At 60.0% G+C, this 56,496-nt stretch carries 54 protein-coding genes and 1 pseudogene (1 of these 55 only partly in view); 32 read left to right on the top strand and 23 right to left on the bottom strand.

Annotated elements, in window-relative coordinates:
* Nucleotides 1–256 precede the first annotated feature (256 nt).
* Entirely contained in the window at nt 257–1,477 is a 1,221-nt protein-coding gene (locus tag ACTJLA_RS00005; RefSeq protein WP_054920883.1) for a CaiB/BaiF CoA transferase family protein, read from the bottom strand.
* Nucleotides 1,478–1,490: 13 nt separating this feature from the next.
* Nucleotides 1,491–2,672, bottom strand: coding sequence for an acyl-CoA dehydrogenase (locus ACTJLA_RS00010; protein ID WP_314547232.1), 1,182 nt, complete (start codon nt 2,670–2,672; stop codon nt 1,491–1,493).
* A gap of 156 nt (nt 2,673–2,828) precedes the next feature.
* Between ACTJLA_RS00010 and ACTJLA_RS00015 the strand changes: the two genes are divergently transcribed.
* From ACTJLA_RS00015 to ACTJLA_RS00105, 19 genes are all read left to right on the top strand, one after another.
* On the top strand, nt 2,829–3,728 hold the full coding sequence (locus ACTJLA_RS00015; RefSeq protein ID WP_236453083.1) for a LysR family transcriptional regulator: 900 nt from the start codon (nt 2,829–2,831) through the stop codon (nt 3,726–3,728).
* A 452-nt stretch (nt 3,729–4,180) separates the two neighbouring features.
* The gene (locus ACTJLA_RS00020) at nt 4,181–5,302 is read left to right on the top strand and encodes a Re/Si-specific NAD(P)(+) transhydrogenase subunit alpha (RefSeq protein WP_034129252.1); all 1,122 of its coding nucleotides are present in this window, start codon (nt 4,181–4,183) and stop codon (nt 5,300–5,302) included.
* A gap of 15 nt (nt 5,303–5,317) precedes the next feature.
* Nucleotides 5,318–5,638 (top strand): NAD(P) transhydrogenase subunit alpha, encoded by a 321-nt coding sequence (locus ACTJLA_RS00025; protein ID WP_003187417.1) that lies wholly within the window; start codon nt 5,318–5,320, stop codon nt 5,636–5,638.
* Nucleotides 5,638–7,074 (top strand): NAD(P)(+) transhydrogenase (Re/Si-specific) subunit beta, encoded by a 1,437-nt coding sequence (locus ACTJLA_RS00030; protein WP_034129251.1) that lies wholly within the window; start codon nt 5,638–5,640, stop codon nt 7,072–7,074. Before ACTJLA_RS00025 ends, ACTJLA_RS00030 begins: the two co-directional genes overlap by 1 nt.
* A 229-nt stretch (nt 7,075–7,303) precedes the next feature.
* Complete coding sequence (locus ACTJLA_RS00035) at nt 7,304–8,797, top strand: acetyl-CoA hydrolase/transferase family protein (RefSeq protein WP_003187414.1); 1,494 nt, start codon at nt 7,304–7,306, stop codon at nt 8,795–8,797.
* 318 nt (nt 8,798–9,115) lie between these two features.
* Nucleotides 9,116–9,331, top strand: coding sequence for a DUF1127 domain-containing protein (locus tag ACTJLA_RS00040; RefSeq protein WP_003187413.1), 216 nt, complete (start codon nt 9,116–9,118; stop codon nt 9,329–9,331).
* A 330-nt stretch (nt 9,332–9,661) separates the two neighbouring features.
* A complete protein-coding gene (locus ACTJLA_RS00045; RefSeq protein ID WP_034129250.1) occupies nt 9,662–9,982 on the top strand; it encodes a DUF2388 domain-containing protein in 321 nt (106 codons plus the stop codon).
* Nucleotides 9,983–10,088: 106 nt separating this feature from the next.
* Nucleotides 10,089–10,397 (top strand): DUF2388 domain-containing protein, encoded by a 309-nt coding sequence (locus tag ACTJLA_RS00050; protein WP_127880280.1) that lies wholly within the window; start codon nt 10,089–10,091, stop codon nt 10,395–10,397.
* Between the two features lie 39 nt (nt 10,398–10,436).
* Nucleotides 10,437–10,757 carry a DUF2388 domain-containing protein gene (locus ACTJLA_RS00055; RefSeq protein ID WP_003187408.1) on the top strand — a complete coding sequence of 107 codons (321 nt, stop codon included), beginning with the start codon at nt 10,437–10,439 and terminating at the stop codon, nt 10,755–10,757.
* The gene (locus ACTJLA_RS00060; RefSeq protein ID WP_057975168.1) at nt 10,754–12,715 is read left to right on the top strand and encodes a DUF7844 domain-containing protein; all 1,962 of its coding nucleotides are present in this window, start codon (nt 10,754–10,756) and stop codon (nt 12,713–12,715) included. Before ACTJLA_RS00055 ends, ACTJLA_RS00060 begins: the two co-directional genes overlap by 4 nt.
* A gap of 366 nt (nt 12,716–13,081) precedes the next feature.
* Nucleotides 13,082–14,389, top strand: a complete 1,308-nt coding sequence (locus tag ACTJLA_RS00065; protein ID WP_003187405.1) for a CitMHS family transporter — start codon at nt 13,082–13,084, stop codon at nt 14,387–14,389.
* Between the two features lie 67 nt (nt 14,390–14,456).
* Nucleotides 14,457–15,224: a TerC family protein gene (locus ACTJLA_RS00070; RefSeq protein ID WP_003187403.1), complete on the top strand. Its 768-nt coding sequence runs from the start codon at nt 14,457–14,459 to the stop codon at nt 15,222–15,224.
* A gap of 272 nt (nt 15,225–15,496) precedes the next feature.
* Nucleotides 15,497–17,155: a Na/Pi cotransporter family protein gene (locus tag ACTJLA_RS00075; RefSeq protein ID WP_003187402.1), complete on the top strand. Its 1,659-nt coding sequence runs from the start codon at nt 15,497–15,499 to the stop codon at nt 17,153–17,155.
* Between the two features lie 58 nt (nt 17,156–17,213).
* The gene (locus ACTJLA_RS00080; RefSeq protein ID WP_127880282.1) at nt 17,214–18,596 is read left to right on the top strand and encodes a M16 family metallopeptidase; all 1,383 of its coding nucleotides are present in this window, start codon (nt 17,214–17,216) and stop codon (nt 18,594–18,596) included.
* A 68-nt stretch (nt 18,597–18,664) separates the two neighbouring features.
* Entirely contained in the window at nt 18,665–19,696 is a 1,032-nt protein-coding gene (locus tag ACTJLA_RS00085; RefSeq protein WP_003187399.1) for a DUF5924 family protein, read from the top strand.
* A 54-nt stretch (nt 19,697–19,750) separates the two neighbouring features.
* Nucleotides 19,751–20,899, top strand: a complete 1,149-nt coding sequence (locus ACTJLA_RS00090) for an ABC transporter permease (protein WP_034129245.1) — start codon at nt 19,751–19,753, stop codon at nt 20,897–20,899.
* Nucleotides 20,896–21,699, top strand: coding sequence for an ABC transporter ATP-binding protein (locus ACTJLA_RS00095; RefSeq protein ID WP_014716351.1), 804 nt, complete (start codon nt 20,896–20,898; stop codon nt 21,697–21,699). Before ACTJLA_RS00090 ends, ACTJLA_RS00095 begins: the two co-directional genes overlap by 4 nt.
* A gap of 1 nt (nt 21,700) precedes the next feature.
* Nucleotides 21,701–22,639 carry an MlaD family protein gene (locus tag ACTJLA_RS00100; RefSeq protein ID WP_003187394.1) on the top strand — a complete coding sequence of 313 codons (939 nt, stop codon included), beginning with the start codon at nt 21,701–21,703 and terminating at the stop codon, nt 22,637–22,639.
* The gene (locus ACTJLA_RS00105) at nt 22,636–23,247 is read left to right on the top strand and encodes an ABC-type transport auxiliary lipoprotein family protein (protein WP_198862119.1); all 612 of its coding nucleotides are present in this window, start codon (nt 22,636–22,638) and stop codon (nt 23,245–23,247) included. The genes ACTJLA_RS00100 and ACTJLA_RS00105 overlap by 4 nt, the downstream gene beginning before the upstream one ends.
* Nucleotides 23,248–23,373: 126 nt before the next feature.
* On the opposite strand, the gene ACTJLA_RS00110 is transcribed toward ACTJLA_RS00105, so the two are convergent.
* From ACTJLA_RS00110 to ACTJLA_RS00130, 5 genes are all read right to left on the bottom strand, one after another.
* On the bottom strand, nt 23,374–24,603 hold the full coding sequence (locus ACTJLA_RS00110) for a nucleoside recognition domain-containing protein (RefSeq protein ID WP_314547251.1): 1,230 nt from the start codon (nt 24,601–24,603) through the stop codon (nt 23,374–23,376).
* Between the two features lie 97 nt (nt 24,604–24,700).
* On the bottom strand, nt 24,701–26,032 hold the full coding sequence (gene gltP / locus ACTJLA_RS00115; protein ID WP_003187390.1) for a glutamate/aspartate:proton symporter GltP: 1,332 nt from the start codon (nt 26,030–26,032) through the stop codon (nt 24,701–24,703).
* A gap of 712 nt (nt 26,033–26,744) precedes the next feature.
* Complete coding sequence (locus tag ACTJLA_RS00120) at nt 26,745–27,212, bottom strand: inhibitor of vertebrate lysozyme family protein (protein WP_089041590.1); 468 nt, start codon at nt 27,210–27,212, stop codon at nt 26,745–26,747.
* Nucleotides 27,213–27,214: 2 nt separating this feature from the next.
* Nucleotides 27,215–27,379: a DUF1328 domain-containing protein gene (locus ACTJLA_RS00125; RefSeq protein ID WP_003187386.1), complete on the bottom strand. Its 165-nt coding sequence runs from the start codon at nt 27,377–27,379 to the stop codon at nt 27,215–27,217.
* 77 nt (nt 27,380–27,456) lie between these two features.
* Nucleotides 27,457–27,741, bottom strand: a complete 285-nt coding sequence (locus ACTJLA_RS00130; RefSeq protein WP_089041589.1) for a hypothetical protein — start codon at nt 27,739–27,741, stop codon at nt 27,457–27,459.
* A gap of 389 nt (nt 27,742–28,130) precedes the next feature.
* Here ACTJLA_RS00130 and algB point away from each other — a divergent pair, with 389 nt between their 5' ends.
* On the top strand, nt 28,131–29,477 hold the full coding sequence (gene algB, locus ACTJLA_RS00135) for a sigma-54-dependent response regulator transcription factor AlgB (protein WP_089041588.1): 1,347 nt from the start codon (nt 28,131–28,133) through the stop codon (nt 29,475–29,477).
* Nucleotides 29,478–29,487: 10 nt separating this feature from the next.
* A complete protein-coding gene (locus tag ACTJLA_RS00140; protein WP_054920898.1) occupies nt 29,488–31,275 on the top strand; it encodes an ATP-binding protein in 1,788 nt (595 codons plus the stop codon).
* A gap of 32 nt (nt 31,276–31,307) precedes the next feature.
* On the opposite strand, the gene ACTJLA_RS00145 is transcribed toward ACTJLA_RS00140, so the two are convergent.
* The 6 genes and pseudogenes from ACTJLA_RS00145 to ACTJLA_RS00170 all read right to left on the bottom strand — a co-directional run bounded on the left by ACTJLA_RS00145 (nt 31,308) and on the right by ACTJLA_RS00170 (nt 36,787).
* Nucleotides 31,308–32,084, bottom strand: a complete 777-nt coding sequence (locus ACTJLA_RS00145; RefSeq protein WP_054897230.1) for an N-acetylmuramoyl-L-alanine amidase — start codon at nt 32,082–32,084, stop codon at nt 31,308–31,310.
* A gap of 89 nt (nt 32,085–32,173) precedes the next feature.
* Nucleotides 32,174–34,231 (bottom strand): GGDEF domain-containing protein, encoded by a 2,058-nt coding sequence (locus ACTJLA_RS00150; protein ID WP_054897231.1) that lies wholly within the window; start codon nt 34,229–34,231, stop codon nt 32,174–32,176.
* Complete coding sequence (locus ACTJLA_RS00155; protein ID WP_197900076.1) at nt 34,228–35,106, bottom strand: endonuclease/exonuclease/phosphatase family protein; 879 nt, start codon at nt 35,104–35,106, stop codon at nt 34,228–34,230. Before ACTJLA_RS00155 ends, ACTJLA_RS00150 begins: the two co-directional genes overlap by 4 nt.
* A 10-nt stretch (nt 35,107–35,116) precedes the next feature.
* Complete coding sequence (dsbA, locus tag ACTJLA_RS00160; protein WP_003187375.1) at nt 35,117–35,752, bottom strand: thiol:disulfide interchange protein DsbA; 636 nt, start codon at nt 35,750–35,752, stop codon at nt 35,117–35,119.
* A gap of 167 nt (nt 35,753–35,919) precedes the next feature.
* Nucleotides 35,920–36,546: a c-type cytochrome gene (locus tag ACTJLA_RS00165; protein WP_014716340.1), complete on the bottom strand. Its 627-nt coding sequence runs from the start codon at nt 36,544–36,546 to the stop codon at nt 35,920–35,922.
* Between the two features lie 33 nt (nt 36,547–36,579).
* Nucleotides 36,580–36,787 (bottom strand): annotated as a pseudogene (locus ACTJLA_RS00170) (cytochrome).
* 192 nt (nt 36,788–36,979) lie between these two features.
* Here ACTJLA_RS00170 and yihA point away from each other — a divergent pair.
* On the top strand, nt 36,980–37,621 hold the full coding sequence (yihA, locus tag ACTJLA_RS00175) for a ribosome biogenesis GTP-binding protein YihA/YsxC (protein WP_003187369.1): 642 nt from the start codon (nt 36,980–36,982) through the stop codon (nt 37,619–37,621).
* Between the two features lie 271 nt (nt 37,622–37,892).
* On the opposite strand, the gene polA is transcribed toward yihA, so the two are convergent.
* Nucleotides 37,893–40,688, bottom strand: coding sequence for a DNA polymerase I (polA, locus tag ACTJLA_RS00180; RefSeq protein ID WP_294191114.1), 2,796 nt, complete (start codon nt 40,686–40,688; stop codon nt 37,893–37,895).
* A 74-nt stretch (nt 40,689–40,762) separates the two neighbouring features.
* Between polA and ACTJLA_RS00185 the strand changes: the two genes are divergently transcribed.
* Nucleotides 40,763–41,053 (top strand): DUF2782 domain-containing protein, encoded by a 291-nt coding sequence (locus ACTJLA_RS00185; RefSeq protein WP_016978788.1) that lies wholly within the window; start codon nt 40,763–40,765, stop codon nt 41,051–41,053.
* Between the two features lie 56 nt (nt 41,054–41,109).
* Nucleotides 41,110–42,063 (top strand): homoserine kinase, encoded by a 954-nt coding sequence (locus tag ACTJLA_RS00190; protein ID WP_054920916.1) that lies wholly within the window; start codon nt 41,110–41,112, stop codon nt 42,061–42,063.
* Nucleotides 42,064–42,170: 107 nt separating this feature from the next.
* On the opposite strand, the gene ACTJLA_RS00195 is transcribed toward ACTJLA_RS00190, so the two are convergent.
* A complete protein-coding gene (locus tag ACTJLA_RS00195) occupies nt 42,171–43,100 on the bottom strand; it encodes a zinc ABC transporter substrate-binding protein (RefSeq protein WP_314547591.1) in 930 nt (309 codons plus the stop codon).
* Between the two features lie 58 nt (nt 43,101–43,158).
* Here ACTJLA_RS00195 and zur point away from each other — a divergent pair, with 58 nt between their 5' ends.
* From zur to ACTJLA_RS00215, 4 genes are read left to right on the top strand one after another with little or no spacing between them, the layout of a single operon-like run.
* Entirely contained in the window at nt 43,159–43,641 is a 483-nt protein-coding gene (gene zur / locus ACTJLA_RS00200; RefSeq protein WP_014716336.1) for a zinc uptake transcriptional repressor Zur, read from the top strand.
* The gene (gene znuC / locus ACTJLA_RS00205) at nt 43,641–44,411 is read left to right on the top strand and encodes a zinc ABC transporter ATP-binding protein ZnuC (protein WP_003187361.1); all 771 of its coding nucleotides are present in this window, start codon (nt 43,641–43,643) and stop codon (nt 44,409–44,411) included. The genes zur and znuC overlap by 1 nt, the downstream gene beginning before the upstream one ends.
* Entirely contained in the window at nt 44,404–45,192 is a 789-nt protein-coding gene (gene znuB / locus ACTJLA_RS00210) for a zinc ABC transporter permease subunit ZnuB (protein ID WP_034129232.1), read from the top strand. The genes znuC and znuB overlap by 8 nt, the downstream gene beginning before the upstream one ends.
* 37 nt (nt 45,193–45,229) lie before the next feature.
* On the top strand, nt 45,230–45,949 hold the full coding sequence (locus tag ACTJLA_RS00215; RefSeq protein WP_440840602.1) for a PA5502 family lipoprotein: 720 nt from the start codon (nt 45,230–45,232) through the stop codon (nt 45,947–45,949).
* Between the two features lie 86 nt (nt 45,950–46,035).
* Here the strand turns inward: ACTJLA_RS00215 and katE are convergent, their stop codons facing one another.
* Nucleotides 46,036–48,177, bottom strand: coding sequence for a catalase HPII (gene katE / locus ACTJLA_RS00220; protein WP_089041584.1), 2,142 nt, complete (start codon nt 48,175–48,177; stop codon nt 46,036–46,038).
* Nucleotides 48,178–48,442: 265 nt separating this feature from the next.
* Between katE and ACTJLA_RS00225 the strand changes: the two genes are divergently transcribed.
* The 3 genes from ACTJLA_RS00225 to ACTJLA_RS00235 are packed head-to-tail and all read left to right on the top strand — an operon-like array spanning nt 48,443 to nt 50,946.
* Entirely contained in the window at nt 48,443–49,450 is a 1,008-nt protein-coding gene (locus ACTJLA_RS00225; RefSeq protein ID WP_034129230.1) for a methionine ABC transporter ATP-binding protein, read from the top strand.
* Nucleotides 49,450–50,124: a methionine ABC transporter permease gene (locus ACTJLA_RS00230; RefSeq protein ID WP_003187354.1), complete on the top strand. Its 675-nt coding sequence runs from the start codon at nt 49,450–49,452 to the stop codon at nt 50,122–50,124. Before ACTJLA_RS00225 ends, ACTJLA_RS00230 begins: the two co-directional genes overlap by 1 nt.
* A gap of 51 nt (nt 50,125–50,175) precedes the next feature.
* Nucleotides 50,176–50,946: a MetQ/NlpA family ABC transporter substrate-binding protein gene (locus ACTJLA_RS00235; protein ID WP_314547283.1), complete on the top strand. Its 771-nt coding sequence runs from the start codon at nt 50,176–50,178 to the stop codon at nt 50,944–50,946.
* Between the two features lie 129 nt (nt 50,947–51,075).
* Here ACTJLA_RS00235 and ACTJLA_RS00240 read toward each other — a convergent pair whose 3' ends face one another.
* Genes ACTJLA_RS00240 through ACTJLA_RS00260 form a run of 5 tightly spaced genes read right to left on the bottom strand, consistent with a single transcriptional unit; the run spans nt 51,076 to nt 54,999 of the window.
* On the bottom strand, nt 51,076–51,711 hold the full coding sequence (locus ACTJLA_RS00240; protein WP_054897237.1) for an SCO family protein: 636 nt from the start codon (nt 51,709–51,711) through the stop codon (nt 51,076–51,078).
* Complete coding sequence (cyoE, locus tag ACTJLA_RS00245; protein WP_054920928.1) at nt 51,708–52,607, bottom strand: heme o synthase; 900 nt, start codon at nt 52,605–52,607, stop codon at nt 51,708–51,710. The genes ACTJLA_RS00240 and cyoE overlap by 4 nt, the downstream gene beginning before the upstream one ends.
* The gene (locus ACTJLA_RS00250) at nt 52,595–53,674 is read right to left on the bottom strand and encodes a COX15/CtaA family protein (protein WP_054897239.1); all 1,080 of its coding nucleotides are present in this window, start codon (nt 53,672–53,674) and stop codon (nt 52,595–52,597) included. Before ACTJLA_RS00250 ends, cyoE begins: the two co-directional genes overlap by 13 nt.
* A 10-nt stretch (nt 53,675–53,684) precedes the next feature.
* Entirely contained in the window at nt 53,685–54,269 is a 585-nt protein-coding gene (locus ACTJLA_RS00255) for a hypothetical protein (protein ID WP_089041583.1), read from the bottom strand.
* Entirely contained in the window at nt 54,235–54,999 is a 765-nt protein-coding gene (locus ACTJLA_RS00260; protein WP_089041582.1) for an SURF1 family protein, read from the bottom strand. The genes ACTJLA_RS00255 and ACTJLA_RS00260 overlap by 35 nt, the downstream gene beginning before the upstream one ends.
* 31 nt (nt 55,000–55,030) lie before the next feature.
* Here ACTJLA_RS00260 and ACTJLA_RS00265 point away from each other — a divergent pair, with 31 nt between their 5' ends.
* Nucleotides 55,031–55,234 carry a twin transmembrane helix small protein gene (locus tag ACTJLA_RS00265; RefSeq protein ID WP_003187345.1) on the top strand — a complete coding sequence of 68 codons (204 nt, stop codon included), beginning with the start codon at nt 55,031–55,033 and terminating at the stop codon, nt 55,232–55,234.
* 6 nt (nt 55,235–55,240) lie between these two features.
* Here ACTJLA_RS00265 and ACTJLA_RS00270 read toward each other — a convergent pair whose 3' ends face one another.
* Entirely contained in the window at nt 55,241–56,128 is an 888-nt protein-coding gene (locus ACTJLA_RS00270; RefSeq protein WP_003187344.1) for a cytochrome c oxidase subunit 3, read from the bottom strand.
* Between the two features lie 35 nt (nt 56,129–56,163).
* Nucleotides 56,164–56,496 carry the 3' portion of a cytochrome c oxidase assembly protein gene (locus tag ACTJLA_RS00275; protein WP_054897242.1) on the bottom strand. The gene runs 219 nt beyond the window's last position, so 333 of the gene's 552 nt are visible here — the last part of the coding sequence; its start codon lies beyond the right edge, outside the window; the stop codon is at nt 56,164–56,166.

A 56,496-nucleotide genomic window follows, 5' to 3' on the forward strand; every position in this document is an offset into this window, starting at 1 on the left:
GCGTTACACGCTGCTGTCAACACCTCTTTTTCAACTTCCTTTTGGCTTCGATGAACTGAAGCAACTTGCTGCCGAAAACTGCGTAACTCATTGTTTAACAAGGAGTTTTCCGTTTCGACTGCGCCGGAAGTGGGGCGAATTATAGACAGATATAATTCGCCGTCAACTCTTAATTCCGCTTTTCTATCAATAAGTTAGCTTCGGCTAAAAAACAACCAGCTCTCCACTGGACTTCTATCTATATAGAAGGAAAAGCTTAAATAACACCTGCTTCCTTCAATGCAGCCACATGAGCAGCTCCCAGCCCCAGAACTCCTTGCAGCACCTGAAGCGTGTGCTCGCCCAGTAGAGGAGGCGCACTCCGGTACTCTACAGGCGTCTTGGATAAGCGTATCGGGCTCGCAACCTGAGGCACCATCCCCGCCAATGCATGAGGCAACTCCACCGCCAAGCCACGCGCCTTGACCTGAGGATCGGAAAACACCTGCGCCAGATCATTAATCGGCCCACACGGCACGCCCACTCGCTCCAGCTGCGACACCCACTCAGCGGTAGTCTTGAAGACCGTCGCCTGGCGAATCAAGGGAATCAGCTCCGCGCGATTAGCCACCCGTGCGCGATTGGTGGCGAAACGCACGTCATCCGCCCATTGTGGTTGCCCAGCGACTTCAGCGAATTTACGGAACTGCCCGTCATTGCCTACTGTGAGAATGAAATCTCCATCGGCAGTGGGGAAATCCTGATAGGGCACAATATTAGGGTGAGCGTTGCCCAGGCGCTTGGGCGGCGTCCCGGTGGTCAGGTAATTCATCGCCTGATTCGCCAGGCAAGCCACCTGCACATCCAGCAACGCCATGTCGATATGCTGCCCACCACCATCGTGATCGCGATGAGCTAGCGCAGCCAGGATAGCCACGGTCGAATAAAGCCCGGTCAAGATATCGGTCAAGGCTACGCCAACCTTTACCGGCCCGGCGCCTTCATCCCCTTCAGGCCGCCCCGTCAGGCTCATGAGCCCACCCAAACCCTGGATCATGAAGTCGTAACCGGCGCGCATCGCATAGGGGCCCGTCTGGCCAAACCCCGTGATGGAGCAGTAAATCAGCTCCGGGTTAACCTCTTTGAGGGATTCGTAGTCCAGCCCATACGCCGCAAGGCCACCCACCTTGAAGTTTTCGATCAGGATGTCCGACTTGGCAGCCAGGTCGCGTACCAACTTCTGCCCTTCCGGTCGCGTAAAGTCGATGGTCACCGACTCTTTATTACGGTTGGCCGATAGGTAGTACGCCGCCTCACTGGTGTTCTCGCCATCCGCATCCTTAAGGAAGGGAGGGCCCCAAGCGCGCGTGTCATCGCCGCTGCCCGGCCTTTCGACTTTGATCACCTCGGCCCCAAGGTCTGCAAGAATCTGCCCGGACCAAGGGCCCGCGAGTACTCTCGACAAATCCAGCACTCGCAGATGCGAAAGCGCGCCCATGCCCATGCTCCTATTAATAGAACGCTTGAAGACCGGTTTGCGCGCGCCCCAGGATCAAGGCATGCACGTCATGGGTCCCTTCATAGGTGTTGACCACTTCCAGGTTGACCAGGTGGCGTGCCACCCCGAACTCGTCAGAGATGCCGTTACCGCCCAGCATGTCCCGGGCCATGCGTGCGATGTCCAATGACTTGCCACACGAGTTACGCTTCATGATCGAAGTGATCTCCACCGCCGCCGTACCCTCATCCTTCATCCGCCCCAGGCGCAGGCAACCTTGCAGGGCCAAGGTAATCTCGGTCTGCATGTCTGCCAGCTTCTTCTGGATCAGCTGAGTGGCAGCCAATGGGCGACCAAACTGCTGGCGATCGAGTGTGTACTGGCGCGCGGTATGCCAGCAGAACTCAGCAGCCCCCAGCGCACCCCAGGAGATCCCGTACCGTGCCGAGTTAAGGCAGGTAAACGGCCCTTTCAAACCACGTACATCCGGGAAGATATTTTCTTCCGGCACAAATACGTTATCCATGACGATTTCACCGGTAATGGAGGCCCGCAACCCCACCTTGCCGTGGATAGCCGGAGCGCTCAGACCTTTCCAGCCTTTTTCCAAGACAAAGCCACGGATATCTCCCGCATCGTCTTTGCCCCACACCACAAACACATCCGCAATCGGACTGTTGGTGATCCACATCTTCGCGCCGGTCAGGCTGTAGCCGCCATCCACTTTGCGTGCACGGGTAATCATCGCCCCCGGATCGGAACCATGGTTGGGCTCGGTCAGCCCAAAGCAACCGATCCATTCACCAGAGGCCAGTTTGGGCAAATACTTCTGTTTTTGCGCCTCGGTACCAAACTCATTGATCGGCACCATGACCAGGGAAGACTGCACACTCATCATCGAGCGATAGCCGGAGTCGACACGCTCGACCTCACGAGCAATCAAACCGTAGCTGACGTAGTTCAACCCGCTGCCGCCGTATTGCTCGGGGATCATTGCCCCCAGCAAACCGGTTTCGCCCATCTCACGGAAAATAGCGGGGTCTGTCTTTTCATGGCGGAAGGCTTCGAGCACACGAGGAGCCAGCTTGTTCTGAGCAAATTGCTCGGCGCTGTCACGCACCATGCGCTCTTCTTCGGTGAGCTGTTGATCCAGCAGCAGTGGATCGATCCAGTTGAAGCTTGCCTTGCCAGCCATGAATAAGTCCTCGCGAAAAAATCAGAAGTCGTGGATCCAGACTAGGCGCGGTCGGCGCAGAGGGCAAACGAGGATTTTGCATAGGCTTGTGCTAATTTCTCACTTCGTAACACTCAAAAAGCCCATAAATGCGCTTTATCTGTGAGGGCAATGTACATGCGCCGGAAAATCCCCAGTACCACCGCACTCATCAGCTTTGAGGCAGCAGCCCGCCACGAGAGCTTCACCAAGGCAGCAATGGAGCTTTCCATCACCCAAGGCGCGATTTGCCGACAGATCGCCAGCCTGGAGGAGTTTTTGAGTGTCGAACTGTTTCGCCGCTCACGCCGCGGCGTGAAGCTGACGGAGGCTGGACTGTCTTATAGCCGTAGGGTTGCAACACAGCTGGACGCCGTGGAGCGCGACACCTTGTCGGTAATGGGCCAGCAAGGCGCCAATGTGATCGAACTGGCGGTGGTGCCCACCTTCGGCACGCAGTGGCTGATCCCACGCCTGAAGGACTTTCAACATCAGCACCCGGAAGTCACGGTGAACCTGACGAACCGCACACGCCCCTTCCTGTTCGCCGATACCGAGTTCGATGCGGCGATCTACTTCGGAGATGCCGATTGGTCGGGTACGCAATCCCACAGGTTAATGGGCGAAAACCCAGTACCGGTCTGCAGCCCGCGCTTACTCGGCGACCGCACGCACTTCACCCCTCAACAGATCGCCGAGCTGCCACTGCTGCAGCAGACCACACGCCCCTACGCCTGGCGCCAATGGTTCAACGCCCAACAACTGAGCATCCCTCGCGACATGACAGGCCCTCGATACGAGCTATTCTCGATGCTGTCTCAAGCGGCCATGCATGACATGGGCATCGCACTGATCCCTCCTTTCCTCATCCAGCAGGAGCTGAAGGAGCAACAATTGGTAATCGCCAGCACTGAAGCACTGACCAGCGAAAAGGCTTATTACCTGATGATTCCTGACAGAAAGGTCGAATCTGCCTCTCTGCATGCATTCAGGGACTGGCTGGTCGACCAGTCAAGACGCTACAACCCAAGTAAATGAAGGACAAAGCGCAATTACTGACTTTGTAGTCAAATAAATTAAGAGCCTACAGATGTACGTATATGTCGCATTTAAACAGGCTGTACTTGTCAGCCAAAAATAAGGCTAAAAGCCATGTATTTCATGGCTCGTAGCGACTCTTACCGGTCAATGCACGACTATTCACACTGGCAATGGAAAAACGGACCGAAAACGCCTGAACGCCTTTAAAGACCTGTATTTAAAGAGGTTATTTCAGCCTGTTGCGACAATCAGTCACAGGGTGACTTGTAGTTAATTTTTCGTCACCCGTCATAATCCCTTGATGGCCGTAAAGTTCGCCTGCAAAATGCCGCGCCCCGCTGTCATTTCAGCGGGATCGTGCTGATCGGCCGCCCCAGTTGCGCCACTCGCGGTGCACTGGCCTTTTTACAAAAAGATCAAAAGCAAAAAGATCATGCAGGAGATTTGACGTGCACATTGGTGTTCCTCTCGAAACCCAGACCGGTGAAACGCGGGTGGCTGCCACCCCGGAAACCATCAAGAAGCTGATCGGCCAGGGCCATAAGGTCACTGTACAAAGCGGCGCAGGCATCAATGCCAGCATCGTCGACAGTGCCTATGAAACGGCAGGCGCTACCATTGGCAGCGCCAACGACGCATTTGGCGCCGAGCTGATTCTCAAAGTGGTTGCCCCCAGCGACAGCGAACTTGCGCTGATCAAAAGTGGCACCGTATTGGTGGGCATGCTCAATCCGTTCAGCAACGAAACCATCGCCAAGCTCGCCGAGCGCGGCATCACCGCCTTCGCCCTGGAAGCCGCGCCGCGCACGTCACGCGCTCAAAGCCTTGATGTGCTGTCTTCGCAAGCCAACATCGCCGGTTACAAGGCCGTGTTGCTGGCCGCTCATCACTACCCGCGCTTCATGCCGATGCTGATGACTGCTGCCGGCACTGTAAAAGCCGCACGCGTACTGATCCTTGGCGCCGGTGTGGCGGGCCTGCAAGCCATCGCCACGGCCAAGCGCCTGGGCGCGGTGATCGAAGCGTCCGACGTACGCCCGGCGGTTAAGGAGCAGATCGAATCCCTGGGCGCCAAGTTTGTCGACGTTCCCTACGAAACCGATGAAGAGCGTGAATGCGCCGTCGGTGTCGGGGGCTACGCACGCCCGATGCCCACCAGTTGGATGCAACGCCAGGCCCTGGCCGTGCACGAACGCGCCAAACAGGCCGATATCGTCATCACCACCGCCCTCATCCCGGGCCGCAAGGCGCCGACCCTGCTCAGCGCCGATACCGTGGCGCAGATGAAACCCGGCTCGGTGGTCATCGACCTCGCCGCTGCCCAGGGTGGCAACTGCCCGCTGACCGTGGCCGACCAGGTCGTGGTGGAAAACGGCGTGATCATCTGCGGCCCGACCAACCTGGCGGGCGCTGTCGCCGCCGATGCGTCGGCCTTGTATGCGCGCAACCTGCTGGACTTCCTGAAGCTGGTTTTCACCAAGGAAGGGCAGTTTGAAATCAACCTCGAAGACGACATCGTCGCCGCGTGCCTGATGTGCCGCGACGGCCAAGTCATCCGCAAAAACGCCTAAGCAGGGATTCAGACGATGGAAGAGCTTATCTCCCCCGGTATCTACAACCTGATCATCTTTGTGCTGGCGATTTATGTCGGTTATCACGTGGTCTGGAACGTAACACCCGCATTGCACACGCCGCTGATGGCCGTGACCAACGCCATTTCCGCGATTGTCATCGTCGGCGCCATGCTGGCTGCCGCGCTGACCGTCACCCCGTTGGGCAAGACCATGGGCACACTGGCCGTGGCCCTGGCGGCGGTAAATGTCTTCGGTGGCTTCCTGGTCACCCGCAGAATGCTTGAAATGTTCAAGAAGAAAGCCCCGAAAGTAAAAGAAGAGGCGCCCAAGTAATGAGCATGAATCTCGTGACGACGCTCTACCTGATCGCGTCGATCTGTTTCATCCAGGCCCTCAAAGGCCTCTCGCACCCGACCACTTCGCGGCGCGGCAACCTGTTCGGCATGCTCGGCATGGCGCTGGCGGTACTCACTACCGTCGGCCTCATCTATAAGCTGGGGGCTGAACTGGCGACTGCCGGTATCGGCTACGTCATCGTTGGCCTATTGGTTGGCGGTACCGCCGGCTCGATCATGGCCAAGCGTGTTGAAATGACCAAGATGCCCGAGCTGGTCGCCTTCATGCACAGCATGATCGGCCTGGCAGCGGTGTTCATCGCCATTGCCGCCGTGGTCGAGCCGCAGTCCCTGGGCATCGTCAAGCACTTGGGCGATTCGATACCGGCCGGTAACCGCCTGGAACTGTTCCTCGGTGCTGCTATCGGTGCAATCACCTTCTCCGGCTCGGTGATCGCATTCGGCAAGCTGTCGGGCAAGTACAAGTTCCGCCTGTTCCAGGGCGCACCGGTACAGTTCGGCGGCCAACACAAACTGAACCTGGTACTCGGCCTGGCAACCCTGGGCCTGGGCCTGGCGTTCATGTTCACCGGCAATCTCAGCGCATTTGCACTGATGCTGGCCTTGGCCTTCGTGCTGGGTGTGCTGATCATCATCCCGATTGGCGGCGCCGACATGCCCGTGGTGGTGTCGATGCTCAACAGCTATTCCGGCTGGGCAGCGGCGGGCATCGGTTTCTCGCTGAACAACTCGATGCTGATCATCGCCGGTTCCCTGGTGGGCTCCAGCGGCGCGATCCTGTCGTACATCATGTGCAAGGCGATGAACCGCTCCTTCTTTAATGTGCTGTTGGGCGGTTTCGGCAATGCGCCGGATGCTGGCGCTGCGACGGGCTCCAAAGAAGCACGCCCGGTGAAGTCCGGCTCCGCTGATGACGCCACCTTCCTGCTGACCAACGCGGACACCGTGATTATCGTCCCAGGCTACGGCCTTGCGGTCGCGCGGGCACAACACGCGCTCAAGGAGCTGACTGAGAAGCTGACCCACCACGGCGTCACCGTAAAGTACGCGATCCACCCGGTGGCGGGCCGTATGCCGGGGCACATGAACGTATTGCTGGCCGAGGCCGAAGTGCCTTACGACCAGGTGTTCGAGATGGAAGACATCAACTCCGAGTTCGGCCAGGCCGACGTGGTGCTGGTATTGGGCGCCAACGACGTGGTCAACCCGGCCGCCAAGAACGACCCGAACTCACCCATCGCCGGCATGCCGATCCTCGAGGCGTTCAAGGCCAAGACCATCATCGTCAACAAGCGCTCGATGGCCAGCGGCTATGCGGGCCTGGATAACGAGTTGTTCTACCTGGACAAGACCATGATGGTGTTCGGTGATGCCAAGAAGGTCATCGAAGACATGGTCAAAGCCGTCGAATAACACTGCGCCAGCGCAATACCCGAAACCCTGGCCTCACGTAGGCTGGGGTTTTTTTATGGTTCCCCCGTTCTGCGTGGGAACGGGGTGTTCCGCGTCCCGCTTTGCACACACATGAAACCCGACCAAAGGCTCTAAATCGTGACCTGGCATTCGACCATGGTAGCGGGCCGAAACTTTTTGAAATCACTACACTGCCCACCTTGCTTTCCGTAGCCAGAGATAACAATTCATGTACCGTGATCGTATCCGCTTGCCTTCGTTGTTGAACAAGGTCATGAGCGCGGCAGACGCCGCTGCACTGATCGAGGACGGCATGACCGTCGGCATGAGCGGCTTCACCCGTGCCGGTGAAGCCAAGGCCGTCCCCCACGCCCTGGCCGAACGAGCCAAGACTTCGCCGCTCAAAATTACGCTGATGACCGGCGCCAGCCTGGGCAATGACCTGGACAAGCAGTTGACCGAAGCCGGCGTACTGTCACGACGCATGCCCTTTCAAGTCGACAGCACCCTGCGCAAGGCGATCAATGCCGGCGAGGTGATGTTTATCGACCAGCACCTGTCGGAAACCGTCGAGCAACTGCGCAACAATCAGCTCAAATTGCCCGACATCGCCGTGATCGAAGCCGTCGCGATCACTGAGCAGGGGCATATCGTGCCCACCACTTCCGTAGGCAACTCGGCCAGCTTCGCGATTTTTGCCAAACAGGTGATCGTCGAGATCAACCTGGCGCACAACCCGAACCTGGAAGGGCTGCACGACATCTACATCCCGACTTACCGGCCGACGCGCACGCCAATCCCGCTGGTGAAAGTCGACGACCGTATTGGCAGCACCGCGATTCCGATCCCGCCCGAGAAGATCGTCGCCATCGTCATCACCAACCAGGCGGACTCCGCCTCTACGGTAACGCCGCCTGACAGCGACACCCAAGGCATCGCCAATCACCTGATCAACTTCCTCAAGCAAGAAGTCGATGCCGGGCGCATGACCAACAAACTCGGCCCGCTGCAAGCCGGCATCGGCAATATTGCCAACGCAGTGATGTGCGGATTGATCGAGTCGCCGTTCGAAGACCTGACCATGTACTCGGAAGTGTTGCAGGATTCGACCTTTGACCTGATCGATGCCGGCAAGCTGAGCTTTGCCTCCGGCAGTTCGATTACCTTGTCGGAGCGGCGTAATGCCGATGTGTTCGGCAACCTGGAGCACTACAAAGACAAATTGGTGCTGCGCCCGCAGGAAATTTCCAACCACCCTGAAGTGGTACGCCGCCTGGGCATCATCGGCATCAATACCGCGCTGGAGTTCGATATCTACGGCAACGTCAACTCCACCCATGTCTGCGGCACGCGGATGATGAACGGCATCGGTGGCTCCGGGGATTTCGCCCGCAATGCGCACCTGGCGATCTTCGTTACCAAGTCCATTGCCAAAGGCGGCGCGATTTCCAGCGTGGTACCGATGGTCAGCCATGTGGACCACACCGAACATGACGTGGACATTCTCGTCACCGAAGTAGGCCTTGCCGATCTGCGGGGCCTGGCGCCACGGGAGCGCGCCCGGGTCATCATCGATAACTGCGTGCATCCTGCCTATCGCGATGCGCTCAACACTTACTTCGATGCGGCCTGCGCCATCGGCGGGCATACGCCGCACATCCTGCGCGAAGCACTGAGTTGGCACATCAATCTGGAAGAAACCGGGCACATGCTCAAGGCTTGATGAGTACAGATCCGGGCTGATGCAAAGACAGTTTCATCAGCTCGGTGAACCCACACACACTTATGAAAAAAACTGTACTGCTGTACTGGTCATTTCCTACCGAAATATCCCACACACCAACTCAAAAATGCCTATTTCGCACCTTTTAAGTGCGCACAGGTACAGTTGCCCCAATTTCGTACCGTACAGCCTCGCTAAACAGTTAACTGGCCTCTCACAATACAGGTGAACTGTATCTAGAGAGTCTTGCCTCGGAGGAGGATCATTGGCATCAGTTAAACCACTACCTAATCCCGCCACAAGCGGAAGGATGTCATCATGGAACGTACACTCAGTTCCGAACTGTTCTTCGAAGAAAAAGCTGTAAACACCCAGGCTTCCCTGCCTTTGCGCGTTCTCGCCAACCTGATGTTGTGGCAGCGCCGCATCTCCAGCCGCCACCAACTGGCTCGCCTGGATTCGCGTCTGCTGGCTGACGCCGGTATCAGCGAAGCTCAACGCTACGAAGAGCTGAGCAAGCCGTTCTGGCGCTAAGTGGCGCCCGCTGGCCCTGACCTGACGGGTCCACTGCCAGCACCCTGATTTGTCAAAGCAAAGCCCGCCCCGGGTAACCGGAGGCGGGCTTTGTTGTATCTGCGATAGCGCATTGGATTGGCTCGATTCAAGCCCACAGATACAGTTTTAAATTTATAAAATATGACAGGTACAGTTTAATTACAGGCTTCCGAATAGCCCTGCACACGCCTAATATCGGTTCACCACGTGGCGAACCCTGTAGAGCGTGCGTCTGATGCTCGACAGTCCCAGTCCGTTTCATTGTGGCCGTTTCGCGCCACCTTATTATTCGTCTACAGGAGTTACCCCATGACCCGTCTTCGCCTGCTGTGCACTGCCGCTGTGCTGACCTTGGCTGCCAATGCCAACGCGAGCAGCCTGATCATGACGACCGACTCGATCGTCGGCGCTCTGAAGGCAACCTCCGATGCCACGTCTGATGCCACTTCATCCCTGCGCGACAACAAGGTCGTACAAGCCGCCCGAGATGACGCCGCCAGCTTTGTCGCCAGCGAAGGCGCCATCCGTGGCGTGAAACTGGAAAGCGCCCTGGCCCAGATCCGTCAACAAGCGCCGCAATTGAATACCGCTACCGATGCACAGCTGGCACAGGCCATCCTGGCTATCTGATCCACGGCAACCAGAGGGGAGCGCCCGCCGCTCCCGTCTGGCTCGGTGCTGGCTCTCGCCCGGCCGTTGCGCTAGCCTTGGCGCTCGCTTTCAGTTGTCGAGTCCCATGGCTTTTTCATACCGTTTATTGATTGTTCCTGCACTGTTTTGCGCCTGCTGGTCACCCCTGGCTTCAGCGTTGGATGTGTCCACCCAGAGCACGGTTGTCAGCGTGTATGCCACCAGCAAAGTGACCTCTGCGCCGTTCGACAATAAGTTGGTCATGGCCGCTCGGGATGATGCTGCCGCTTTCATTGCCACTGACGGCCAATGGCGGGGCGCACGCCTGGAGTCCGCGCTGGACTATCTACGCCGTACCCAGCCAAAACTTCATGCAAGCGACCTTGAACTGGCGCAAGCAATTCTCGTCCAATAATCATCATTGTATTTCTATCTTTGTCATTGGAGTCACCCCATGCGTAGCCCGCTGATCGTCGCCGCCCTCGGCCTGCTGTTTTTGGCCGATGTCGCCCAGGCGCAAACCTTGAAGGCCACCAGCAACATCGTCGTGCGAGCCTCGGCGCGCACCATTGATTTCACCTCGGACACCACCACCTCCATCCGCGACTCCAAGATCGTGCGCGAAGCCCACGATGACGCCGCCAGTTTCGTCGCCACCAATGGCGAGATCCGTGGCGCCCAGCTGGAAGCCGCGTTCGATACCCTTCGCACCCGCGTGCCAGAAGCCCGTGATGCCAGCGACCAGACCCTCGCCGAAGCTATCCTCGCTCTGTGAGGCGTCTCAAAACCTGGCTCCTGGCCGGGGCCGTGCTGCTGTGTGCAAGTACAGCCCAGGCCGGCCTGCAACTGCGGCTCAAGACCCAAGGCTTGAGCCCGGCCGAACAGCAGGCCAGCCAGGCATTGCTCGATGAAGCACTGCGTTCCTTGCCACCGCGCTTTGTCGAGCAGCTGGATCGACGTATCGATGTCGGCTGGACCGACAAGATGCCTGAAAACGCCTACGGCCAGGCATCCCTGGTGTCCGAGCTGGACCTCAACCAGAACCTGCTCGCCAGCCTGACTGACGGCAGCGCCGCCACCCAGAAAACCAATCGCCCCCACGGTACCGTGCGCCGGGAGATGCTCGCCACCGTGCTGCATGAACTGACCCACATCTATGACCGTGCGCGCCTGTGGTCCAAGGACGAGCGCACGCTGATCCAGCGCTGCAGCCGCCAGAACAACATCACCGGCTTGATCGGCTTGCCCGACCAGTGCCGTGGCCAGAACGACCGCCGCTTTACCCTCAGTGACGACCCGCGCCTGCTGGACCTCGCCGGCTGGCCACAATATGTCGGTCGCCGCGGCGAGCGTGAGCAGCACAACCATCAGGTGGTGCGCAGCCCGGACATCTACGAAACCACCAGCCCACTGGAATTCGTAGCGGTCAACATGGAGTACTTCCTCCTGGACCCCAGCTACGCTTGTCGCCGCCCCGCGCTGTTCCGATATTACAAGGATCACTTCGGCTGGGCACCGCCCGTACAGGACACCTGCGCCAGCACCTATGCCTTCCTGAACGCGGGCAACGATTTCGCCAAGACGCCCCTGGGCCAGATCGATCCGGAGCGCGTGTATGAAATCGACTATCTGCTGGCCGAAGCCAACCAGAACCTGGTGAGCCGTTGGGGCCATAGCATGTTGCGCCTGGTGATTTGCGCTCCAGGCCGCCCGCGTGGCCCGGATTGCCGGCTGGATCTGGACCGGCATCTGGTGCTGTCTTACCGTGCCTTCGTCGGTGACGTCCAGCTGTCCAGCTGGGATGGCCTGGTGGGCAAATACCCGTCGCGGCTGTTCGTACTGCCGCTGGCCCAGGTCATTGATGAGTACACCAAGACCGAACTGCGTGGCCTGGCGTCGGTGCCGCTGAAGCTCAGCCGCCAGGAAATCAACGACACCGTCGAACATGCGGCTGAGATGCACTGGAGCTATGACGGTAACTACTTCTTTATCTCCAACAACTGTGCGGTCGAAAGCCTGAAACTGTTGCGCAGCGGCAGCGCCAACCCGCAATTGACCGGCCTGGACAACATCACCCCCAACGGCTTGCTGGAAGTGCTCAGCGCCCGCGGCCTGGCCGATACCAGCGTATTGAATGACAAGCGCGAGGCACTGCGGCTGGGGTATCACTTCGACTCGTTCCGCGAGCGCTACCAGGCCATGTTCGATGTGCTGCGCAAGCAACTGCCGATCAAGCAGACCCAGGTCGAAGACTGGTTGTCCCTGGATGCGCAAGCGCGTCGCCAATGGTTCAGCCAGGCCGACCTGCGTACCAGCGCCGCGCTGTTGCTGCTGGAGCAGGCCAGCTATCGCAAACAACTGATGCTCGCCCAGGATGAGGTCAAACAACGCTATCTCAATGCCCGCGAGCTGAAATACGGCGGCATGGAGAAAGCCAACAACACGCTGCAGCAAATTCTCGCCAACAGCGGCTTCCTGAGTCGCCCGGCCGAGTTGCTGGACAGTGGAGGTTATGGCCTGCCGCAACCCTCAGAAGCCAAACGCCTGGAATCGGAGAGCGCCGAACGCCAGAAGCAGTTGCAGTCGTTGACCGGCGAGCTGGATAAAGAGGTGAGGGCGCTGCTCGATCCATCCCGCGCCGCCGAGATCGCCGCGTGTGAAGCCAACCTCAAGCAGGTGGGTGAGCATTTGCGGGCCTTGCACAAAGCCGCCGGCGGCCTGGAACTACCCTGATAGTCTGGCAGCGACCACTATCCAAATGTGGGAGCTGGCTTGCCTGCGANCCATAAGAGATGTTGGCTGATACACCGCCATCGCAGGCAAGCCAGCCCCCACATTTTGTTCTGCACCAACCTGAAGAATGATGCCTGCCCTTCATCAGCTGTTTTCTCAGCGAAAGCTGGCTGAAAGCTTCCCCGTCTAGGATCGCCCTCACTGCCGGCAACAGACCGGCTGTTAACAACAACAATGGTGATTCCCGATGTCCGCTCGTACCCGCCTGTTCGCTCCAACTCCACCCGTACGCCTCGTGCCTTTCGTTCTGCGCTGACCGCCACTCGGTCCGCCATTCCCTAGCCGCGCTACGCCTGGAGTATTCCTATGCTGACTTTCCTTGGCTTTGCCATGGTCATCACGTTCATGTTCCTGATCATGACCAAGCGCCTGTCCGCGCTGATCGCCTTGATCATCGTGCCGATCCTGTTCGCGCTGTTCGGCGGTTTCGCACCGAAGATCGGCCCGATGATGCTCGAAGGCATCACCAAGCTTGCGCCGACCGGCGTGATGCTGATGTTCGCCATCCTATATTTTGCCTTGATGATCGACTCCGGCCTGTTCGACCCGGCCGTGCGCAAGATCCTCAAGATGGTCAAGGGTGACCCGCTCAAGGTGTCGGTCGGCACCGCGGTACTGGCCCTGGTGGTCTCTCTGGACGGTGACGGTGCCACCACCTATATGATCTGCGTCGCGGCCATGCTGCCGCTGTACCAGCGCATCGGCATGAGCCCAAGAATCATGGCCGGCCTGATCATTCTCGCCGGTGGCGTCATGAACATGACCCCCTGGGGCGGCCCGACGGCGCGCGCCGCCAGTGCGCTGCATGTAGACCCGTCGGACATCTTCGTACCGATGATCCCAGCCATGGCCGCCGGTGTGGTGGCGATCCTGGTGATTGCCTACATGTACGGCAAGCGCGAACGTGCGCGCCTGGGTGAATTGCACCTGCAGGGCGACGAGATCGACCACAGCGAAATCAGCGTGTCGCAATTCCCCGACGCCCGCCGTCCGAAATTGATCTGGTTCAACGGCGCCCTGACCCTGGCGTTGATGTGCACCCTGATTGCCGGCCTGTTGCCGCTGCCGGTGCTGTTCATGGTGGCGTTCAGTATCGCCATGATCGTCAACTACCCATGCCTGCAGCAGCAAAAAGACCGCGTCGCGGCTCACGCAGGTAGCGTATTGGCGGTGGTGGGCTTGATCTTCGCCGCCGGTATCTTCACGGGCATCCTGTCGGGCACCGGCATGGTCGACGCCATGTCCAAGAGCCTGTTGGCGGTCATCCCAGAAGCGATGGGCCCTTACCTGGCGGTGATCACCGCGCTGGTAAGCATGCCGTTCACCTTCTTCATGTCCAACGACGCGTTCTACTACGGCGTACTGCCGGTACTGGCCGAAGCTGCCAGCCATTACGGCATCACCGCGGTGGAAATGGCGCGGGCGTCGATCGTCGGGCAACCCGTGCATTTGCTGAGCCCACTGGTACCCTCGACGTACTTGCTGGTTGCTCTGGCGGGTATCGAATTCGGCGATCACCAGCGCTTCACACTCAAGTGGGCAGTGTTGGTGTGCCTGTGCATAATGTTCGCCGCATTGCTGATGGGGATTTTTCCGCTGTTCAGCACTCTATAATCGTACCGACTCACTCACCGCGCGGCGCTACAGCTTGCGCGGTTAACACTTGCTCAAAGGAATACACATGGAATGGCTGACCAATCCGGAAATCTGGATTGCCTTCTTCACCCTGACGGCCCTTGAGATCGTCCTGGGCATCGATAACATCATCATGATTTCGATCCTGGTCAGCCGCATGCCCAAGCATATGCAGGCACGCACTCGGATCTTCGGCCTGGCGTTGGCCATGGTCACGCGCATCCTGTTGCTGCTGTCGATCACCTGGGTCATGCAACTGACTGCCGACCTGTTCGTGGTGTTTGGCCAGGGCATCTCCGGTCGTGACCTGATCCTGTTCTTCGGTGGCCTGTTCCTGCTGTGGAAAAGCTCCCAGGAGATGTACCACGCGCTGGAAGGTGAAGATGAAACCCAAGACGAGCCCAAAGGCGCCGGTGGCAAGTTCATCTACACCATTATCCAGATCGCCATCATCGACATCGTGTTCTCCCTAGACTCGGTGATTACCGCCGTCGGCATGGTTTCCCACGTGCCGGTGATGGTTGCCGCCATCGTCGTTGCGGTATTGGTGATGATGCTGGCTGCCGGCACTATCAGCGAGTTCATCGACAAGCACCCGTCGCTGAAAATGCTGGCGCTGTCGTTCCTGCTGGTAGTGGGTACCGTGCTGATCGCTGAATCCTTCGACGTACACGTGCCAAAAGGCTACGTCTACTTCGCCATGGCGTTCTCGCTGGCGGTGGAAGCGGTGAACATCAAGATGCGTACCGCCATCGCGAAAAAGAAGAAACAGCAGGACCCGGTGAAACTGCGCAAGGACATTCCGGGTCAGTAAATTTGACCCGCGAGTGATCGTTCCCACGCTCCGCGTGGGAATGCCCTCTCGGACGCTCCGCGTCCGCAAAGTGACGCAGAGCGTCACAGGATGCGTTCCCACGCCGAGCGTGGGGAACGATCTTCATGACAGTTTTGTTTCAATCCCGAGTTTAGCTATGCGATGCTGGCGCAGAGCCCATTCGCCAACTACAGCTTAGGTACAAGACGTAGAGCGGCACGCGGTAACTTTCCTTCGCTCCTGCTGGAGCGCACCCACACGGGGGGCCGAGCATGCTGACCTTGCTCAATCTGCTTTCCGCCGTGACCCTGCTTATCTGGGGCACGCATATCGTCCGAACCGGCATCCTGCGGGTCTACGGTTCCAATTTGCGCCAAGTCATCGGGCAGAACATGTCCAAGCGCTGGCTGGCATTTGTCGCCGGTATCCTGGTGACGGCCATGGTGCAAAGTAGTAACGCCACCGCGATGCTGGTGACTTCGTTCGTCGGCCAGGGGCTGATGAGCCTCACGCCGGCCTTGGCCACCATGCTTGGCGCCGACGTCGGTACGGCCTTGATGGCGCGGGTGCTGACGTTCGATTTGTCCTGGCTGTCGCCGCTGCTGATATTCCTCGGGGTGATTTTCTTCCTGTCGCGCAAGCAGACGCGGGCAGGGCAGTTGGGCCGGGTCGGGATCGGCCTGGGCCTGATCATCCTCGCGCTGCAACTGATCGTCGAAGCCGCCGGGCCAATTACCCATGCCCAGGGCGTCAAAGTCATCTTCGCTTCGCTGACCGGCGATATCTTGCTGGACGCCCTGGTCGGCGCGCTGTTCGCCATGATTTCCTACTCCAGCCTTGCTGCGGTGTTGCTCACGGCCACCCTGGCCGGTGCCGGCGTGATCGGCTTGCACGTGGCCATCGGCTTGGTGATCGGCGCCAACATCGGCAGCGGTGTACTGGCTTTTCTCAGCACCAGCATGCAAAACACTGCCGGTCGTCAAGTGGCCCTGGGCAGCCTGTTGTACAAATTGATCGGTCTGTTGCTGATCATTCCGGTGCTCGACCCGCTCGTAGGCTGGATGGACGGCCTGGACTACAGCGTCCAGGGCATGGTCATCACCTTCCACCTGCTCTACAACGTCAGCCGCTGCCTGATCCTGTTACCCACCATCGGGCCCATGGCACGCCTGTGCGAATGGCTGCTGCCGGAACGCCCCGAAACCAATGGCAAGGCCAAGCCACGCCATCTGGACCTGGCCTCATTGAATACCCCAAGCCTGGCCCTGGCGAACGCCGCCCGCGAAACCCTGCGCCTGGGTGACTTGATCGACAATATGCTCACTTCGATGCAGGAAGTGCTGCGCGGCAATCAAACCGCCGTTACCCAAGAAATGCGCAGCCTGAGCGATGATGTCGAAGCGCTCTACAGCGCGATCAAACTCTACCTGGCGCAAATGCCCCGTGAAGACCTGAGTGAACAGGACAACCGCCGCTGGGCCGAAATCATCGAGCTATCGATCAACTTGAAATTGGCCGGTGACCTGATCGAACGCATGCTGCGCAAAGTCCAGCAACAGAAGACTTCGCAACGCCGGCAATTTTCCGAAGTGGGCCTGGAGGAACTCAGTGGCCTGCACAGCCAGTTGATCGCCAACCTGCGCCTGGGCCTGTCGGTGTTTCTCAGCGGCGACCCGGAAAGCGCCCGCCAATTACTGCGCGAAAAGCGCCGCTTCCGCGCCCAGGAACGCCGCCTGGCCCACGCCCATGTCAGCCGCCTGCAGCGCAAGATCGTGCAGAGCCTGGAAACCAGTTCCCTGCACTTGGAACTGATTGCCGACATGAAACGCTTGAACTCGTTGTTCTGCAGCAGTGCTTATGTAGTGTTGGAAACGTCCGACACTGGCGCGCTCTCGGCTGAAAGTATTGCCGACATTACCCATTCGCCCTGAACGTACGCCCGCGAGCGAAGTCAGTAAACAGTGGACCTCATTCGCCAGGAAGCTTGTTATGCGTCGCCTGTTACTCGCCTGCCTGCTCTTGGGCTCGGTACACGCCTTTGCCTTTGACCGCCTGCAAGTCGAGGGCTACACCTTGCCCAACGGCCTGCAACTGCTGCTCAAACCGGGCACCGAGCGTGGGCATGTCGCTATTCGCCTAGTGGTTGGTGTGGGCCTGGACGACTTCGGTTGCGAAGAAAAAGAGCTGCCGCACTTGTTCGAGCACTTGCTGTTCAGCGGTATCGACGGCGGCGGCGAAGGCGACCTCGAAGACCGCATGCAAGCCCTGGGCGGCGAGTGGAACGCCTACACCAGCAACGCCGACACCACCTTCGTGATCGAGGCGCCCGCGCAGAACCAACGCAAGGTGCTGGACCTGCTGCTGGCAATCCTCACGCGCACGCAACTGACCGACGCCCATATCAATGCCGCCAAGCAAGTGGTGGAGCGCGAAGACGGTGGCCATTATTCACACTTGCAACGCCTGCTGGATCGCCAAGACCTCGGTCACAGCGCCAGTAACCAATTGGCCGTGGAGTTGGGCCTCAAGTGCGCCGAACGCGCCGAGGTCAGCCACCTCACCCGCGACTCGTTGGAGAAGCTGCGCAAAGAATGGTACGCGCCGAACAACATGACCCTGATCGTCGTCGGCGATCTCGACAAACTGCTGCCCGCCTACCTGGAACGCACCTATGGTCAACTCGACCCAGTGGAGCCGAGCGAACATCGCCCCCTCCCGGAAATCCAGCATACCGCCGCCAGCCACCGCGACCTGATCCGCGGCTGGGTGGGCGATGGCGCCAAGCTGCACTGGCTGTTCCCAGAGCCTGTGCTGGACGACCAGCACGATGAAACCTACAACCTGCTCAAGGACTACCTCGACTGGGCGCTGTACCGGCAACTGCGCCTCAAGCACGGTTTGTCCTACGGCCCATGGGTGGAACGCGAAGTGCTCGGCGGCGTTGGGTTCCTCAGCCTGAATGCCGACCTTGAGCGAGAAAACCTCCCTGAAGCCGAGCAGGTCTTGCAAGACCTCAAGGCCCAGTTGCTCAAGGATGGCCTCGACCCAACGGTATTCACACGCCTGCAACAAGCCGCCATTGCCCGCCAAGCCTGGGCAGTGCAAGGCAACAGCGCACTGGCCGACTATTACTGGAGTGCGGCCGGCGACTACTCCAATGGACGTTTCAGCGACCCGGTCAAACGCATCAAGGCCGTGAGCCTGGCACAAACCAACCAGGCCATGCGCGAAGCGTTCCAGCAGCCGGGCTACTGGCGCATCGAAAAACCGCTGTTGAGTTATGACGCCTTGACCTGGATCGGTGCGGGCGTACTGGGCCTGATCATCCTTGGTTTGATCGGCCTGAGGCTTTATCGCAAACCTGTTGAGTAATGAGGCGCAGAATATCGGGCCAAGGCGTTATTCTGTCTGAGATTTTTCCCACAACCAGTGAACCGTCCATGCCGAACTTGCCGCCCCTCATCCAGCGCGTTATAGAACTGATCAAGCGCTACCCAGGGGTGATCGCACTCGGCGGTTTCATCTCGGGGGTGGGCAGCTTCATCCTGGTAGACCGCCAGCAGGGCATGGCCAGCTGGATTGCGGTGATCATGCTGGTGAGCTGGTTGTGGCTGATGCTGGAGAACAGTTTTACGCAACTGTTCACCAAGGTCTTCAATCGCGAGATCCCTGAACCGCTGCTGCGCTACGCCACCCAGATGATCCACCAGGAAAGTCTGTTTTTCGTCCTGCCGTTCTTTTTCGTCACCACCGCCTGGAACAGCGGCCAATCGTTGTTCACTGGCCTGCTCGGCGCAGCGGCGCTGGTGTCGATCATCGACCCGCTGTATTACAAATGGCTGGCGCCCAAACGCTCGCTGTTCCTGGCCCTGCACACCCTGACCCTATTCGCCGCGTTGCTGACCGCGCTGCCGATCATCATGCACCTGACCACCGCCCAGAGTTACAAACTGGCGTTGGGCGTGGCCATGGTCCTGTCGATCCCGAGCCTGGCCGTCAGCCTGCCGCTGCGTAGCCTCAAGGGCTGGGCGATGCTGCTGGGGGTAACGGCCGCCATCGGCTGCGCCGGCTGGTTCCTGCGCAGTTGGGTACCGCCCGCCACCCTGTGGATGACCGAAGTCGCCATCAGCACCCAACTGCAAGACCGCACGCCGGGCGACGACCTCAAGCAAGTCACCGCCGCCCAATTGCGCAGCGGTGGGCTGTATGCGTACACCGCCATCAACGCACCACGCGGGCTGGATGAGCGGATCTACCATGTGTGGAAATTCAACGGCCAGGAAGTCGACCGCATTGCCCTGGACATCCATGGTGGGCGCAAGGAGGGCTATCGCGCCTGGACCCACAAGCAGAATTTCCCGGGTGACGCCGTGGGGCGCTGGCAAGTGCAGGTGCTCACCGAAGACGGCCAGGTCATCGGCGTTCTGCGCTTCAAGGTGATAGACACAGCACAAGCGGACAACCCAAAGTAAGCCGGATCGTGCTATTACGTAGCAATTGTGGATAGCCAAACAAGCTCGGAGCTTATGACCACTCGCACGACGGCCGGCGCGGCCCATCTTGATACGTCCAGCACCCCGCCTTCGCTACGGATTACCGGCGACTGGACGCTGGCCCACTATGCCCACCTGAAGAAGCTGTCGGCCACACTCGACGGCCAATATGACGCCGGCGCCCGCATTGACCTCAACGGCCTCGGTGCGCTGGATACCGCCGGCGCCTCGCTGCTGGTGGAGCTGCTGGGCCCTGCGCGCATCGAACATTCTGCCGAACAAACTGACTGCACCCTGGCAGCCGCCGACCGTGCCCTGCTCAAGACCGTCTACCGCTCCCTGAATGACTTTTGCGTACCGATCAAAGAGCCGGAAGAGGCCGCCGGCATTCAAGTGTTGGCTCGCATCGGCCGCGCAGTAGACACGGTCTGGCAAGACGCAATGAAGCTGTTGGGCTTTATCGGCCTGATCCTCGAAACCTTCGCCCGCGGTATTTGGCGGCCCAAGCGCTGGCGCCTGACGCCCATGGTCGCCCACATCGAACAGACGGGCCTGGATGCGGCGCCTATCGTCGCACTGCTGACCTTTCTGGTCGGCGCCGTCGTGGCCTTCCTTGGCGCCACCGTGCTCAAGAGCTTCGGCGCGACGATCTTTACCGTGGACCTGGTGGCGTTCTCCTTCCTGCGTGAATTCGGCGTGTTGCTCACCGCAATCCTCATCGCCGGCCGTACCGCCAGTGCATTCACCGCGCAAATCGGCTCCATGAAAGCCAACGAAGAAATCGACGCCATCCGTACCCTGGGCCTGGACCCCATGGAGCTGTTGGTATTGCCGCGCGTGCTGGCGCTGCTGGTGGCGTTGCCGATGCTGACTTTCCTGGCGATGCTCTCGGGGATCGTCGGCGGTGGCGTGGTGTGTGCGGTGGCCCTGGATATTTCGCCGGCGATGTTTCTTTCGCTGCTGCAATCGGACATTGGCGTGCAGCACTTTCTGGTGGGCATGGTGAAGGCGCCGATCTTTGCCTTTTTGATCGCGGCCATTGGCTGCCTGGAAGGTTTCAAAGTCAGCGGCAGTGCCGAGTCAGTCGGCGCGCACACCACATCGAGCGTGGTGCAATCGATCTTTGTAGTGATCGTGCTGGATGCGGTCGCGGCGATGTTTTTCATGGAGATGGGCTGGTGAGTCGTCTACACCGTGCGCCCACTGAGGCGGTGATTGAAGTGCGTGGCTTGTGCAATCGCTTTGGCAGCCAAAGCGTGCATGAGAACCTCGACCTGGATTTGTACAAAGGCGAGATCCTGGCGGTGGTGGGGGGCTCTGGCAGCGGTAAATCCGTGTTGTTGCGCAGCATCGTTGGCCTGCGGCGCCCCAGCGAAGGCGAAGTACGGGTGTTCGGCAAAAACCTGCCGAGCCTGCCTGAACATGAACGCTCACTGGTAGAACGCCGCTTTGGCGTACTGTTCCAGAAGGGCGCGCTGTTTTCCTCGCTGACGGTGACCGAGAACGTGGCTCTGCCATTGATCGAGCACGCCGGCCTCAGCCGCGCCGATGCCGAGCACTTGGCGGCGGTCAAGCTGGCCCTGGCGGGGTTGCCGCTGTCGGCGGCCGACAAATACCCGGCCTCGTTATCCGGCGGCATGATCAAACGTGCCGCCCTGGCCCGCGCACTGGCCTTGGACCCGGACATCCTGTTCCTGGACGAACCCACCGCCGGTCTCGACCCCATTGGCGCGGCGCAATTCGACCAACTGATCCTCACCCTGCGCGATGCGTTGGGCTTGAGTGTGTTCCTGGTCACCCACGACCTCGACACGCTGTACACCATCACCGACCGTGTGGCGGTGCTGGCGCAGAAGAAAGTGCTGGTGGCCGACGCCATCGATGTCGTTTCGGAAACGGACGACGCCTGGATTCACGAATATTTCCACGGCCCCCGGGGCCGCGCGGCATTGGATGCCGCTCAATCGCTCAACGAGGTATGACATGGAAACCCGAGCCCATCATGTGATGATCGGACTGTTCAGCGTAATTGTGGTGGTCGGCGCGATGCTGTTTGGCCTGTGGCTGGCCAAGTCCAGCGTCGATACCGCCTTCCAGGATTACGAAGTGATCTTCAACGAAGCGGTCAGCGGCCTGTCCCAAGGCAGTGCGGTTCAGTACAGCGGCATCAAGGTGGGCGACGTGATCAGCCTGCGTCTGGACCCCAAAGACCCACGCCGAGTCCTGGCGCGCATCCGCCTGGCCGGGCAAACGCCAATCAAGGAAGACACCCAGGCCAAACTGGCCCTGACCGGTATCACCGGCACCTCGATCATCCAGCTCAGTGGGGGCACCCCGCAGAGCCCGGAGCTCAAGGGCAAGGACGGCAACCTGCCGGAAATCATCGCGTCGCCATCGCCTATCGCACGCCTGCTCAATAACAGCAACGACCTGATGACCAGCGTCAACCTGCTGCTGCACAACGCCAACCACCTGTTCTCGCGGGAAAACGTCGAACGCCTGAGCAACACCTTGGATAACCTGCAACAAACCACCGGCGCCATTGCCGAGCAACGCGGCGACATCAAGGTGGTGATGCAGCAATTGATGCAGGTGAGCAAACAGGCGGGCGCGGCGCTGGAGCAAACCACCGTGCTGATGCGCAGCGCCAATGGTTTGCTCAGTGAACAAGGCAAGCAAGCCTTCGGGAGCGCCGAGCAGGCGATGAAATCCCTGGAGCAAAGCACCGCCACCATCAATACCTTGCTGACCAATAACCAGGACTCGGTGAACAGCGGCATGCAGGGCCTTAACGAGCTGGCGCCAGCCGTGCGCGAGCTGCGTGAAACCCTCGGCTCGCTGCGCGCCATCTCTCGCCGCCTGGAAGCCAACCCCAGCGGTTACCTGCTGGGCAGTGACAAGAACAAGGAGTTCACGCCATGAAGCGTGCTTACCACATGATCGTCCCAATGGCCCTGGCACTGGTCAGCGCGTGCTCGATCTTGCCCAAGCCGGACCCATCGGACGTGTACCGCCTGGCGTCCGCCCAACCGGCCAGCCAAGGCACGCCGGTGAGTTGGTCGCTGCGCGTGACCAAGCCGCAGACCAGCGAGTTTCTTGATAGCCCGCGCATCGCCGTAGTGCCAGATGGCAACTTGATCAGCAACTACGCGAATTCACGCTGGAGCGACCCGGCGCCGGTGCTGCTGCGTAATCGCCTGCTGGATGGCTTCCAGCGCGACGGGCGCGTGACGCTGTTGAGTACCGACGAGACCAACCTGCAAGCCGACTATGAACTGGGCGGGCAGTTGCAGGCGTTTCAGAGTGAGTATCGAGGCAAAGCGGTGGAGGTGGTGATTCGCCTCGACGCGCGATTGGTGCGTGGGCGTGATCAAAGGATTATCGCCAGCCGCCGGTTTGAAGTGAGGCAGCCGGTGAGTGACGCCAAGGTGCCAGCGGTGGTGGCTGCTTTTGGCCAGGCTGGGGATCAGTTGAATAAGCAGGTGGTGGATTGGGTAGTACAACAGGGTAATGCTGCGCCGAATAGATGATTCCGCCGCCCTGTAGGAGCGAGCTTGCTCGCGAAAAACCTGAGACCGCCTCGGGGAGTCTGATGCCCCGCGTCATCGTTAACGTTTTTCGCGAGCAAGCTCGCTCCTACAGGGTGCGGCTCATGCTTAACCGAAGAACCAGTAGCACACCAAAATAGCCGCGACCACACCAGCAAACTCCGCGAACAACGCACATCCCACCGCATGCCGCGCCCGCTGGATGCCTACCGAGCCGAAGTACACGGCCAGCACATAAAACGTGGTTTCAGTACTGCCCTGTATCGTCGCCGCCACCAACGCCGCAAAGCTGTCCACACCCTGGGTCTGCATGGTCTCGATCAGCATCGCCCGTGCCGCACTGCCGGAGAACGGCTTGACCATTGCGGTCGGCAGAGCGTCGACAAAGCGCGTATCCAGGCCAGTCCAGGCCACCACATGGCGAATCCCTTCCAGGCCGAACTCCAAGGCGCCCGAGGCACGCAACACGCCAACCGCACACAGCATCGCCACCAGATAGGGCAGTAGGTTCTTGGCCACGTCGAAGCCTTCCTTGGCGCCTTCGACAAAGGCCTCGTACACCTTGACCTTGCGCAACGCACCGATCACCAGGAACAGCATGATCAGGCCAAACAGCGTGAGGTTGCCCAGGATCGACGACAAACCGGCCAGCGCTGTGGCAGACAGGGTCGCCAGCAGCGCCATGAAGCCACCAAGCATCAACGCGCCGGGGACCAGATAGGCCAGCACCACAGGGTCCCACAGCCGCAGACGCTGCATCACCGCCACCGACAGCAGGCCCACGAGGGTCGAGGCGCTGGTGGCCAGCAGGATCGGCAGGAACACCAGCGTCGGGTCCGCGGCGCCTTGCTGGGCGCGGTACATGAAAATGGTCACCGGCAACAGCGTCAGCGAGGACGCGTTGAGCACCAGGAACAGGATCTGAGCGTTGGTCGCCGTATTGGGGATGGGGTTGAGCTCTTGCAGCGCCTTCATGGCTTTCAGGCCGATGGGCGTGGCGGCGTTATCCAGGCCCAGGCCGTTGGCGGCAAAGTTGAGGGTGATCAAACCTATCGCGGGGTGCCCGGCGGGCACTTCAGGCATCAGGCGGCGAAACAGCGGGCCGAGGGCCTTGGCCAGCCAATCGACGATCCCGGCTTTTTCCGCAATCCGCAGAAAGCCCAGCCATAACGTCAGGGTACCGAACAGCAGCACCATGACTTCCACCGACAATTTGGCCATGGCGAAAATGCTTTCGACCATCGCCGCGAAGATCCCGGCGTTACCGCCCACCAGCCATTGCGCCAGTGCTGACACCATTGCCACGACAAAGAAGCCAAGCCACAGGCCATTGAGCATCAGATAAGTCCCCCGAAAGATGGGGCGAATGATAACGGGGCTGGCAGAAACGACAAACCCCGGAATTTTCCGGGGTTTGTTTTCGATCAATCTGCAATCAGCTACGGGTGGCTTGTGCCGTAGGCAGGGCTTCCTTGCTGCGCCAGTGCGGCAGGGAATTCCAGTAGCGCTCGCCCTTGGCGTCGTCGTACATGCCTTCCCAACGGGAGATAACCAGTACGGCTAAGGCATTGCCGATCACGTTCAGGGCGGTACGCGCCATGTCCATCACACGGTCGACACCGGCGATAAACGCCAAGCCTTCCAGTGGGATGCCCACGCTGCCCAGCGTCGCCAACAACACCACGAAGGACACGCCCGGCACGCCGGCGATACCTTTGGAGGTCACCATCAGGGTCAGTACCAGCATCAGTTGCTGGCCGATCGACAGGTCGATGCCATACAGCTGGGCAATGAAGATGGCCGCGATGCTCTGGTACAGGGTCGAACCGTCGAGGTTGAACGAATAGCCGGTCGGCACCACGAAGCTGCAGATCGCTTTCGGCGCGCCGTAGGCTTCCATCTTCTCGATCACACGCGGCAGCACGGTTTCGGAGCTGGCGGTGGAGTAAGCCAATACCAACTCATCTTTGAAGATGCGGATCAGCTTGAGGATCGAGAAGCCAAACAGGCGTGCGATCAAACCCAGGACCGCGAAGGCGAAGAACAGGATCGCGACGTAAACCAGGATCACCAGCTTGGCCAGCGGCAGCAGCGAGGCGAAGCCGAAGTTGGCGACCGTCACCGCGATCAGCGCGAATACACCGATAGGCGCGTACTTCATGATCATGTGGGTGACTTTGAACATGCTCTCGGACACGCCCTGGAACATGGTCACCAGCGGTTCGCGCAGTTCAGGCTTGAGACTCGACAGGCCCAGGCCGAACAACACCGAGAAGAAGATGATCGGCAGCATCTCGCCACGGGCAACAGCGGCGAAGATATTCGAGGGGATCAAGTTGAGGATGGTCTCGATGAACGCATGTTCATGCTGCACTTCGGCGGCAGTCGCCTGGTACTTGGAGATATCGACGGTACCCAGGGTACTCATGTCGATGCCAGCGCCTGGGTGGAACAGGTTGGCGAGCAACAGGCCCACCACGATGGCGATGGTGGTGACGATTTCGAAGTAGAGGATGGTTTTGACGCCGATACGACCGAGCTTTTTCGCGTCGCCTACACCGGCAATGCCGACGATCAGCGAAGAAATCACAATCGGGATCACGATCATCTTGATCAGGCGGATAAAGATATCGCCCGCCGGCTGCAACACATTGCTGATCCACCAGGCCTTTTCAGCACTGAAATGGTTGAGCACGGCACCGATTGCAATGCCCAGTACCAAACCGATGAGGATCTGCCAGGCGAGGCTTAGCTTTGCCTTCTTCATGTCATTACCCTTGCTTCAAGTGGACTTACGGCAAATGCGCCAGCTGCAACGCTCGAAAGCGAAAAAGTGTGTGCATCTGCCTCCATGGAAGGTCACCGCAGCGTGGCCGAAATGGCTTACTGGCAGGCGAAAAAAGGCGCAACTATTCCCATGCAAGGGAGCGACGTCTAATGCCGTAAACGCCTACCCTATGCCGAATCGGCATGGCTTTTTTTGAAAATATTTGTCCAAACGGTCAGTTCGTATCCGCCATTCGAGCGGGTGAATATGCCGTTAAGCAGCCAAATCAGGCTCGCGCAGAGATACTGGACGACTTCGATTGGCTGGCAGAAATGTCTGAGAAATCCATCACCTAGGGCCGGAAAGATCCTATAGCGCGATTGAAAAATTCTCGATAGATGGTCACACCGACATATCCGGTAATGGTTGGCCAGACGCAAAAAACAAAACTGCGGCTATAGGCGGCATGAAACGCGGGAATGAGAGTCGTAAGCCCGCCGCAAGTTCAGCAAGCTTGAGGTCTTGTGAACTTGCGTCGCAGCTTTTCGCCTGACCCGGCCCTTGCGCAGGTACTCCCTGTACCCGTAGGTCACGCCGATCCTGATCGATCAGAGCAACCCGGCCCCCTGGTCATGCATCACTCAAGGAGCGATGCAAACAGAAAGAAGCACAAGGGCTTCCTTCTATGGACGCCGGCTCCGTCAGACGGAACCTAGTACCAATTCGGATCTTTCTTGAGCTGTTCCATCAGCAGCTTTTGCATACCCTCGTCCGGCTTACCGAGGAAACGGTAATCGGCGTGCCGTGTCGGGGACTTGTCCGCTGGCAAACCCGCCGGGACTTCCACCAACATGGCGTAGGCATCTTCCTTGTCGAGGCTGAAGGCAACGATCAGGCGCTTGTTCAGGCAGCTGTCTGCGGTTTCGCAAAGCGGCCCGACCAAGTACTTGTCGCCATCTTCCTCAACGGCATTCATTTGCTCGGCCGTGCCCGACAGGTTCATCACCCATTCAGGCAGGCGTTCCTCTTTCTTCACCACGTCTTGCCAGGTTTCACGGTACTGCGGATCCGCGCTGAGCAATTCGTTAGCCCGGGATTGGCCGTCGTTGGCGGCCATGGCCAGGCCGCTGCCGCCCAACAGCAGGGCGGCAGCAAGGGCTTTAAAAGGCAGGCTGACCATATTCAACCTCGGCCTTTGCGACCAAAGAAGAACGAAGCGATAAACATCACCAGGAAGACCACAAACAGGATCTTGGCGATGCCGGTGGCGGTGCCAGCGATACCACCGAAGCCCAGAACTGCGGCCACAATGGCGATGATCAGAAATGTGATTGCCCAACTCAACATGGTGATTCTCCTTATGCTTCTATAGGGGTAACAGCGGTGATACCGTGCAGCCGCTCAACACGAGCGACATTTTTTGCCTAGAACACCCAACGGTCATGGGTCGGCAGTTCGTCCAGAGTGGAACCCTGGTCTACCAGGCTCAATTGCGGGGCAGTCACATCGGCGCTGGCGCTGCCAATGGAACGAAAATGGGTCTGGGTCATGACAGGACGTTCAAATTGCGGGGCTGGCTGCGCACGCTCCTGCCAATGCTGCAACTGCTGGCCGGCAATCAACGTGACCATCAAGGCCAGGCTGGCGAACAGGCCCTGCTGCAAGCGCAGCGGCGATACACGCAATTGGCTGAGGCTTTGGCGAGTCATGCTGCATTACTCCCGCATTCTGATTATTCGTTCATGACGCTCTTGGGGGAGATATTGCAGAGTGCATGCCAGCTTTATTGCAAAATAAAACACAATAAAATCAAGCATTTACACTTGCTCGATAGATTCGTCGCCTAGCATCCTGCACGATGCCTCCTTGCAGGCCGTGCGAAATGCACGATGGTCGGGGGTCGGAACCAGACACCCAGCGCACACATCGAAGGATCGAAGGGTGAAAGGAAGGGAAAATGCCCTCAGACGTCGTCTGTAGGAAGGCGCGCAGATAGCTGCACGAAGAAGCCTTTTATGAATCAGAATAAACCATGCAACTTGCCCGATTATTCCGGGACTAAACACCATCACATTTATAGTTAAGGAGTGCGGGACAGATGGATTCAGCCAAGGAACTTCAAGGCCGCATTCTTTTAGTGGATGACGAATCCGCGATCCTGCGCACCTTCCGCTATTGCCTGGAAGATGAGGGCTACACCGTCGCCACCGCGAACAGCGCCGCCCAGGCCGATGCCCTGATGCAGCGTCAGGTGTTCGACCTGTGCTTCCTCGACCTGCGCCTGGGCGAGGACAATGGCCTGGACGTGCTGGCCCAGATGCGCGTGCAGGCTCCGTGGATGCGCGTGGTGATTGTGACCGCCCATTCGGCCGTGGATACCGCCGTGGACGCCATCCAGGCTGGCGCCGCCGACTACCTGGTCAAGCCTTGCAGCCCTGACCAACTGCGCCTGGCCACGGCCAAACAGCTGGAGGTGCGTCAGCTCTCTGCGCGGCTGGAAGCGCTGGAAGGCGAGGTGCGCCAGCCCAAAGACGGCCTGGACTCCCATAGCCCGGCAATGATGGTGGTGCTGGAAACCGCGCGGCAGGTGGCCGGGACGGACGCCAATATCTTGATTCTCGGCGAGTCCGGCACCGGTAAAGGTGAGTTGGCCCGGGCGATACACGGCTGGAGCAAGCGCTCGAAGAAGTCCTGCGTGACCATCAACTGCCCGTCACTGACCGCCGAACTGATGGAAAGCGAACTGTTCGGCCATAGCCGCGGCGCATTCACCGGCGCCAGTGAAAGCACCCTGGGCCGAGTGAATCAGGCGGACGGCGGTACGCTGTTTCTCGACGAGATCGGCGATTTCCCCCTCACGTTGCAACCCAAGTTGCTGAGGTTTATCCAAGACAAAGAGTATGAGCGCGTGGGCGACCCAGTCACCCGCCGCGCTGACGTGCGCATCCTCGCAGCCACCAACCTGAACCTGGAAGACATGGTGCGCGATGGCCGTTTCCGTGAAGACTTGCTCTACCGCCTGAATGTCATCACCTTGCACCTGCCCCCGCTGCGCGAACGCAGTGAAGACATCCTGACCCTGGCTGACCGCTTCCTTGCCCGCTTCGTCAAGGAATACGCACGCCCGGCGCGCGGCTTCAGCGATAATGCCCGCGAAGCGCTACTGAACTACCGCTGGCCCGGCAATATTCGTGAACTGCGCAACGTAGTGGAACGCGCCAGCATCATCTGCCCCCAGGAGAAGGTTGAGATCAGCCACCTGGGGATGGCTGAGCAACCGACCAACAATGCACCGCGTATCGGGTCGGCTTTGAGCCTTGACGAGCTGGAGAAAGCCCATATCGGCGCCGTACTTGCGACCAGCGACACACTGGACCAAGCGGCCCGCACACTCGGCATCGATGCGTCGACGCTGTACCGCAAACGCAAGCAGTACAACCTTTGAACAGGACCTTATGAAGCTCGCGATGAAACTGCGCACCCGGTTATTCCTGAGCATCTCAGCCTTGATTACCGTGGCTTTGCTGGGGTTGGTCCTGGGCTTGGTCAGCGTCATGCAAATGGCCAAGACCCAGGAATCGCTGATCCGCAGTAATTTCATCACCCTGGACCTGGGGCTCAAATTGCGTCAGAGCCTGGGCGACCAGTTGATCATGATGCTGGAGAAGCGTCCCGACCCAGACGCCCTGCAAGCCTCCACGCAGCATTATTTCGATCTGTTGGACCAGGGCATCGCCCATGAGCAGGTCGACGGCAAAAACCATGGCTTCAGCCAGGCACGCTCGGATTACCAGAATCTGCTCAAGGCGTTTGACCAATCCCAGCAGACATCACCGCCTGCGGGCAGCAAGGAAAAGCTCACCGAGACCTTCAACATACTGCGCAACGGCTTGATCGCCGACCACAAGCGGGCCCTGGAAAATATCAGTACCAGTGAGCATAAATCCCGTGAGCGCGCCCTGTTGATAGCGGGCCTGCTCGGGCTGGTAGGGCTCGCGGTGCTGATCATCGGTTTCGTCACGGCCCATGGCATCGCCCGGCGTTTCGGTGGTCCTATCGAAGCCTTGGCCAAGGCCGCCGACAAGATCGGGCAGGGCGACTTTGAAGTCACGCTGCCGATCTCCTCCGCAGCGGAAATGAACCTGTTGACCCGCCGTTTCGGCATCATGGCCGAAGCGTTGCGCCAACATCAGGCCACTAACATCGATGAGCTGCTGGCCGGCCAACAGCGCCTGCAAGCGGTGCTCGACAGTATCGATGACGGCCTGTTGATGATTGATCGCCAAGGCTGCCTGGAGCACCTCAACCCTGTAGCGCAGCGCCAATTGGGCTGGGATGAGGAGCGGCTGGGTCAAGGCCTTGGCGAAGCCATGGGTCGTGCGGAAATGGATGAACAGCTGCAACTGGTGCTGCGCGGCGGCAACCTGGAGCGGGCCCCGGACGATCTGGAGGTGGAAGTCGAGGGTGAGTTGCGCCTGCTGACCTACAGCCTGACCCCGGTCAGCCATACACAGGGGCACATTCTCGGGGCCGTAATGGTGCTGCATGATGTGACTGAACAGCGCGCCTTCGAACGGGTGCGCAGCGAGTTCGTATTGCGCGCCTCCCATGAGCTGCGCACGCCGGTTACCGGCATGCACATGGCCTTCGGCTTGTTCCGTGAGCGGGCCAAGTTCCCACCGGACTCCCGCGAGGCGGACCTGCTGGATACGGTGAATGAAGAAATGCAGCGCCTGATGCAGTTGATCAACGACCTGCTCAACTTTTCGCGCTACCAGAACGGCCTGCAGAAACTCACCCTGGGCACGTGCGATGTCACCGACTTGCTGGAGCACGCACGGGCTCGGTTTGCTGAGCCTGCGAACGCCCAGCACATTGAGTTGCTGGTAGAAGCTCAACCTGAGTTGCCAAGGCTGTATGCCGACCAAGTGCAACTGGAGCGGGTGCTCGACAACCTGTTGGGCAATGCCCTGCGCCACACCGCCGAAGGCGGGCAGATTCGCCTGCAGGCACGACGGCATGGCGAGCGGGTGATTATCAGCGTCGAGGACAACGGCGAAGGCATTGCCTACGGCCAGCAAGGGCGGATCTTCGAACCCTTTGTACAGGTGGGCCGCAAGAAGGGCGGTGCGGGCCTGGGCTTGGCACTGTGCAAGGAAATCGTGCAATTGCACGGCGGCCGCATGGGTGTGTACTCGCGGCCAGGGCAGGGTACGCAGTTCTATATGGCATTGCCCCTGTAGGAGCGAGCTTGCTCGCTCCTACCTGTACACCATCAGCGGTGATTCAAGGCCTTCAGGATCGCGGCGCTTTCAGCGTCTGGGGTGCCGTCAAACAATGACGGGCGAAAGCGCATCTGGAACGCAGCGATGACGTGCCTTGTGGCCACATCCAGCTCACCGGTCTGCGGCGTCTGGTAGCCCAGGCGCGCCAGCTCTTCCTGGAACCAGGTAATGCTCGGCAACTGCGCGGCGTACTGCACCTGGAACCGGGCCACTGCCTGGGCATCCGGCCACACGGCCAGACCTTCTGCCGCCAAGCGTTTCCAAGGGAACAACGGGCCTGGGTCCAGCTTACGCAGTGGGGCAATGTCGCTGTGCCCGATGATGTTCTTGGGGTCGATGCCATTGCGCTTGCTGATGTCCTTGAGCAGCACGATCAGCGACTGCACCTGCGCTTCGGAATACGGGTACCACACACGCCCCGTCGGCGTATCACTGAACCCTGGGTTGACGATCTCGATGCCGATGGAGCTGGAATTGAGCCAGGTGCGCCCCATCCACTCGCTTTGCCCGGCGTGCCAGGCGCGCTGGCTTTCATCCACCAGCTTGTAGATGGTGCCGGAGGCGTCGTCGCCGATCAGGTAATGACTGCTGACCTGGCCATGGGTCAACAGCGCCAGGGAACGTTCAAGGTTGGTCGAGGTGTAATGCACCACAACGAACTGCACGCGGTTGTCGTGGTTAACCGAAGGATGGCTGGTGTTCAGACGCGGGCCGCTGGCGCAGCCGGCAAGCAGAAGAAACGCTAAAGCGATATACAAGGATTTCATGGCGAGAGGTATTACACTGAAAGACGATAATGCAACAGTGTAACGTAAGGTTCATGGCTAGGCGGTCAAATCACAAAATGGAACATCTTTTATGCCGCCTGCACCTGATTACGTCCCGCAGCCTTTGCCCTGTAGAGCGCCTGGTCGGCACGCTTGAGCGCCAGGTCACTGCGCTCGCCGGCCTGAAACTGCGCCACGCCCATGGACACCGTGATCGTTACCGGCTCACCTTTGAAGTGGAACGGGCACGCTGCAATGGCCTCACGCAATAGTTCACCCACGGCCAACGCATCCGCCAAAGCTGAGTCGGGCATTAGCAGCACAAACTCTTCACCCCCGAAACGCGCGATGAAGTCAGTCGGCCGCAGGCGTTTGCTCAGCACGTTGGCGATGATCTTCAAGACCTTGTCCCCTGCCAGGTGACCGTAACCGTCGTTGATGCGCTTGAAGTGGTCCAGGTCGAGCATGGCCAGCGACAGGCTGTTACCGCGCTGATGCCAGGCGTTGACCTCGTAATCGAGGCGTTCGCTCCACGCCGCACGGTTGGGCAGCCCGGTGAGCGGATCGATCAAGGCCTTCTGGCGCTGCACCTCCAGGTGCTCGCGGTATCCCTGGGCCTCCTGCTCCATATGGGCCACGCGTTCAGCCAGGCCTTTGAGGCGTGCGGCCACTTCCTGTTCCCGCAGGTCACGCTGTTGCTGGTGTTCATCCATGGTGCCGAGCAAGCCTTCAAGGTGGCTTTCGAGCACCTGCTTGAGGCTGTCCAGGTCGGCGGCGTCCTGCACGCTGCTTTGCAGGCCGTCCACCTGCTCGCGAATCTGTGTGTCCAACTCCCGCGCGGCCAGGCTGCTGTCGGCGTGGCCGTCGCTGGCGACCTGCAAATGCCCTTGGAATGCCTCGAGACGCTCGTTGAGCTGCTTGAGATAAGCCTCGAACTCATGCTGGCCACTGTCGGTGACCGCCAGCATCAGCACGGCCAGGTCATCCAGGATCGGCAGCAGTTCGTACCAATTCAAACCATGGGCGAGACGCTCACGCATCGCCTCGGCCTGGGGCTGGTGACGTTCGGGCAGGGAAAGGTCTTCCAGCAGGCCGAGCAAAGTGCCTTCAATGTGCTTGGCCACCGAGCTGTAGGACGGTTCAGGCGAATCGGGCAGGGCGTAGGTGCCGTCCGGTTGCAGCTCGTCAGGCTCGGGGCTTTCCAGCACGGGGGGCAGCGACAGGCTGCCGATGGTGGTCTCATCCGGCGTTTCGACTGGAGCCGGCGGCGGTTCGATAAAGGCAGCGAGTGCGCTTTCGTGAGCAGGCTCCGCAACCGGTGGCGCCTGCACGTCGGGCTCCGGTAATTGCGCAGGCGCAATCGACGGCAGCTCTGGAGCGTCGAATACCGGCGTTTCTCTGGCGACCTCTTGCCCTTCGGCCGCGGCAACAGGCGCAGCCTTCAAGGCCACGGGTGTGGGTGACAGCGGTGCAAAGGCACGCAAGGCTTGGGTCAGCTCTTCCGATTGCGCAGGTTCTTCCGGTTCGGGTGCGGGTTTGGGCGCTGCAGGCTTTGGCGCTGCCAATTGCATTGCCGGCAGTGGCTCAGCGTCAACCGGCAATGCTTCACTGGCGGCCTCCTTACTACCGAACAGGCGTTGCAACAGGCCCGGGCCTGGGCGTGCGGTATCGCCTTCAGGCTCCAGATTATTCAGCGCCTGCCCCTGCAGGCTGCTCAGCTCACTGAGTAGCAGGGGTATCTCCCGCGCTTGTGCCACGCGACCATCGAGTTGCTTGGCGAAGGTTTTCAGCGGGCGAGCCACCTCGCGGGGCAACGGCAGCTTTTGCAACTGGGTGACCAAGGCGGTGAGCGCGGTGCTGATCTGGTCGACACGGGTTTCGCGGCGCTGCTCCGAATCCAGCACGGCCTTTTCCAGGCGTGGCAGTAAAGCGGCGAGGGCAGCGTCCATGTCGTCCGTGCGCACGACATCGCGCATTTCCTTCATGCATTGATCGACGGCGCGGTCGGTGCCTTCAGCGGCCAGCGTGCTGCGCACCAGCCCGCGGCGCAGCAAATCGAGGCGGGCAGCCCAGCGGCGTTCGAGTTTGTCTTGTTGCTCGATGCTCTGGAGGTATTTCTCTTTCCAGCGCTGGGCGTCGTCGCTCATGCAAGGGGTCCGCGAGGGCCTGGGCTCAACGCGGGTAATGCATCAGCCGTGAGCGAACCCGGCAGACGAATCTCTACCGCGACCGGCAGGTGATCGGAAATGGGCTGCGCTAGCACCTGCACACTTTCCAGTGTGAGGCTTGGGCTGAGCAGGATATGGTCAAGACAGCGCTGCGGGCGCCAGCTGGGAAACGTGGCTTCGACTTGCGGGGCCAGTAACCCCAGGTCGCGCAGCGGAGAATTCTGCAGCAGGTCGTTGGCATGGGTGTTCATGTCACCCATGAGCACCTGGTGCTTGTAGTTACCAATCAATTCACGCACGTAGGCCAGTTGCAGGTTGCGCGTACGCCCCCCGAGGGCCAGGTGCATCATCACCACCACCAAGGCTTCCGGGCCTTCGCCAAAACGCACAAGGATCGCCCCGCGCCCTTTGGGGCCTGGCAAGGGGTGATCTTCAATAGCCGTGGGTTTGAGGCGGCTGAGTACGCCATTGCTGTGCTGCGCCAGGCGCCCCAGGTTGCGGTTGAGTTGCTGATACCAGTACGGGAAGGCGCCCAGCTGAGCCAGGTGTTCCACCTGGTTGATATAGCCGGAGCGCAGGCTGCCGCCGTCGGCTTCCTGCAGGGCGACCAAGTCGAAGTCGCTGAGCAGGTCGCCGATTTTCTGCAGGTTACCGGTACGCCCCTTGTGGGGCAGCAGGTGCTGCCAGCCACGCGTGAGGTAATGCCGATACTTCTCGGTACTGTTGCCCACCTGGATATTGAAACTGAGCAGGCGCAAGCGGCTGTCTGCCGGCAGGCCTGTGGACTCCAGGTGATGCTCGTTGACCCGCGGTTCATGCAGGCCAACGACACGCTCGGTACCCCAGCGGCGCATGGCGAGCCCCTTACTTGGCAGCGCGTTCTTTGGCAATCAGTTGGTCAGCAACGTTCAGGGTCGCTTCAGGACCACCGGTGCTGCCCAGGTCGAAACGGTATTTGCCGTTGACGATCAGAGTTGGAACGCCTTGCACGCCGTACTTCTGCGCGAGTTCCTTGGCCTGTTTGATCTGGCCCTGGATAGCGAAGGAGTTAAAGGTCGCGAGGAACTTGTCCTTGTCGACACCTTGAGTAGCAACGAAGTCAGCCATTTCGTCCGGCTTGGTCAGGCGCTTGCCTTGTTTCTGGATCGCTTCGAAGACAGCGTTGTGGACCTTGTGCTCAACACCCATGGCTTCCAGGGTCAGGAACAGTTGGCCGTGGGCGTCCCATGGGCCACCGAACATGGCAGGAATGCGACGGAAGTTAACGTCCTTGGGCAGCTTTTCAGCCCATGGGTTGATAGTCGGCTCGAAGGCGTAGCAATGCGGGCAGCCGTACCAGAACAGCTCCACCACCTCGATCTTGCCGGGTACCGCAACCGGAACCGGGTTAGCCAGTTCAACATAGGTTTTACCGGCTTCAAGCGGCACATCGGCAGCTTGAGCGGTCATGCCGAAGAGGCTGGCAGTGACGAGAGCGGCGCTGAGGATCAGATTACGCATGCTTTACTCCTGGACAAATAAAGTCGCCTCACGCGACCTTTGTTGTGACAGGTCTACGCGGACATGAGTTCGTTAGTGTAACGGCAGCGGCCACAAAAAAGGGCGGCCTGAGCCACCCTTTTTATGCTTGCATCGCGGGATTAATCGAGCGTTAACGCCCAGCCCCGTCAGTGCAGGCCCTGGATATAACTGGAGAGGGCTGCGATATCTTCGTCGCTCAGCTTGCGAGCGATAGTGCGCATGGTCATGGCGTCCCCATCGTTGGCCCGGCCGGCTTCTTCTTTGCGGAAGTCGGTCAACTGTTTGGCGATGTAGGTGGCATGCTGGCCGCTCAGGTGCGGAAAGCCTGCGGCAGCGTTGCCTGCGCCATTGGGCGAGTGGCAACCGGTGCAGGCGGGCAAGCCTTTTTCCAGGTTACCGCCACGGAACAACTGCTCTCCGCGGGCGACCAATTTAGGATCGGCAGCTCCCACGCTACCCTTCTGGCTGGCAAAATACGCCGCGAGGTCCGCCAGGTCCTGATCGTTGAGATTGGTCAGCAGGCCGGTCATTTCCAGCACCGTGCGCTTGCCGTCCTTGATGTCGTGCATCTGCTTGCTCAGGTAGCGTTCACCCTGGCCGGCCAGTTTGGGGAAGTTCGGCGCCGGGCTGTTACCATCCGGGCCGTGGCAGGCACCACACACGGCGGCCTTCGCTTGACCGGCAGTGGCATCACCTTTGACGGGGCCCTCTGCAGCGACGGCAGCGCCTGTGATGCCCAAGGTCAACAGCAGACTCACGATCAGTTTGTTCATCAGCTAATCCAACTACGGCTAAGGGTTTAAGAGTTATCTACCGGGTTTACTCACCATCAAATCAATGACGGCCTGGTAATCCTCAGTACTGCAGTCCATGCACAAACCACGCGGCGGCATTGCCTTGAAACCCTGGGTCACGCACTGCTTCAGCCTGACCATGCAAACTCGGTTGATCCTGTGTAGCCTGAGCGCCGTAAAGCGGAATCAGGGCAGCAGAAGCGAGCAACCGTCGGTCCATACATCGACCTATTCAGGGTTTGAGAGCGTTTTGCGTTCTAATGCGCAATAAAGGTCTTTCGCTCCCGTGAACCTCATCCTTCGCTGGGACAAAGCACACACAAAATCTGCGGCATTATATACTGGCGCTACTGAAACGGAAACGACACCGCTTGCCGCACCCTTTCTCGGCACCGCCCACATCGGAAATCTCATGCAACTCAAGAACCCCATCCTCGGCCTGTGCCAACAGTCCACCTTCATGCTCAGCGCCGCCAAAGTGGACCAATGCCCCGATGACGAGGGCTTTGAAGTCGCCTTTGCCGGCCGTTCCAACGCCGGTAAATCCAGCGCACTGAACACCCTGACTCACGCCAGCCTGGCGCGCACCTCGAAAACCCCGGGCCGCACGCAACTACTCAATTTCTTCAAGCTAGACGATGATCGGCGTCTGGTCGACCTGCCGGGCTACGGTTATGCAAAAGTACCTATCCCGCTGAAGCTGCACTGGCAGCGTCACCTTGAGGCTTACCTGGGCGGTCGCGAGAGTTTGAAGGGTTTGATCCTGATGATGGACATCCGCCATCCAATGACCGACTTCGACTTGCTGATGCTCGACTGGGCTGTCGCCAGCGGCATGCCGATGCACATTTTGCTGACCAAGGCCGACAAGCTCACCTACGGCGCAGCCAAGAACACCCTGCTCAAAGTGCAGTCCGAAATCCGTAAGGGCTGGGGCGATACCATCACGATTCAGCTGTTCTCCGCCCCCAAGCGCATGGGCCTTGAAGAGGCCTACACCGTACTGGCCGGCTGGATGGAATTGGCGGACAAGGGCGCAGAAATCGCCGAGTAACTTTTCTACGGGCAAAAAAAACCCCGGACTTCTTTTGGGGAGGGGAAGTTCGGGGTTCAAGTTCCGGACCGCTAGGGCGGGGTCTGGAATTATCTGCCAACACTTAACACAACATAGGAGCATTGAAGGGCTTCACCACCCATTCAGTAACTCTGAGTGGCAGTTCACAGGTTAAGTTCCGACAGGCTCAAAAAACTATTGGAAATAACTGACGACGGTTTCCGATCTAAACCGCTTCGCCACCACTGACGGTGATGGCAAAGCCGCGGAATCAGTGCGCCTCGTCCCAGTTATCGCCTACGCCTACGTCCACCACCAAAGGCACGTCCAACTGAGCCGCCGCGCTCATATGCTCGCGAATCTTCTCGCTGACCTGCGCGACCAGGTCTTCACGCACCTCCAGCACCAATTCGTCGTGCACTTGAAGGATGACCTTGGCATCCAGGCCCGACTCGGTCAGCCAGTTATCCACCTGCACCATGGCTTTCTTGATGATGTCCGCCGCCGTGCCCTGCATCGGCGCGTTGATCGCTGTGCGCTCGGCCGCCGCGCGCTCCTGGGGCTTGTTGGAGTTGATATCCGGCAAGTACAGGCGCCGCCCGAAGAAGGTTTCGACATACCCCTGATCCGCCGCCTGGGCGCGGGTTCGCTCCATATATTCGCGCACCCCTGGATAGCGAGCGAAGTACACATCGATGTAAGCCTTGGCGGTCTTGGTATCGACGCCGATGTCCTTGCCCAGCTTCTGGGCGCCCATGCCGTAAATCAGGCCAAAGTTGATCGCCTTGGCGCTGCGGCGCTGGTTGGACGTGACCTCATTCAACTCGACCTTGAACACTTCGGCCGCCGTGGCCGTGTGCACGTCCAGGTCATTGCGGAAGGCGTTCATCAGGCCTTCGTCCTTGGACAAATGCGCCATGATCCGCAGCTCGATCTGCGAATAGTCCGCCGCCAGCAGTTTGTAGCCCTTGGGCGCGACAAACGCCTGGCGAATGCGCCGCCCCTCGGCGGTGCGCACCGGGATGTTCTGCAGGTTCGGATCGCTGGAGGACAAGCGCCCGGTCGCCGCGACGGCCTGATGGTAAGACGTATGAATACGCCCGGTACGCGGGTTGATCTGTTCCGGCAGGCGGTCGGTATAGGTACTTTTGAGCTTGCTCATGCTGCGGTACTGCATCAATACCTTGGGCAACGGAAAATCATCTTCGGCCAGTTTGGCCAACACTTCCTCAGCGGTGGATGCCTGGCCCTTGCCGGTTTTTTTCAGCACCGGCATGCCGAGCTTCTCGTACAGGATCGCCCCGAGCTGCTTGGGCGAACCCAGGTTGAATTCTTCACCGGCGATCTCGTACGCCTGGCGCTCCAGCTCGACCATCTTGTTACCCAGCTCGATGCTCTGAATGCCGAGCAGGTCCTTGTCTACCAGTGCGCCCTGGCGCTCGATGCGTGCCAGCACCGGCACCAGCGGCATCTCGATGTCCGTCAGCACACTGGCCAGGCTCGGGATCGCCGCCAGTTGCGCGTACAAGTGCTGATGCAGGCGCAAGGTCACGTCGGCATCTTCGGCCGCGTAGGGGCCGGCTTGCTCAAGGGCGATCTGATCGAACGTGAGTTGCTTGGCCCCTTTGCCGGCGATGTCCTGGAAGCTGACCGTGTCGTGATCCAGGTACTTCTTCGCCAGACTGTCCATATCGTGCCGGGTCGCGGTGGAATTGAGCACGTAGGATTCGAGCATGGTGTCGAAGGCGATGCCGCGCACGGTAATGCCCTGGGCAGGGTCGCCGCCAATGGCGCAGTTGGCCAGGATGTTCATATCGAACTTGGCGTGCTGGCCCACCTTGAGTTTGGTCGGGTCTTCCAACAGCGGTTTCAGGGCCAGCAGCACGGTGTCGCGGTCCAACTGATCCGGCGCGCCGATATAGGAATGGGTCAGCGGGATGTAGGCGGCTTCATGGGGCTGCACAGCAAACGAGACCCCGACCAATTGCGCCTGCTGGGCGTCGATGCCGGTGGTTTCGGTGTCGAAAGCAAACAACGGCGCATCGTGGAGTTTTTTCAGCCACACGTCGAAGGTAGCCTGGTCCAGAATGGTGGTGTAAACCGCCTCTACCGGTACCGATATAACAGCCTCGACCGGCATTTCGGCGGCCGGCGCAACCTCGCTCGCCGATTTGAGCTCGACACGCTTGGCATCGCGCTGAATCTCGTCGTGCCAGCTCTTGAACTCAAGCAGCGTGTACAGCTCCAGCAGCTTTTCGCGATCCGGTTCGATCAGGTGCAAATCATCCAACCCGATATCCAGCGGCACATCGATCTTGATCGTCGCCAACTGATAGGACAGGAATGCCATCTCCTTGTGCTCCTCCAGCTTGGCCGGCAGGGTCTTGGCCCCACGGATAGGCAGGGTCGGCACAATATCCAGCTGCTCATAAAGCTCTTTGAGGCCGCCATTGACTCCCACCAGCAAGCCGGAGGCGGTCTTGGGGCCAATGCCCGGAACGCCGGGAATGTTGTCGGACGAGTCACCCATCAACGCCAGATAGTCGATGATCTGCTCCGGAGCGACGCCGAATTTCTCCTTAACGCCCTCGATGTCCATCGAGCTACCGGTCATGGTGTTGACCAAGGTAATGTGGCCGTCCACCAGCTGCGCCATGTCTTTGTCACCGGTCGAGATCACCACCGGGCGGCTGGCGGCCGCGCTGCTGCGAGCCAGGGTGCCGATCACGTCATCGGCCTCGACGCCCTCGACGCACAGCAACGGGAAGCCAAGAGCGATCACGCTTTGATGCAGCGGCTCGATCTGCAGGCGCATGTCATCAGGCATGCTCGGGCGGTTGGCTTTGTATTCGGCGTACATCTCATCGCGAAACGTCCCACCCTTGGCGTCGAAAACCACCGCAAATGGGCTGTCCGGGTACTGCTTGCGCAGGCTTTTGAGCATGTTCAACACGCCCTTCACCGCACCGGTGGGCAGGCCTTTGGAGGTGGTCAGCGGTGGCAGCGCGTGGAAGGCGCGATACAGATAAGAAGAACCGTCCACCAGGACGAGGGGCGCTTGGCTCATGAGCAGGATCAACCTTTTCGGCGGGTCAGGCGCTAGAATAGCCGGACCAATGAAAACAAAGGGACAAGGTTATCATGCGTACATTCAATCGCCTGCTGTTGACCGGTTTGATTGCACTCGCTCCGATGGCTGCCATGGCGGCAGACAGTGCCCCTGGAGGTGATCCGGAAGTTACCATTCGCACGGAAGGCGACAAAACTATTCAGGAATACCGCCAAAACGGCTTTCTGTACGCAATCAAAGTCACCCCGAAGGGCGCACCACCGTACTTTCTGGTACGTGCGGACGGCACCGACGCGAACTTCATCCGCTCTGACCAGCCGGATATGCTGATCCCGTCATGGAAGATCTTCGAATGGAAATGATTTCTTAATTTTAACCGGCGCTGCCCACCGCAGCGCCCGTAACGGCAGTTTTAACCATGTCTGTGTTCACCCCCCTGGCTCGGCCTGAGCTGGAAACCTTTCTCGCCCCTTATGGGCTCGGCCGCCTGCTTGATTTCCAGGGGATTGCCGCCGGCAGCGAAAACACCAATTTCTTTATCAGCCTGGAGCAGGGCGAGTTCGTCCTGACCCTGGTTGAGCGTGGCCCGGTGGCAGAAATGCCGTTCTTCATCGAACTGCTCGACGTGCTCCATGACGCCGACCTGCCTGTGCCGTACGCCCTGCGTACCACCGACGGCATCGCTTTGCGCGAACTCAAGGGCAAACCGGCCTTGCTGCAACCGCGCCTGGCGGGCAAGCACATCAAGGAGGCCAATGCACAGCATTGCACCCAGGTTGGCGAACTGCTCGGCCACCTGCACTTGGCCACCCAAGGCGAAAAGGTACTTGAACGCAAGACCGACCGCGGCCTGGATTGGATGCTCTGCGAGGGCGCGCAACTCATTTCGCACCTGAACGAGGCCCAGCAACGCCTGTTGCGCGATGCGCTGGCCGAGATCGACGCCCACAAGGCCGACATCCTCGGCCTGCCGCGGGCGAATGTGCACGCCGATCTGTTTCGCGATAACGCGATGTTTGAAGGCACGCACCTGACAGGCCTGATCGACTTCTACAACGCCTGTTCGGGGCCGATGCTCTACGACGTGGCAATCGCCTTGAATGATTGGTGCTCGGATGCCGATGGCGTGATTGACGGTCACCGTGCCCGGGCGCTGCTGGGCGCTTACGCGGGGCTACGGGCGTTTACCGCGAAGGAAGCCGAGCTATGGCCGACCATGCTGCGCGTGGCGTGCGTACGGTTCTGGCTGTCCCGGCTGATCGCGGCCGAATCATTTGCAGGGCAGGATGTGTTGATTCATGACCCGGCTGAGTTCGAGCACCGCTTGGCGCAGCGTCAACAGGTCACGGTCCACCTGCCGTTCGCACTTTAAAAGACCGATTCGGTCAATGTGGGAGCTGGCTTGCCTGCAATAGCAGTATCGACTGACACTGCGCTATCGCGGGCAAGCCCACTCCCACAGGGGTTTTGTGTTGCGTGTTAGAGCGACTCCAGGCAACCGGCCAGGTCATTGCCAAGCTTTTCCAGTACCTGCTCATAACCCTGCGCGGTAGCTGGCGTATAGCCACCCAATGCATCCAATTCCGCCAACTTCACCGGCAACCCGGCCACCAGGGTTTCGGCCAAGCGAGGTCGCAACGGCGGCTCGCTGAACACGCAAGTCTTGCCCACTTCCTGCAAACGAGCGCGCATCGCCGCTACGTGCTGCGCGCCCGGCTGCACTTCGGCGGCCACGCTGAACACGCCAGCATGCTTCAAACCGTACGCCTCTTCGAAGTAATCAAAGGCTTCGTGGAACACGAAATAAGGTTTGCCATCAACGCCCGCCAAACGCTGCTTCAGGCGCGCATCCAGCGCGTTCAGGCGTTCTTCGAAGGCCTTCGCATTGCTCTGATAACGCTCGGCATTGGCTGGGTCGGCAGCGCTCAGATCGGCCGCCATCCGAGCGGCGATCACACGTGCATTGACCGTGGACAGCCACAGGTGCGCATCCACACTGCCTGGGCGGTGATCGTGATCATGTTCGTCGGCTTCATCGGCATGAGAGTGGCTATCTTCGCCGAAGACGCGCAGTTTCATGCCTGGTAGGTCTTGCACGGCCACCGTTGCCGCTGTACGGCTTTTAAGCACACGCGGCAAAAACGTTTCCATGTCTGGCCCAATCCAGTACAGCAGGTCGACCGACTGCACGCGCCGTACGTCGGATGGGCGCAAAGCAAAGTTATGCGGCGACGCCCCCGGCGGCAGCAATACCTCTGGAACAGCCACGCCGTCCTGCACGGCAGCGGCAATCAGTTGCAAGGGCTTGATGCTCGTCAGCACCTTGACCTCGGCCTGAGCGGCACCGGCAACGAACAAACTGGTGACAAATACGACAAAAACGGGAAAAAGTCGGGACACGATGACCACTCGATGGCGTAGGAACGGGTAACATAATAACGTCTCTATCAAATATCTGTCGCCGCTCATGCCTAAAACACCGCTTGCCAGCCGTCCCCACGACCACTCTCACTGCGTGCACACCGCATTGTCAGAGGCCGACACCCTGTGCGCAAAGAAAGGCTTGCGCCTGACTGCCTTGCGTCGCCGGGTGCTGGAGCTGGTGTGGCAGAGCCACAAGCCTTTGGGCGCGTACGACATTCTCGGCGTCCTCAGCGAGCAGGACGGCCGCCGCGCCGCGCCGCCCACCGTTTACCGTGCGTTGGATTTCCTGCTGGAAAACGGCCTGGTGCACCGTATCGCCTCGCTTAACGCCTTTGTCGGTTGCAACCACCCGGAGCACGCGCATCAGGGCCAGTTCCTGATCTGCCGCGAGTGCCACGCCGCCATTGAGCTTGAACAAAAAAGCATCAGCGACGCCATTATCAAAAGCTCTGCCGACGTCGGCTTCAAGGTCGAAGGGCAAACGGTCGAAGTGGTCGGCCTGTGCGCAGGCTGCCAGGGGGTTTGATGAGCAATGCGTTAATCCGCCTGGAGCAGGTCGGGGTCACGTTCGCCGGGCAAAACGTGCTGGAGAACATCGCACTGAGCGTGGAACCGGGGCAAATCGTCACCCTGATCGGCCCCAACGGCGCTGGCAAGACCACCTTGGTGCGCGCCGTGCTCGGGCTGCTCAAGCCCCACAGCGGCACGGTTTGGCGCAAGCCCAAGCTGCGCGTGGGTTATATGCCGCAAAAGCTGCACGTGGACCCGACATTGCCGCTCTCCGTATTGCGCTTCCTGCGCCTGGTGCCTGGCGTAGACCGCGCCCGCGCCCAGGCCGCGCTTAAGGAAGTCGGCGCCGAACACGTCATCGACAACCCGGTGCAAAGCATCTCCGGTGGCGAAATGCAGCGCGTGCTGCTGGCCCGCGCCTTGCTGCGCGAGCCCGAGTTGCTGGTACTCGATGAGCCCGTGCAAGGCGTCGATGTCGCCGGCCAGGCCGAGCTGTACAGCCTGATCACCCGCCTGCGCGACCGCCATGGTTGCGGCGTACTGATGGTCTCCCACGACTTGCACCTGGTCATGAGCACCACCGACCAAGTGGTCTGCCTCAACCGCCACGTGTGCTGCTCCGGCCACCCGGAACAGGTCAGTGGCGACCCGGCGTTCGTGGAGCTGTTCGGCAAGAACGCCCAGAGCCTGGCAATCTACCATCACCACCATGACCACGCCCATGACCTGCATGGCGCCGTCGTCGATACCCCCCACGTTCATGGAGATAGCTGCAAGCATGGCTGATTTTCTGCTCTACGCCCTGCTGGCAGGCTTGGCTTTGGCACTGGTGGCGGGCCCATTGGGCTCGTTCGTGGTCTGGCGACGCATGGCCTATTTCGGCGACACCTTGTCCCATGCCGCCTTGCTGGGCGTGGCCATGGGCTTTCTGCTGGATGTAAGCCCGGCCATCGCCGTGACCGTCGGCTGCCTGCTGCTGGCCGTGCTGCTGGTGACCCTGCAGCAACGCCAGCCACTGGCCTCCGACACCCTGCTGGGCATCCTCGCACCCAGCACCTTGTCCCTGGGCCTGGTGGTGCTGAGCTTCATGCATGAAGTGCGCATCGACCTGATGGCCTACCTGTTCGGTGACCTGCTGGCGATCAGCCCGACCGACCTGGCCTGGATCCTCGGCGGCAGCGCTGCGGTGCTGGTGTTGCTGGTGGCCCTGTGGCGCCCGTTGCTGGCGATCACCGTGCATGAAGAACTGGCCAAGGTAGAAGGCTTGCCCGTCGCAGGCCTGCGTATGGCCTTGATGTTGCTCATCGCCGTGGTGATTGCTGTCGCGATGAAGATTGTCGGCGTATTGTTGATCACGTCGCTGCTGATCATTCCAGCCGCCGCTGCCCAGCGCCACGCTCGCTCTCCGGAGCAGATGGCAATTGGCGCCAGCCTCCTGGGGATGCTTGCAGTGTGTGGTGGCCTGGCGCTGTCCTGGTTCAAGGACACACCGGCCGGGCCGTCGATTGTGGTTACGGCGGCCGCCCTGTTTCTGCTGAGTTTTGTCCTGCCCCGTCGAGGGGTGTAGACTTGCTCGCTTTTTGCGCAAATAGAGAGTCGCAGGAATGAAGCCGTTCACCTCCCGTTATCTGCTCCTTGCCGCATTTTCACTGCTGCTGGGCGCCTGCCAAAGTACGCCGCCCGCTGCCCCCCAGGCTCCGGATCCGCGGGCTGCGGCCATCGCGCAGCTGGAACAAAACCTGGCCAGCAGCGAATTGGCCACCGCCGAAGACCAACTGGCCGCATTGCAGGCCCAATCGCCCAACGACCCGGCACTTGAGGCCTACCAGCGTCAATTGGCCGAAGCCTACCTGCAGCGCAGCCAGATCGTGCTGCAAAAAGGCGACGTCAACGCGGCCGCCACGGCCCTGAGCCGCGCCCGCGCCCTGATGCCCAAGGCGCCTGCGCTTACCGGTGGCGTCAACAGCGCCATCAGCCATGCGCGCAAAGCCGAATTGGACCAGGCAGAGGCCGCCTTGAAAGCCGCTGAAGCCAAGCCTGCCGCCAAGGTCATCGACCCGGCAGCGCCGAGCACCACCGTGGCGCTGAACCTCGCGGATGTCGAAGACATGCGCCATCAGTTGGATGCCATCGCCACCGGTGTGGTGAATTACCAGTGCGACGTCAGCATTCAGGTGCCACGCACCCAGGATTACCCGTGGCTGGCCACGTTACTGACCAAGCGGGTCAAGCGGATTGATTCGGGGTATGACCTGAAGATTCACCGGCAGATCCTGAAACATATTCCGGCGCAGGTTGTGCTGATTCCGCGCAAGACGGACTAAAAGCATCGCAGGCAAGCCAGCTCGCACATTTGAACAGTGTGGGAGCTGGCTTGCCTGCGATGACGATCTAACAAACAACCGATAACTTAAGCCGGAATCGCCTTGGATTTCGGCTCACGCGCCCACACTCGATGCTGGGCAATCGCCGCAAAAAACGCTTTGAACGCCTTGGCATCCGCGCCCACGATCAACCCCGCATCCGCCTCCAGTTTCAGCAGGTCCAGCAACGGCTTCACATCGCTGGCTACCGCAATCGCCTTCAGGTGTTTGTAGGCTTCCAGTACGTAATGCAACGCCACGCCATCACCGCTCAGCGCCTTTACGGACTCTTTGCCACCCGGGATAAACACTGCGTCGAAGGCAATGGACGGCATGCCTTCCATCGAGGCGTCGACCGGCAGCGTCTTGCCCTGCGCGGTGGTCACCGGCGCCGAAGTAGGCCCCAGCAACTTGGCATGGGCGCCTTCAGCTTCAAGCGCGGCTTTTAACGCGTCAATGGCCGCACCATCAACGCCGTTGGCTGCCAGAATCGCCACTTTGCGCGTTTTGATATCGCCCGACAGCAAGTTCACCTGGCTCAAGGCTGGCGATTCTTTCAACGACGTTTCACGGGCAGGCACGGTGCCCTTGGTCGGCGCCGGCAAGCCCAGGTTCTGCGCAACGCGCTTGGCCAGCTCCAGGTCGATATTGGCCAGGATCTCGTTGACCTGGCGCGCACGGATGAACTCGCGCTCCACCTTGCCCAGCTCAAAACTGTAGGCCGCGATAATGTGCTCTTTCTCGTGGTGGCTCATGCTGTTGTAGAACAGCGTCGCCTGGGAGAAATGGTCACCGAAGGATTCGCTGCGCTCACGCACTTTGTTGGCATCGACGCGCTCGTAGTAGGACTCAAAGCCACCATCGGTAGGACCAGCAGGGGTTTCTTTCGGCCAACCACCATCAATAGAGTTTGGCTCGTAGGACGCACGACCCTTATCAATCACGGTGCGATGCTGAGCGTCGCGCTGGCCGTTATGGAAAGGCACGACAGGCCGGTTGATTGGAATCTCATGAAAGTTCGGCCCGCCCAGTCGGCTGATCTGGGTATCGGTGTAGGAAAACAGACGGCCCTGCAGCAATGGGTCGTTGGTGAAGTCGATGCCCGGCACGATGTGGCCCGGGCAGAACGCAACCTGCTCGACTTCAGCGAAGAAGTTGTCCGGGTTACGGTTGAGCACCATTTTGCCCAGCGGCGTGATCGGTACCAGTTCTTCTGGAATGATCTTGGTCGGGTCGAGCAAGTCGAAATCAAACTTGTGCTCGTCTTCTTCGGCCACGATCTGTACGCCCAGCTCCCACTCGGGGTAATCGCCGCTTTCAATCGCTTCCCACAGGTCACGACGGTGGTAGTCCGTATCTTTACCGGCCAGCTTTTGCGCCTCATCCCATACCAGCGAGCAGGTGCCGACTTTTGGACGCCAGTGGAACTTCACGAAGCTGGACTTACCTTCGGTATTGATCAAACGGAAGGTGTGTACCCCAAAGCCCTGCATGGCGCGCAGGCTTTTTGGAATGGCGCGGTCGGACATGGCCCAGATCACCATGTGCGCGGATTCCGGTTGCAGCGAAACAAAGTCCCAGAACGTATCGTGGGCCGAACCGCCGGTAGGAATCTCGTTATGAGGCTCGGGTTTCACCGCGTGGACGAAGTCAGGAAATTTGATCGCATCCTGGATGAAGAACACCGGCATGTTGTTGCCCACCAGGTCGAAGTTGCCTTCGTCGGTGAAGAACTTCACGGCAAAACCGCGCACGTCACGCACGGTGTCGCCGGAACCACGCGGGCCCTGCACCGTGGAAAAACGTGCGAACACCGGGGTTTTATGCTCAGGCGTGCGCAGGAAACCTGCCTTGGTCAGCGCCGAATGGTCGCCGTAACTCTGGAAATAGCCATGGGCCCCCGTACCACGGGCATGCACGATGCGCTCGGGGATACGCTCATGGTCAAAGTGCGTGATCTTTTCACGCATGATGAAGTCTTCCAGCAGCGAAGGGCCGCGGGCGCCGACTTTCAGGCTGTTTTGGTTGTCGGAAATCTTCACGCCCTGGTTGGTGCGCAGGGCCTGGCCGGTCGCGTCGGAACGGAATTCTTCCAACGCCTGCAGCTTGGCGTTGGTGTTGCCACGGTCCAGGGTATCAGTGCCCGCGAGTTCACTCTTCGGCGGGGTGGCTGGCTTCTTGGTACTCATCAGTCAAAACTCCTTATTCAAAGTGGCCAGAGCGGTCCCCGGCTCGTTTGAGCAAAACCCCAGGCACGGCACCTGGGAAATCGAGTTGCTTAAGTAGTGACTGACTTGGTTTTGCACCGTTCCTTTTTTATGACCTTTGATCGCGTTATTGCCAAATGACTGGATGAATACGAAATAAATGCTAAGAAACGCTATACGGACAGGCTAAAATGCGCGCCCGGCTAACCGCTGATCCCTTTTCAATGCGCCCCACAAGGTTCGCTACGTGATCGAGTTTCAAAACGTCCATAAAACCTACCGCGTCGCCGGTAAGGATATCCCCGCCCTGCACCCCACCAGCCTGCGCGTCGAGAACGGCCAGGTGTTTGGCCTGATTGGCCATTCGGGTGCCGGTAAAAGCACCCTGTTGCGCCTGATCAACCGTCTGGAAGAGCCCAGTGGCGGCCAGATCAAGGTGGATGGCGAAGAAGTCACTGCGCTGGACGCCAACGGCCTGCGGCGCTTTCGCCAGCAGGTCGGGATGATCTTCCAGCACTTCAACTTGCTGGCGTCCAAGACCGTGGCCGACAACGTCGCGCTGCCGCTGACGCTCGCCGGTGAACTGTCGCGCAAGGAAATCGACCAGCGTGTGGCTGAGCTGCTCGCCCGCGTCGGCTTGTCGGACCACGCCAAGAAGTACCCGGCGCAGTTGTCCGGCGGCCAGAAACAGCGCGTCGGCATCGCCCGAGCCCTGGCGACCAAGCCAAAAATCCTGCTTTGTGACGAAGCCACCAGCGCCCTCGACCCGCAAACCACGGCGTCGGTCCTGCAACTGCTGGCCGAGATCAACCGCGAGTTGAACCTGACCATCGTGTTGATCACCCATGAAATGGACGTGATCCGCCGCGTATGCGACCAGGTCGCCGTCATGGACGCCGGGGTAATCGTCGAGCAAGGCTCGGTGGCCGACGTGTTCCTGCACCCCAAGCACCCGACCACCAAGCGCTTCGTACAAGAAGCCGAACAGGTGGACGAAGGCGAGCAGCGCGACGACTTTGCCCATGTGCCAGGCCGTATCGTGCGCCTGACGTTCCAAGGGGACGCGACCTACGCGCCACTGCTGGGTACCGTCGCACGGGAAACCGGTGTGGACTACAGCATTCTTGCCGGTCGTATCGACCGCATCAAAGACATCCCTTACGGGCAACTGACCCTCGCCGTCACCGGCGGTGACATGGAAGCCGCGTTCGCACGCTTCACCGCCGCCGACGTTCACATGGAGGTCCTGCGCTGATGGACGTTTTCCTGAGTTTCTTCGCCAATATCGACTGGTCTGAAATCTGGCTCGCCACCGGCGACACCATGACCATGCTGTTCGGCTCGCTGTTCTTCACCGTGCTACTGGGGCTGCCCCTGGGCGTGCTGTTGTTCCTGACCAGCCCGCGCCAGCTATTCGAACAAAAAGGCCTGTACGCGCTGTTGTCGCTGATCGTGAATATCTTGCGCTCGCTGCCGTTCATCATCCTGTTGATCGTGATGATTCCGTTCACGGTACTGATCACCGGCACGTCGCTGGGTGTCGCCGGCGCGATCCCACCACTGGTCGTCGGTGCCACGCCATTCTTTGCTCGCCTGGTGGAAACCGCCCTGCGCGAAGTGGACCGTGGCATCATCGAAGCCACCCAGGCCATGGGCGCCACCACCCGCCAGATCATCACCAATGCCCTATTGCCCGAGGCCCGCCCTGGCATCTTCGCGGCGATTACGGTGACGGCGATTACACTGGTTTCCTACACCGCGATGGCTGGTGTGGTCGGTGCTGGCGGCCTGGGCGACCTGGCAATCCGTTTTGGCTACCAGCGTTTCCAGACCGATGTGATGGTGGTCACTGTGGTGATGCTGTTGATTCTGGTGCAAATTCTGCAAACCGTCGGCGACCGGCTGGTGGTGCACTTTTCTCGTAAATAACGGCCATTGCCGGCACATAGCCGGCAGATGCCCGAACAAGGAGCTTGCTGGATGAAAAAACTACTGGTTGCTTTCGCCGCCGTGGCTGCGTTTTCCGCCCACGCCGAGACCATTACGGTCGCTGCTTCGCCGGTGCCTCACGCCGAGATCCTCGAATTCGTGAAGCCTGCCCTGGCCAAAGAAGGCGTGGATCTGAAGGTCAAAGTCTTCACCGACTACGTGCAGCCGAACGTACAGGTGGCTGAAAAGCGCCTGGATGCCAACTTCTTCCAGCACCAGCCGTACCTGGATGAATTCAACAAGGCCAAAGGCACTCACTTGGTGAGCGTCGGCGCTGTGCACCTCGAACCTCTGGGCGCTTACTCCAGCAAGTACAAAAAACTGGCCGACCTGCCTGACGGCGCCAACGTGGTGATCCCGAACGACGCCACCAACGGCGGCCGTGCGCTGTTGCTGCTGGCCAAGAACAGCCTGATCACCCTGAAGGACCCGACCAACATCCTGTCGACCATCAAGGACATCACCGGCAACGATAAAAACCTGAAATTCCGCGAACTGGAAGCCGCCACCCTGCCGCGCGTGCTGACCCAGGTCGACCTGGCGCTGATCAACACCAACTACGCCCTGGAAGCCAAGCTGGACCCATCCAAGGATGCCCTGGTGATCGAAGGCAGCGATTCGCCTTACGTGAACATCCTGGTGACCCGCGAAGACAACAAGGATGCGGACGCGGTGAAGAAGCTGGTCGCAGCTCTGCACACGCCTGAAGTGAAGAAATTCATCGAAGAGAAGTACAAAGGCGCGATCAAACCGGCGTTCTGATTTCTCCTGATCTGATCGTTCCCACGCTCCGCGTGGGAACGCCTCTCGTGACGCTCTGCGTCACGCTTGGGGACGCAGAGCATCCCTAACTGCATTCCCACGCAGAGCGTGGGAACGATCATCAGGTGCTCACTTGCGCTGTAGCAACCCCGGCAACTGCGCCACCAGTTTCTGGTTGTTCAACGGCGCACGAATAAACCCACGCTGAGTACCATCCGGGCCGATCAGTGCCAGGTTACCGCTGTGGTCGACTGTATAGTTCGGCTTGCTGGTATCCGCCGGAATGAAGGGAATGCTCACCGCATTCGAGACCTTCTGCACATCCTCCACGTTAGCGCCAGTCAGGCCTTGGAACTGTGGGTCGAAGTAACCCAGGTACTGCTTGAGCTGCGCCGGGGTATCGCGGTGTGGATCGACGCTGACCAGGATCACCTGCAACTTGTCCACAGCCTCTTTGGGCAGCTCACTCTTGATCTGGCGAAGCTGGGCGAGGGTGGTCGGGCAGATATCCGGGCAGAAGGTGTAACCGAAAAACAGCAGGCTCCACTTGCCCTTCAACTCATTGACCACCACCGGCTGGCCTTCCTGGTCGGTCATGGTCACCGTTGGCAACTGGCGGCTTTGCGGGAGCAGAATGATGCCGGCGTCGATCAGCGCAGTGGGATCGCCCTGGCCTTTGCCCGAGAGCACTTTGTTGACGGTCAGGCCCATGATCAACGCCACCAGGGCCACAAGGATGAAGACGGTTTTTTGAGTTCGAGTCATAGGTTCAACAATAAGTAGTGGTCTACGAGCAGGGCGATAAACAGCAGCAGCAAGTACCAGATAGAGTACTTGAACGTGTTGATCGCCGCGTGCGGCTGGCTGCCACGGTACAACACCCAGGCCCATTGCAGAAAGCGCGCACCCAATACCAGCGCACAGCCCAGGTAGAGCAGCCCGCTCATGTGGATAACGTAGGGCATCAGGCTCACCGCCAGCAGGGCGAAGGTGTACAGCAGGATATGCACCTTGGTGTAGTGTTCGCCATGGGTGACCGGCAGCATCGGGATGTCGGCCTTGGCGTATTCCTCTTTGCGGTGAATGGCCAGGGCCCAGAAATGTGGCGGAGTCCAGGCGAAGATGATCAGCACCAGCAGCAAGGGTTCGGCACTCACATGCCCAGTAACAGCCACCCAACCCAACAGCGGCGGCGCCGCACCGGCCAGACCGCCGATGACGATATTCTGCGGCGTTGCTCGCTTGAGAAAGCCGGTATAGATCACCGCATAACCCAGCAGCGAAGCCAAGGTCAGCCAGGCCGCCAGCGGGTTGGTGTACGCGAGCAGCAGGGCTAATCCTGCAATAGCCAGGAACAACGCAAACGCTAACGCCGCCATCGGCGAGACACGCCCCTCAGCCATCGGCCGCTTGTGAGTGCGCGCCATCACGGCATCAATCCGTCGATCGACCACATGGTTCACCGCCGCCGCGCCGCCGGCACACAGGGCAATGCCGAGGTTGCCGAACACCAGCACTGTCCAGGGCACCCCGGCGCGGGTGGCAAGGAACATGCCCACCAGCGAAGTAATCAGCATCAGCACCACTACTTTGGGCTTGGTCAGCTCCAAATAGTCACGCCAGATCGCCCGGTCGCGACGTGCGCCGATCACGGTCGCCATGGCAGCTCTCCTTTAAGGGTGATAAGGCCCGACACCTGTTTGCGCGGGATAAAACGCCAGCCGAACAGGCGCGGGTGACGCACCCGAACCAGGCTGGTGCGCGCGTGATAATTGACCAGCACCAGCGTCAACAACAACGCTGCCCCGCCGGCGTTGTGTGCGACCGCCACCGGCAGGGGCAAGCCGAACGCCACATTGCTCACCCCCAGGCAGATCTGCGCAGCCAGGGCGATCAACAGCAGGCCGGCCAGGCGCGTCATCCCTACTGCTCGCAGTTGCCAGGCCAAACCGAGCAGCACGAGCGTGACCAGCACGGCGCCGATGCGATGCGTCAGGTGGATAGCAGTGCGCGCCTCGCTGTCGAGCTGCCCGCCCAGGTAATTGGGGCCGATGTGCTGGGTCAGGTGAAAACCATTGGCGAAGTCTGCCGTCGGCCACCATTGGCCATGACAGGTGGGCAAATCGATACAGGCCACCGCTGCGTAGTTGGAACTGACCCAGCCGCCCAGGGCGATCTGCCCGATCACCAGCACCAGGCCCGCCGTCGCCCAATATTGCAGGCGCTTGGGCACGACCAGCGCCGGTAGTACGCCGGACAGCCGCAGGGTCAGCAGAAACAGGAGGCTCAAGGTCGCAAAGCCGCCCAAAAGGTGCCCTGTGACCACTTGCGGCCAGAGCTTCAAGGTCACGGTCCACATGCCAAACGCCGCTTGGGCGAACACCACCGCCAGTAGGAACAGCGGCAGCTTCACGGGCTGGCCCGGATCACGTCGATGACGCCACGAACGCGCCGCCAGCAGCGCGATCAACAGGCCCAGGCTGCCCGCGAAGTAGCGATGGGTCATCTCGGCCCAGCCTTTGTCGGCCTCCACCGGCGTGTCGGGAAAGTGCAACTCGGCATGGGCCAGTTGGGCTTCGCTTTGCGGCACGCTGATAAAGCCATAGCAGCCCGGCCAGTCCGGACAGCCGAGGCCGGCGTGGGTCAGGCGGGTATAGGCACCGAGCAGCACGACAAACAACGCCAGTAACGTGGCAAACAGCGCGAGGCGAAATCCAGGCTTGGCCATGAGGGTGCCCTTATCCGATGTTCGACAGTTTCAGCAGCAAGCGCAGATCGTTGAGCAAGTCCTTGCCCTTGACCTTGGCGTCGTAGCGCAGCACCAAATTGCCGTGGGGGTCGACGATCCACAGTTGCGCATCGCCGGGCGCGGCAGCGTTCCTGGTAAAGGACGACACATCCAGCGGGTAGCGCTGCAGCTGTGGATATTCGGCTTTGAGCTTGGCCTCGTATTCGCCGCTCAACGGTTGCGCACCCGCCAGGGCATGGCTGGCACGGGATGCATCACGGCCAAGGCTGATCTGCAGCTGGCGCGCCAGGTAGACCAGTTGCTGGCAATTGGCAGCACAGGCGGTGGGGGCGGTGACCAGCAGTTGCCAGCGCTGTTCATCGGCCTGCACGCCGATGTCGGCGCGGGTCTGGCCGTTGCCAATCAGTTCGCCGTGATAGCTGCGGCTGTCCGGCACCCAGAACTGCAATTTGTACATGAAGGTGGCCAGCACCATCGGGCCGATCACCATCATCAGGATCAAAATCAGCTGCCAGCGCCCCTTGCGCCGATCAGGCGTGTCAGATGTGCTGGGTGAATTCATGGCCGCTCCCATGGGGCTTCTCCTTTTTGTTATGCCATCCGAGGTAGAGGTAAAGCGCCAGCAACGCCATGGCCATGGCGAACCATTGCACAGCGTAGGCCAGGTGTTTTTCCGGGCCCATGGCGACGACGGGCCAGGTGGTTTCGTAGGTACCGGGGCCCGCTTCGGCGCGCAGTTCATAGTCAAAACCGCTGCGCCCCAGTTCGTCCCACAGGGCGGCGGGGTGCAGTGCGGTAAGCAGGCGCGGCCATTGCGTGCTGGCCGGGTCGGCATGCAGTTGGAAGGTCTCGCCTGGGGCGACGTACACCCAGGCGTCGAGGTTCAGCGTCTGTTCAGGAGTAGTAAAGGCGGGCGCGATACGCCGGTCCGGCCAGGGCAGCCAGCCGCGATTGAGCAACAGCCACAGGCCGCTGGCCTGGTCATGAAAGGGTTGCAGCAACTCGACACCGGCCTTGCCGTCACGCATGCGGTTATCCAGCAATACGCTGTGTGCACCATCCAGTTGCCCGCGAAGGTGAACGCGACGGAAGGCTGGATCAGCCATGTCATTGAGCTGAGCACTGCTGACCGGCTCGGCGGCGCGGCGCTCGGCATAACGGTCTACCAACAGTTGCTTTTCGTGCCCGCGGGACAATTGCCAAAACCCCAGGCCCACCATCAACGGCAGCAACACCAGTACCACCAGCGTCGGCGCGATGCCCGGACGAAAGCGTTGCATGGCACTGGCTATACTCGATCTCATCGCCCCTCCCCAATTAGCCCGGAGCCAGACCATGCTCAAAGCCGCCATTGCCCTGATGCTGATCGCGACCGTCGTGAGCCTGTTCAGTGGCTTGTTCTTCCTGGTCAAGGACGAGGGCAACTCCAACCGCCTCGTCACTGCCTTGACCGTGCGTGTCACCCTGGCCGTGATCACCGTGGGCTTGATCGCCTGGGGCTTTTTCAGCGGCCAATTGGTCTCTCATGCGCCGTGGTAAGCGGCGTCAGAGCACATAGACAAAGAAAAACAGCCCGATCCACACCACGTCCACAAAGTGCCAATACCAACTGGCCGCCTCGAAACCGAACTGGTGCTCGGCATTGAAATGCCCGCGCAGGATGCGCATCAGCATCACAAACAGAATGATGGTGCCGATGGTCACGTGGGCGCCGTGAAAGCCCGTGAGCATGAAGAACGTCGCGCCGTACACGCCTGAACCCAGGGTTAGGCCCAACTCTTTGTAGGCGTGGATGTATTCCTCGGCCTGGAATCCAAGAAACGCCAAGCCCAGCAGCACGGTGATCGCCAGCCAGAGTTTCAGTGCGCCACGATGGCCTTTGCGCAGGGCATGGTGGGCAATGGTGATGGTCACGCTGGAACTCACCAGCAGGATGGTATTGACCAATGGTAGGCCCCAGGGGCTGATGGTGCCTTTGGGCGCAGGGTAGAGCTTGGGGTCGGGGTTGTTCAGCAGGGGCCAGGCAAACTCGAAGTTCGGCCACAGCATGTGCGCAATGCCCTTGGGCCCCTCGCCCGCCAACCAAGGCCCAGCCCAGACGCGCACGTAGAACAGCGCACCAAAAAAGGCGATGAAGAACATCACCTCCGAAAAGATGAACCAGGTCATGCCCCAGCGGAACGAGCGGTCCATCTGGGCGCTGTACAGCCCAGCACGACTTTCCTTGATCACCGCGCCAAACCAGCCAAACAGCATGTAGGCCAGCAGCAAACCGCCGACGAAAAAGATCCACGGCCCGTGGGATTCAGGGCGCGCGGCCTTCAAGTCGTTGAACCACACGGCCAGGCCATACACGGTGACCAGAAGGCCAATCGTGGCAATTATTGGCCATTTGCTTTGCGCTGGTACGTAGTACGTATCATGAGTCGACATGTATTCGCTCTCCTGATTGAGGGGGCAAACAGTAGCTAGCCCCCGGTCCTGACGGCCACGGGCGGCTGGCGCGCAGTGATATCGAACAGCGTGTACGCCAGGGTCAAATGCTTCACATCCGTGGGCATCGCTCGGTCGACGATGAAACGTACGGGCATCTCAATGCGCTCACCGGGCTGCAACACTTGCTGGGTGAAGCAAAAGCATTCGGTCTTGTGGAAGTACATCGCCGCTTCGGCCGGGGAAATACTGGGTATCGCCTGGGCGGTCATCGGCTTATCAGTGGGGTTGTAGGCCACGAACAGCATCTCGTTGACTGCTCCGGGGTTGACCACAATCTCATCGGCCTTGGAGTGAAATTCCCAGAC

Origin of the sequence: Pseudomonas sp. 22072 (assembly GCF_052046095.1) — a bacterium.
Taxonomy (GTDB): domain Bacteria; phylum Pseudomonadota; class Gammaproteobacteria; order Pseudomonadales; family Pseudomonadaceae; genus Aquipseudomonas; species Aquipseudomonas paracarnis.

What these genes read in the sequence shown, in the direction of transcription:
- ACTJLA_RS00130 (WP_089041589.1), bottom strand. Translation starts at nt 27,741, where the DNA reads ATGACTCGCCAAAGCCTCAGCCAATTGCGTGTATCGCCGCTGCGCTTG.
- zur (WP_014716336.1), top strand. Translation starts at nt 43,159, where the DNA reads ATGCCTAAAACACCGCTTGCCAGCCGTCCCCACGACCACTCTCACTGC.
- ACTJLA_RS00250 (WP_054897239.1), bottom strand. Translation starts at nt 53,674, where the DNA reads ATGGCCAAGCCTGGATTTCGCCTCGCGCTGTTTGCCACGTTACTGGCG.
- cyoE (WP_054920928.1), bottom strand. Translation starts at nt 52,607, where the DNA reads ATGGCGACCGTGATCGGCGCACGTCGCGACCGGGCGATCTGGCGTGAC.
- ACTJLA_RS00190 (WP_054920916.1), top strand. Translation starts at nt 41,110, where the DNA reads ATGTCTGTGTTCACCCCCCTGGCTCGGCCTGAGCTGGAAACCTTTCTC.
- ACTJLA_RS00165 (WP_014716340.1), bottom strand. Translation starts at nt 36,546, where the DNA reads ATGAACAAACTGATCGTGAGTCTGCTGTTGACCTTGGGCATCACAGGC.
- ACTJLA_RS00125 (WP_003187386.1), bottom strand. Translation starts at nt 27,379, where the DNA reads ATGTTGAGTTGGGCAATCACATTTCTGATCATCGCCATTGTGGCCGCA.
- ACTJLA_RS00155 (WP_197900076.1), bottom strand. Translation starts at nt 35,106, where the DNA reads ATGCGCCGCTGGGGTACCGAGCGTGTCGTTGGCCTGCATGAACCGCGG.
- znuB (WP_034129232.1), top strand. Translation starts at nt 44,404, where the DNA reads ATGGCTGATTTTCTGCTCTACGCCCTGCTGGCAGGCTTGGCTTTGGCA.
- ACTJLA_RS00065 (WP_003187405.1), top strand. Translation starts at nt 13,082, where the DNA reads ATGCTGACTTTCCTTGGCTTTGCCATGGTCATCACGTTCATGTTCCTG.
- ACTJLA_RS00215 (WP_440840602.1), top strand. Translation starts at nt 45,230, where the DNA reads ATGAAGCCGTTCACCTCCCGTTATCTGCTCCTTGCCGCATTTTCACTG.
- ACTJLA_RS00015 (WP_236453083.1), top strand. Translation starts at nt 2,829, where the DNA reads ATGCGCCGGAAAATCCCCAGTACCACCGCACTCATCAGCTTTGAGGCA.
- ACTJLA_RS00255 (WP_089041583.1), bottom strand. Translation starts at nt 54,269, where the DNA reads ATGGGAGCGGCCATGAATTCACCCAGCACATCTGACACGCCTGATCGG.
- ACTJLA_RS00140 (WP_054920898.1), top strand. Translation starts at nt 29,488, where the DNA reads ATGAAGCTCGCGATGAAACTGCGCACCCGGTTATTCCTGAGCATCTCA.
- ACTJLA_RS00100 (WP_003187394.1), top strand. Translation starts at nt 21,701, where the DNA reads ATGGAAACCCGAGCCCATCATGTGATGATCGGACTGTTCAGCGTAATT.
- dsbA (WP_003187375.1), bottom strand. Translation starts at nt 35,752, where the DNA reads ATGCGTAATCTGATCCTCAGCGCCGCTCTCGTCACTGCCAGCCTCTTC.
- ACTJLA_RS00260 (WP_089041582.1), bottom strand. Translation starts at nt 54,999, where the DNA reads ATGAGATCGAGTATAGCCAGTGCCATGCAACGCTTTCGTCCGGGCATC.
- yihA (WP_003187369.1), top strand. Translation starts at nt 36,980, where the DNA reads ATGCAACTCAAGAACCCCATCCTCGGCCTGTGCCAACAGTCCACCTTC.
- ACTJLA_RS00030 (WP_034129251.1), top strand. Translation starts at nt 5,638, where the DNA reads ATGAGCATGAATCTCGTGACGACGCTCTACCTGATCGCGTCGATCTGT.
- ACTJLA_RS00085 (WP_003187399.1), top strand. Translation starts at nt 18,665, where the DNA reads ATGCCGAACTTGCCGCCCCTCATCCAGCGCGTTATAGAACTGATCAAG.
- ACTJLA_RS00080 (WP_127880282.1), top strand. Translation starts at nt 17,214, where the DNA reads ATGCGTCGCCTGTTACTCGCCTGCCTGCTCTTGGGCTCGGTACACGCC.
- znuC (WP_003187361.1), top strand. Translation starts at nt 43,641, where the DNA reads ATGAGCAATGCGTTAATCCGCCTGGAGCAGGTCGGGGTCACGTTCGCC.
- ACTJLA_RS00145 (WP_054897230.1), bottom strand. Translation starts at nt 32,084, where the DNA reads ATGAAATCCTTGTATATCGCTTTAGCGTTTCTTCTGCTTGCCGGCTGC.
- ACTJLA_RS00005 (WP_054920883.1), bottom strand. Translation starts at nt 1,477, where the DNA reads ATGGGCGCGCTTTCGCATCTGCGAGTGCTGGATTTGTCGAGAGTACTC.
- ACTJLA_RS00025 (WP_003187417.1), top strand. Translation starts at nt 5,318, where the DNA reads ATGGAAGAGCTTATCTCCCCCGGTATCTACAACCTGATCATCTTTGTG.
- ACTJLA_RS00235 (WP_314547283.1), top strand. Translation starts at nt 50,176, where the DNA reads ATGAAAAAACTACTGGTTGCTTTCGCCGCCGTGGCTGCGTTTTCCGCC.
- ACTJLA_RS00075 (WP_003187402.1), top strand. Translation starts at nt 15,497, where the DNA reads ATGCTGACCTTGCTCAATCTGCTTTCCGCCGTGACCCTGCTTATCTGG.
- ACTJLA_RS00265 (WP_003187345.1), top strand. Translation starts at nt 55,031, where the DNA reads ATGCTCAAAGCCGCCATTGCCCTGATGCTGATCGCGACCGTCGTGAGC.
- ACTJLA_RS00150 (WP_054897231.1), bottom strand. Translation starts at nt 34,231, where the DNA reads ATGAGCGACGACGCCCAGCGCTGGAAAGAGAAATACCTCCAGAGCATC.
- ACTJLA_RS00045 (WP_034129250.1), top strand. Translation starts at nt 9,662, where the DNA reads ATGACCCGTCTTCGCCTGCTGTGCACTGCCGCTGTGCTGACCTTGGCT.
- ACTJLA_RS00185 (WP_016978788.1), top strand. Translation starts at nt 40,763, where the DNA reads ATGCGTACATTCAATCGCCTGCTGTTGACCGGTTTGATTGCACTCGCT.
- gltP (WP_003187390.1), bottom strand. Translation starts at nt 26,032, where the DNA reads ATGAAGAAGGCAAAGCTAAGCCTCGCCTGGCAGATCCTCATCGGTTTG.
- ACTJLA_RS00110 (WP_314547251.1), bottom strand. Translation starts at nt 24,603, where the DNA reads ATGCTCAATGGCCTGTGGCTTGGCTTCTTTGTCGTGGCAATGGTGTCA.
- ACTJLA_RS00040 (WP_003187413.1), top strand. Translation starts at nt 9,116, where the DNA reads ATGGAACGTACACTCAGTTCCGAACTGTTCTTCGAAGAAAAAGCTGTA.
- ACTJLA_RS00240 (WP_054897237.1), bottom strand. Translation starts at nt 51,711, where the DNA reads ATGACTCGAACTCAAAAAACCGTCTTCATCCTTGTGGCCCTGGTGGCG.
- polA (WP_294191114.1), bottom strand. Translation starts at nt 40,688, where the DNA reads ATGAGCCAAGCGCCCCTCGTCCTGGTGGACGGTTCTTCTTATCTGTAT.
- ACTJLA_RS00105 (WP_198862119.1), top strand. Translation starts at nt 22,636, where the DNA reads ATGAAGCGTGCTTACCACATGATCGTCCCAATGGCCCTGGCACTGGTC.
- ACTJLA_RS00070 (WP_003187403.1), top strand. Translation starts at nt 14,457, where the DNA reads ATGGAATGGCTGACCAATCCGGAAATCTGGATTGCCTTCTTCACCCTG.
- ACTJLA_RS00010 (WP_314547232.1), bottom strand. Translation starts at nt 2,672, where the DNA reads ATGGCTGGCAAGGCAAGCTTCAACTGGATCGATCCACTGCTGCTGGAT.
- ACTJLA_RS00270 (WP_003187344.1), bottom strand. Translation starts at nt 56,128, where the DNA reads ATGTCGACTCATGATACGTACTACGTACCAGCGCAAAGCAAATGGCCA.
- ACTJLA_RS00035 (WP_003187414.1), top strand. Translation starts at nt 7,304, where the DNA reads ATGTACCGTGATCGTATCCGCTTGCCTTCGTTGTTGAACAAGGTCATG.
- ACTJLA_RS00120 (WP_089041590.1), bottom strand. Translation starts at nt 27,212, where the DNA reads ATGGTCAGCCTGCCTTTTAAAGCCCTTGCTGCCGCCCTGCTGTTGGGC.
- algB (WP_089041588.1), top strand. Translation starts at nt 28,131, where the DNA reads ATGGATTCAGCCAAGGAACTTCAAGGCCGCATTCTTTTAGTGGATGAC.
- ACTJLA_RS00055 (WP_003187408.1), top strand. Translation starts at nt 10,437, where the DNA reads ATGCGTAGCCCGCTGATCGTCGCCGCCCTCGGCCTGCTGTTTTTGGCC.
- ACTJLA_RS00230 (WP_003187354.1), top strand. Translation starts at nt 49,450, where the DNA reads ATGGACGTTTTCCTGAGTTTCTTCGCCAATATCGACTGGTCTGAAATC.
- ACTJLA_RS00090 (WP_034129245.1), top strand. Translation starts at nt 19,751, where the DNA reads ATGACCACTCGCACGACGGCCGGCGCGGCCCATCTTGATACGTCCAGC.
- katE (WP_089041584.1), bottom strand. Translation starts at nt 48,177, where the DNA reads ATGAGTACCAAGAAGCCAGCCACCCCGCCGAAGAGTGAACTCGCGGGC.
- ACTJLA_RS00050 (WP_127880280.1), top strand. Translation starts at nt 10,089, where the DNA reads ATGGCTTTTTCATACCGTTTATTGATTGTTCCTGCACTGTTTTGCGCC.